This is a genomic window from Rothia sp. HMSC065C03 (assembly GCF_001837295.1).
In the GTDB taxonomy this organism is placed as follows: Bacteria; Actinomycetota; Actinomycetes; order Actinomycetales; family Micrococcaceae; genus Rothia.
The window spans coordinates 229,612-287,282 of the sequence record NZ_KV832005.1 but is presented as its reverse complement, the minus strand read 5'-3'; the positions used below and the strand labels follow the sequence as shown (position 1 = coordinate 287,282).

Below are 57,671 nucleotides of genomic sequence, written 5' to 3'. Positions count from 1 at the left end.
TACCTGCACATGTGGTGGCCCGACCTGCAGCCATGGATCCCGGCGCTCGCCGTCATCGGCGTTCTGCTGACCCTGAACCTGGTCTCCGTGAAGAACTTCGGCGAAATCGAATTCTGGTTCTCCATGATTAAGATCGTCGCCATCGTCGCCCTGATTATCGTTGGCGGCGGCATGATCGCCATCGGATTCACCTCACCCAATGGCGCGCAGGCATCCGTCGCAAACCTCTGGAACGACGGCGGAATGTTCCCCAACCACCTGATTGGCTTCCTCGGTGCATTCCAGATTGCCGTCTTCGCGTTCATGGGCTCCGAGCTCGTCGGTACCACCGCCGCAGAAACCCAGGACCCCGAAAAGACTCTGCCCAAGGCAATCAACGCCGTGCCGGTACGTATTATGGTCTTCTACGTGGGTGCGCTCGCCGTCATCCTGATGGTCACCCCCTGGCGCCTGGTCAGCCCCGATAAGAGCCCTTTCGTCGCCATGTTCACCCTGGCGGGCCTGGGCATCGCCGCGCACATCATCAACTTCGTGGTGATTACCAGCGCAACCTCCTCGGCGAACTCCGGTATCTTCTCCACCTCGCGTATGGCATTCGGCCTGGCACGCGAGCGCAGTGCACCGCAGTTCCTGGGCAAGATTTCCAAGAACGGTGTGCCGCGTAACGCGCTGTTCCTTTCCGCCGTGATGCTGCTGTCCTCCATCGTGCTGCTCTACGCGGGTGACTCAATCTCTAGCGCGTTCAACCTGGTCACCACCGTGGCTGCGGTACTCGTGATTTTTGCGTGGGCGATGATTATGGTCAGCTACCTGATGTACCGCAAGAAGTTCCCCTCGCGTCACGAGAAGTCGAAGTTCCGTCTGCCCGGCGGCCGTTTCTCCGCGTGGCTGTCGTTGGTGTTCTTCGCCTTCACCATCGGTGTGCTGGCTATGGATGAAGAAACCCTCAGGGGTCTGCTCGCGATGCCCGTCTGGTTCGCGATTCTGGGTATTGGTTGGTTCTTCAAGCGCCGTGCGGATGCACGCCGCCACGAAGCAATCTCGACCCGCACCGCGCAGATTGCGATTGTGGAGGCGTCCGAGATTTTCTCGGCACGCTAAGCCACGCCGGCTATCTCGGTACCGGCTATCAGCGCATGCGTAAAGCCCGCGTCACCTGCTCCTCTCAGGGAGCGGGGGACGCGGGCTTTCGCTGTCTCCAGGGATGAACTCGAGAGGCTCGCGGGAGTGCGCGCTTAGAGGGGCGCCGCCTCAGCCTCTTCGGCAAGCGGGTCGTCGTCATCATCGGTGCGGTAGAAATCCCAGCGTTCACAACCGCAACCGGAACGCATCGCCTCAATGACGGCGGCAGCTGCCTCCAACGGGTCGAGCGCGTGCAGATTCCACAGCGCATGCACCGGTACCGGGTGCCTCCAGCCGTGCTCCTGCAGGAACTCCGGGTCGAAGGCGGGCAGCGCCTCGACGGTGGGTTCAAGCTCGCAGAGGAAACCGGTGGGGGAGCGGAAGACCGTCACCACGGGGGTCGGGTCGGCGTCTTCCAGGCAGGCTCCGTCGAAGAAGTAGTAGGTGCTCAGGCGGCGGTTCCAGGCAAGCTGCGCGAGGCGTTCGCCGAAGACTTCCACCGTCTGTTCCCATTGGGTGCGGTGGTACGCCGCCAGGTCGGTGTGGGCGGTCTGCACCACGCCGATGCCCTGCTCGGTGAGTTCGCGGGCGCTCAGACGTGCGGGTTCTGCCGGTTCCGCGGGAGCGTCCGCAGGGGAGACGTCCGGGGTATCCAACTCTGCTAGTTCTGCTTTGGTGAGCTCCGCGTTAGCCAGCTCAGCGTCAGCATTAGTCAGCTCAACGTCGAGGAGCTCAAGCTCCTCAGCGGCACTCGACTCAGCAGCGCTCGCCTCAGCGGCACCCGACTCCACGGCAGCTGCGTTTGCTTCGTTCTTCGTCCACAGGCGCAGCTCGCGGGCAATCTGCGTGCGTCCGCGATGCAGGGTCGTCTGCCAGGAGCCGAACTTGGCGCGTACCGCACCCAGCGGCGGCACCTGCTCAATCAGCGTGGGAATGGTAGACCAGTAGCCGTAGTTCAGCGCCGTCGGCTCGCGGTCGTAGCGGGCACAATAGCTCAAAAACAGGCTCAGAGTCTTCGGTGCAAAATCCTCAGGTACCGCCGCGGCGTCGATATACCACTCGTTCTCGAGCGCCTCCGCCGGGTAGATGCCGGTGCGGAGCATGCCCAGGGACCAGTTGCCGTCGCCGAGGTAGTCGTTGACCGTCTGTGCGGGGGCAGGCCACGCCGATTCGCCCTCCATACTGGCGGCAAGCAGGGTGTACAGGCTACCGCCCTCGGTGCCGATTTCTTTCACGCCGCGCAGTCGGATGTCCTCGAGGGTCTGCGCGTAGGCTTCTTCCTCCAGCTGGGAGTAGGGGTGTGCGGCAAGGTACTTGAGCGTAGCGCCGATCTTCGCCAGAACGTGCGCAATGTCTTCATTGCTGAAGTGGCGTGCCTCCAGCGCGGGCGGCAGGTCGTGAATAATATCGCAATCAAGAATCAGCGCCGCGTACTCGGGCTCCGGAGGCAAATCGTAGGCTTCCGCAAAAACGTACCAGAGGCCGCAGGCGAGTACCGTGTAGCTCGGGGCGTCTGCCGTGACCGGGCCAAACTGCCAGATGCCGGAGTCCAGCGCATAGTTCAGGTACTTCTTGTTGATGTGCGGGTACAGAAAATTGAGGCGGCGGAGAACCTGGGTAGGGGTGAACCCCAGCGCGGCGAGTTCGGCGATGAGTTCCGCGTACTCGTCGTGAAAATCTAAGTAGCCCTCCGGAGCGTTTGATAGCGCGGCTTGTTCGCGCATGGGTCCCTCTTTCATCTGCGGGATGTGGCGGCACCATGTCGTACCGTGCCGCCGAAACCCTGAACGTGTGCACGCAGATAAGGGTGTTTGCGTGGTGTGAGTCCAGCTCTTATCTGCACGAATAAGAGATATTTTTTCAAAAAAATATGCTCTTTTATCTAAATTTATCGCTGAAACTAAGCACTATTCAAATACGTGAACCCCTAACACGGTTTCTTACGAAAAGATGACAACGTTTAGCGCACCCACAGGGCAAAATGTGCGTAAAGACTCGTAATCTGCACTAGAAGATGCGATAGAAAAATACGCTTACCCGCACCCGCACAGGCGAGCAAAATACGCCCCGCGCTGACTCTTTTCTCAGCATTACCGGCCAACCCATGAGCCGCGGCGAAATATGCGAAACTGGAAGGATGAGCGAACACCCCCTCCCGAGCAGCATCCGCCCGCGCGCGGATCGAGCTGCAGACCCCGCGCCCAGCAGCTCCGCCGGCAACGAACCCAGCAGCGCCGCACACCGCGAAAAACACAAAACCGGCGGCAAGACTGAGCAGCCCGCCGAGCACCTCATTAACGCGCTCGCCGTAGAAACCGGCATCGCGCCGCACCGCATCCGCGCAGCCGTGGCGCTACTCGACGCCGACAACTCCGTACCCTTCATCGCCCGCTACCGCAAAGAAGCAACGGGCGCGCTCACCGACACCCAGCTGCGCACCATCCAGTCGCGCCTGGGCCAACTCCGCGCCCTTGAAGAGCGCCGCAACCGCGTGCTCGAAGCGCTCACCGAACGCGCCGACGAAGGCCTCATCGACCCGCTCACCCTGCTGCAGCTGCGTTCCTCGCTCATGAACGCCGCCACCATCGCAGACGTGAACGCCATCTACGCCCCGTACCGCAGCGAGCGTGTGACCCGCGCCCAGATGGCGCGTGCCGCCGGGCTTGATTCCCTCGTCGAAGACCTGCTGGAGGTGCCCCTCGCCGAGGCGCACGCCATCGCCGCCGCATACATTACCGACGGCACCGAAGACGACGGGGACGACGGGGACGATGAGGACGAGAGCATTGAGGTTGCAGAGGCGGACGAAGCCCTGCAGATTCACAGTGCCGAGGATGCCCTCGACGGTGCCCGCGCGATTCTGGTTGACCGCGCTCTCACCGACCCGGTGCTGAGCGAAAAGCTCCTCAAGCGCCTGCGTGAAGGTGGCGTGATTGAGTCCCGCGTGATTGCTGGTCAGGAAAGCATCGGCGCGAAGTTCTCCGACTATTTCGCCTTCTCGGACCGTATTCGTTCCATTCCGCCGCACCGCGTGCTGGCGCTGCACCGCGCCAAGGACGCCGGCGTGGTGCGCCTCAAGGTGGATGTGGCACCCGCCCCCGTGGCGCTCAGCCGCCTGCGTGGTGCCGCCCGCGCCGAAGCTGAGGCTGCCGCCGAAAATTACGAGAACGTCCGTTCTGCATATGAGCGTGAAGTTGCCGCTGCGCTACGCATCCCCGTGCAGGTGCTCAACACCGTCGACGACGAAGACCGCGTGCTCGGCTGGCTTGCCGCCACCGTGCGCACCGCATGGCGCAGCCACCTGCGCCCGCGCCTTGCCGAACGCATCCGCCACCAGCTACTCGACGCCGCCGCACAGCACGCGACTGAGGTGTTCGCCTCCAACCTGCGCGATATTCTGCTCGCCGCACCCGCCGGACACAAGACCACCCTCGGCCTGGACCCGGGCCTGCGCCACGGCGTGAAATACGCCGTAGTCGACGGCACCGGTGAGCCGCTGCGCGTGGGTACCGTCTACCCGCACGCCCCGCGCAACCAGTGGGCAGAAGCCCTGCGCGAGCTCGCCGCCGCCTGCCGCGAGCACGGCGTGGAACTCATCGCCATTGGCAACGGCACCGCAAGCCGCGAAACCGACAAGCTCGCCAGCGAACTGATTCGCGCCCTGCGCGAGGAGGGTGCAGAAGCACCCCAGAAGGTGACCGTTTCGGAGGCGGGCGCATCCGTCTACTCCGCCTCGGCCCTGGCCGCCGCCGAGCTGCCCGACTACGACGTGACCGTGCGCGGCGCCGTCTCGATTGCACGCCGCCTGCAGGACCCGCTCGCCGAGCTCGTCAAAATCGACCCGCAGTCCATCGGCGTGGGACAGTACCAGCACGACGTGCCGCCCGCCGCCCTGCGCCGCGCCCTCAACGACACCGTCGAAGACTGCGTGAACGCCGTGGGCGTGAACCTCAACAGCGCCTCCGTGCAGCTACTCGCGCACGTGGCGGGCGTGGGCACCGCAACCGCCGAACGCATCGTCGCCTACCGCACCGAACACGGCACCTTCGCGAACCGTCAGCAGCTGCTGAACGTGCCGCGACTGGGCGCGAAAACCTTCCGCCAGGCGGCAGGATTCATCCGCATCCGCGGTGGTGAGGAGCCGCTGGACGCCTCCGCGGTGCACCCGGAAGCCTACCCGCTCGCGCGCCGCATTATTGCCGACGCGCAGGCACGCAACGGCGCCCACTGGGTTGCCGGCGCCCTGGGTACCTCGGATGGAACCGACCCGCTCGCCGGGCTGAACCCCGCCGACTACGTGCAGGATAGCGATACTCAGGCGAGCGCGGACGAAGCCACCGCCGGCGTGTACACGGTCGAGGACATCTTCACCGAGCTGCGCCGCCCCGGCCTGGACCCGCGCGGTAGCTTCCGCACCGCCCGCTTCTCCGAGTCCGTCTCGCATTTCGAGGACGTACGCCCCGGCATGGTACTCGAGGGCACCGTCTCGAACGTGGCGGCATTCGGTGCGTTCGTGGATATTGGCGTGCACCAGGACGGCCTCGTACACATCTCGCAGATGAGCCGCGGCTACGTGGCGAACCCGCACGATATTGTGCGTAGCGGCGACATCGTGCAGGTGCGCGTCGTGGAGGTCGACCCGGCGCGCCGCCGCATCTCCCTTTCCCTGCTGGTAGAGGACGAGAACTAGCGGGGGAGAGCACGAGCGTTCACTGACCTGTTGGGCAATCCGCGAATGATCATTCTCTAAAACCTTAGCTCCCGCAAGAGCACGCAAAAGCCCCGACAAGCACTATCCGTGCCTGTCGGGGCTTTATGTAGGTTCGATTCGAGCTCTACGCCCGAGCTGCACCTTAGAAGTCGATGTTCGCCGGGTCAGCGCCAATACGACCCTCGGGGGTGGAAAGCGCATCCACAGCCGCGATGTCCTCGGCGGTCAGCTTCACGTTCACCGACGCCAGGTTCTCCTCAATGCGGGAGGGGGTCACAGACTTCGGGATAGCCACGGTGCCCTTAGCCAGGTGCCACGCCAGCACAACCTGCGCGGGGGTTACGCCGTGGCGCTCCGCAATCTCAGCCAGCACGGGGTTCTGCAGCAGGTCACTACCGTTACCCAGCGGGCTCCACGCCTGGGTCGCGATGCCGTACTCGGCGTGAACGGCGCGCAGTGCCTCCTGCGAGAAATAGGGGTGCAGCTCAATCTGGTGGATAACCGGAACCACGCCGGTCTCCTCGATAATCTCGCGCAGCTGCTCCTCGGGGAAGTTCGAAACACCAATGGAACGGACCTTACCCTGCTTCTGCAGCTCAATCAGCGCACGCCAGGAATCCAGGTACAGGCCCTGCTGCGGCTTAGCCCAGTGAATCAGGTACAGGTCAACGTAGTCGGTGCCCAGCTTCTCAAGGGACGCCTCGAACGCCTCAAAAGCGCTCTCGTAGCCCTGATCGGAGTTCCACAGCTTGGTGGTGAGGAAGATGTCCTCACGAGCCACGTTGGAGTTAGCGATAGCGCGGCCTACGCCCGCCTCGTTGCCGTAAATAGCGGCGGTGTCGATGTGGCGGTAGCCGGTCTCAAGGGCGGTGGCCACGACCTTCTCGGCGACCTCGTCCTCAACCTGCCACACGCCGTAGCCCAGCTGCGGAATGGATCGGCCGTCGTTGAACTTTACGTTGGGTACGTTGTAGCTCATGATGCTCCTTTGGAATCTATGGGGAGGCGGCGCCTCCGTAAGCAGTCCTACAAGGCTACGCCCCAGAGCCCCCGTTGAGAAGAGCCGGGCCAGAATCGGGCGTGAATCTAGCCCGAGGCGTAACCAGATGACAAAAAATGACGGGTGCCAGACACCTCCTCAGACTCGAGGACGGCTACCGCTCGGGCTGGAAGGCGGCTATCGCTCGACAGCCGGCGCAAAGAGCTCACGCACATCCTCAGCCGTCACCGCCGCGGAGGCGAACTCACCCTCACCGACCACCGCATCGAAGAGCGCCGCCTTCGACTCCTTGAGTTGCATGACCTTCTCCTCAATCGTGCCCTCGGCGACCAGACGGTAGACGTGCACCTCCTTGTCCTGGCCGATGCGGTGAATACGGTCCACCGCCTGCTGCTCGGCGGCGGGGTTCCACCACGGATCCATGATGAACACGTGATCCGCCTCGGTCAGGTTCAGACCGAAACCGCCAGCCTTGAGCGAAATGAGGAACACCGGCTCCTGACCGCTCGTGAACGCCTCGATGACCTCGGCGCGGTTGCGGGTCGAACCGTCCAGGTACAGGTGGCCGATGCCTTCCTCCGCCAGGCGCGCTGAAATGCTCTTGAGGTAGCCGGTGAACTGGCTGAACACCAGCACACGGTGGCCCTTCTCGAGCAGGTCGGGTAGCTGCTGAACCAGGTAGTCGCGCTTGACCGACGACACCCCGGCGTAGGCTTCCGGATCAATCAGCGCGGCATCAAGCGCCAGACGGCGCAGCAGGGTCAGCGACTGGAAGATCGTAAACCGGTTCTTGTCCATATCCTCCAGCAGACCCAGCACCTTCTGGCGTTCACGCTGCAGATGCGTGTCATAGATGCGGCGGTGACCGGGAGCCAGCGGCAGGTTCACGCGGGTATCGTTCTTCGCCGGAAGCTCCGCCGCCACCAGCTCCTTGGTGCGGCGTAGCATAAGCGGGCGGATGCGCCGGCGCAGACGAGCAGCCGTCGCCGCGGCGTGCGCCGGGTCCTCGCCGGATTCCGCCGGGCGAGCGTACAGGTCACGGAACGCACGGGCGGAGGGGAACAGACCGTCCGCTACAATCGCCAGCAGCGCCCACAGCTCCATGAGGTTGTTCTCAATGGGAGTGCCGGTCATCGCGATCTTGGTGCGGGCGGGCATCGCGCGGGCGATGGACCAGGCGCGGGTGCCGGTATTTTTGACGAATTGCGCCTCGTCCAGCAGGAGCGCGCCCCAGCCTTCGGGAGCGGACTGCTCGCCCGTGAATTCGTCAACGGTACGGCCTAGCGTGCGGGCGTAACCGGTGTATGCGTCCTCGTCCATGCGCAACAGCGTGTAGCTGGTCAGCACCAGGTGAGCCCCGGCGATGCGCTCAGCCAGCGGGGTCTTACCGGCGGTGGTTTCGGTGATGGTCACGACCTTCGCCTCGGGCAGGAAACGTTCCGCCTCCGCCGCCCAGTTGGTGATGACGGAGGTCGGCGCAACCACGAGGAAGGGTGCGAACGGCTCGCCGGGAGCCGCGGTGCTGTGCTCCTCGATGGCGTGGGCGAGCAGAGCGAGAGCCTGCACGGTCTTACCCAGACCCATATCGTCGGCGAGAATACCGCCCAGACGCTGCTCGTACAGGAAGGACAGCCACTGGAAACCCTCCACCTGGTAGGGGCGTAGGGTCGCCTGCAGGCCGGTGGGTACCGGGCAGCTCGGAATAATCTGGCGGGAAGTCTTCTTGCGAGAGGTCTTCTGGGGTGCGGGGGAATCCTGCGTGCCCTTGTCAAGGGTCTGTTCAGTGCCCTTTTCAGCGCTCTCTTCGGCATCTTCCAGGCCCTCAACCAGCTCCAGTAGCGAACGCACCTGAGCGTCCCACCGCGCGGTCGTATGCACGCTCGCCGCCAGCGACTCCAGCTCAGAGAATAGTCCCGCCTGGTGGCGGTTAATGCGCAACTCACCGCCCGCATCGTCAAGTTCGCGAGCCTCCGCGATGAGGGTGCGCAGGGTCTTAAACTCGGGTCGACGCAGCGAAAAATAGGTACCGTTACCGAGCAGAATACGGTCTGCCCCGCGATCGAGTGCCTCAAAAATCTGCGCAAACGGCACGGTCCAGTTATTGACCTTTACCGCAATGCCCAGACCGAACCAGTCGCGAGAATTGCCCTCGCTCACGGTGATTTCAATGAGCGCGTCAGTTGCCTCCACGAACTGTGGCGGGGTGCCATTAAAACGCACCTGAACAGCGGAAACACGGCGAAGCTTCGGCAGAATCGCGCTGAGCAGCTCGCGGGTTTCCCAACCTTCGATGTGGCGCTCCTCCAGCCCGGAAAGCGCCGGGTGGGCGGCAAGAATGGCGCGCACCGAACGCAGCACGCGCGCCTCAAAACGCTCATCGCGTACCTCGCCACCCTCTTCACCGGGGTAACCGAAAACGGGCAGGGAGTACACATCGGAGCCGGCCGCAGGATTCTGCGTGCTCGCCTCTTGCGCGCTCGCCTCCTCTGCGCTGTCCTCCGCGAAGGGGTTCAGCGGGTACTCCCAACGCCAGCTCAGCTGTGCGTCGTGGCGTACCTGCTCGTCAAAGCTGATTTCAAGCACCAGATGCGGCGGCTTCACGCGCGGTAGCGCCAGCGCCGGGTCGGGGGTCAACGAAGGAATGGAACGGCTGAGCGCGGGCAGGTATTCCTTCTGGAACGTGGCGCGTTCCGCGGCGGGAATGTGCACGGTTCCGGCGCTAATGAGTGATTCGGAGGCGGCATCGAGCGGCTCGACCAGGGGGATGAGCGCCAGCTCCACGCCCTCGGGCAGTTCGGGTACGGCGGGGGAGTAACGCACCCGTTCACCCTGCGCCGGGTTATTCTGCACCGGGTTATTCTGCGCAGGGGCAATCGTCGGTGCGCTATTCTCAACTTCCTCAGTAGGAGCCTCCTGCGCGTCCTTTTGGGCAGTCTTTTGCACGAAAGATTCGCGGCCCACTTCATCCAGTGCGCCGGGGCGCGCGGTCTTCCAGTGCACCGCCTTTGCCGCCTGCTCGTACTCCTGCTGGGCGAGCCCGCCCAGGGCAAAGAAGCCGGTGCGCGGGGTGCCGATGGGGTGGCAGTGGGCGGCGGGTAGCCAGAGCTGGCGTAGCAGTTCGCCTTCGCGTCCTTCCCAGCTGAGTGCTGCTTGAAGCTGCAGGCCGGCGCCCTCGTCGTGCGCATCCTCGCTTGCGGTGGCGTGCAGACGCACCTGTGCGGGGCTCAGCACAGCGTAGTTCACTTCGCGACCGTTGACGAGCAGGGGCAGGCCAATATCCTCTGCGCGGGCGAGCACATCCCAGAGCAGAGTGGAGGCAGAAGCGCTAATCGAGATCCAGTCGCGGTGCGAGGAGTACATGTTCTGCCAGGGGCGGGCAATCGAGTAGAGCTCGGCGAAGAACCGTTCGTGTTCGGGGTAGATTTCGTGCCGTCCGACGGGTCCGCCCACGCTGGAGGCGAAGGTTTCCCAGCTGAGTCCGCCCTTGATCCAGCGGCCGGTTTTGGACGCCATGAGCGGTCGGGCGAGCAGGTTAATGCTGGGGGTTGCGCCGGGCATATTGCGGCCGCGCGCGTAGGAGCCGGAGACGCTCAGCGAGAAATCCAGGGCGCCGCTCACGCGCATCGAATCGATGCCCGCAAGGTCCTGACGTGCGGAAAGGATGGAGGAGAGGTCGCGTCGCCATGCCGAGATTTTGGTGGCGGATGCCTCTGCCTGCAGGCTCGGGGAGGCGCCTAGCTCGTTGAGCGCAAAGCTTCCCTGGGGGTTTTCGGGCTTGGCAGTCGCTGCATCGGGCGCGGGCAATTTTGCCGCGGTGGTGAGCGCACCGGAGGCGCGCAGCGCCGCGAGCGGGTCGGCGGCTTTCTTCGCCTCTGCAACATCCGCACTCTTCGCTGCTACGCCATGAGAGCCAGCATTGGGTACGCCGACCGGTCCGGGGTGTTCGCTGAGCGCCTTTTTCGCCACGGAGGCGCGGTCGAGCGCGGTGAGCATGAGCGCTACGGCGTGCTTGCAGTCGGTGAGCACGGGGCAGGTGCAGCGGGCGGTGAAGGTCGCGGAGCCGCTGACAGCGGGGAAGAAGCGAACCGTCACTTCGTAGGGGATGATGGTGCTTCCGTTGACGAGCCCGGTGAGGGTGCGTTCGTCTTCGTCGTAGCTGTAGCGGATGACTTCGCGGTTGCGCTGGTAGGCGACACCGCGCTGGTAGGTGCGGTGCCCGACCTGGCGGATGATTTGCGGTACGGTAACCGGAATTTCGGGGAAAGGATTGTTGGCGCTCACCAGCTCATTATCGCGTATCGTGCGGGTTTGCGCCTTGCCGCCGGTCATTGCCGGGCGGGTGCGCGGGATGCGTTTTTGATGCATAAAAACACCTATATTTACATAAAATATTCCGCACCGTATCAAAAATTCCCGCCATCAAAAACGCTTCCACAAGCAAAAACGCTAATAGTCTAAATCTCTTTCAAAAAACGCTTTACTTAACTTGAGAAAATGCTGTAAGCTGAACCCAGCTTCAAGAGTTTCGACTGATAAGCTCCGACTATGGTCGAACGCCAACCCCATGTTCACGGGTGGCTCGGATGACGAAGCGGTTTGTATTCACCACCGGAATAACCGGTGGTAACCGGTACAGACAAGAGCAACGCGAAAGGATCGCGCCACTCACGGCGCAGGTTGTCACATGTACAACGGCTCTGCAACCGAAGCAGCAATCTCTCTGAACCCCTCCCGCTCCTACCAGGAAAGCCTGCGTGCCGCAGCTGTCCCCGCGCGAGGCGGATACACCGCAGTCAGCATTGACGACTACTCCCGCATTTCTTCTAAGCGCGACGAGTTCCTGAACTTCCTTCTTCTGCCCAACCCCGAGGGCATTCCCGCTATTGAGTACGCCGGTCTGCGCGTAGCGTAGCATTAGGGGTATGAATTTCTCCGGTATGCTCCTGGACTCCGACGTTCTTGCGGAGATCCGTAAGGCGGATCCAGACCCCGCCGTGGTCGCTTTTCTGCGCCGCCGCTCGTTCCGACACATGTATATTTCTGTGCTGAGTATTGGCGAGCTGAAGGGCCTGTACCCTTACCCGGAAACTAATCGCTGGATTACCGAGCTGCTCGAACGCTTTGGCGACCACGTTATTAACGTGGATGCGCGTGTGAGCCTCGAGTGGGCGGGCCGCCAGGCACCGCCCGGCGTGCACGCCGTGGGTCGTGATGATGCCGGTCCGCTGCCTACCGCCGCCCTGGAGGGTCTGATGGCGGCGAGCGCGAGTGCCTATGATTTGGAGCTGATTTCTTCTAAGGCGCAGGTGTACCGCGCCTGGGGGGTTCAGGCTTCCAACCCGTGGACTGAGAATTAAAACTTCGCCGTATGTGCGCCCTCGCGTGCGTGTCTGTATGAATACCTGTGCGAATAGTTGTGAGAACCCGCTTTCGAGTGTTAATCGGAGGCGGGTTTCGTCGTTAATTCGTGGCATGATTGAAGGACGATGAAAAGCACCTCACCTATCTCGCGTTATTCCATGCCCATGCCTCTGTGGCTTCAGGGTGTTGTTGAGCTAATTGTTACTGCCCTGTTCTCTGCTGTTGCCGTGTTTGCGGCGATGTCTGCCGTGTGGGCGACTAAAGGTTTTGGCGACATGGAGTTCTCCTCCGTGGCCGCCATGTCGGCGCACCTGTGGCTTCTGATTCACGGTGTTCCGCTGGATCTTGCGGCTGCTTTTGGTGCTTCTGCCGGCACGATGACGCTGGTGCCGCTGGGCTTGAGTATTCTGCCTCTGCTGCTCTGTTACCGTTCGGGTCGTCGCCTGGCGCGCGCCTCGTATGAGGGTGAGTTTTTGATTCCGGTGCTGTCCGGTTCGGTGACTTATGCGCTGATTAGTTCGGCGATGTACGGTTGGGCGAGCCCGCATCCGCAGCCTCTTCAGGCGTTGAATGCTGCCCTGGTGCCTTTGGGTATTGTGGTGGCTGGTCTGATGTGGGGTGGCTACCGTGAGGCGCGTTCGCTCTCGCGCATGGTGGGTGTTGATACTGCGGAGCAGATTTCGCAGATGAGTCAGTATTCGCGTTGGGCGGGTTCGTATGCCTGGGCTGTGGTGCGTGCTGCGGTGGTTGCTTTTGTGGCGCTGGTTGGTCTGGGTGCGGTGCTTTTGGGTATCGGTATTTTGGCGGGCTGGTCGCAGATTGTTGCCACCTACCAGGAGCTGCATGCGGGCGCTGTGGGTGATACTGCGGTGACTCTGTTGCAGCTGGGTTTCTTGCCGAACCTGGTGATTTATGCGATTGCGTGGTCGACCGGTGCCGGTTTCTCCTTTGGTGCGGGTACCTCGGTTGGTTTGACCAGTAGTGATGTTGGTACTTTGCCGATGCTTCCGATTCTGGGTGCTGTGCCCGAGTCAATGGGCACGTTCGGTCTGGTGGGTCTGCTGGTGCCGCTGGGTGCCGGTGCGATTGCTGGCTGGTGGTTCTTGCGTGAGGGTGAGGATCACCTGGATGAGTGGGTTGCCCTGAAGGTTCCGTTCCGCCCGCTGTCTGCGCTGATTTCTGCGGTGGTGCTGGGCATGATGACCGGTATTATGACGTCGTTTGGTGCCCTGTGGCTGGGCTGGATTTCGTACGGCTCCCTGGGTATTGGTCGTTTTACGGAGGTTGGTGCTGAGCCGCTGACTTTTGCGGCGCATACCGCGTTGACGGTGGGTGCCGGCGTGACTTTTGGTATGTTGCTGAGCCGCGCCCTGGTACCGGATAGCAGCCGTGAGCTGCCTCGTTTTGCGGATGAGCGCCCGAACCTGGGTGAGCGTCTGATGAGCTTTACTGTCTCGACCCGTGAGCGTTTTGCGGAGTACCGTGAGCAGCGTGCGCAGGCGCGTGCGGAGCGTATGGAGCGTGAGGCTGAGGAAGCCGCCGCACGTGAAGCGGCTGAGCGTGAAGCAACAGAGCGCGAGGCGGCTGAACGTGAAGCTGAGGAGGCGGCACGCGCACAGACTTCCGAGAACGTTGCTGAGCCTGAGCAGTCTGTTGTATCTGAGGTGGCGACCGGTCACGTGCCGGTCCACCCGCAGGAGCCGGTGGTTGCCGTCCCCGTGGAGGCGACCGAGCAGCTGGCGCAGCGCGCGGCGGCGGACGCTTTCGCCGAGATTGTTGCAGAACACGAAGAGGTAGCTGAAGAGCCCGCCTCTGAAGAGCTTATTGCTGAAGAAAACTCCGCTGAGGAGTACGAGCCGATTGAGGCCGTTCAGCAGGTCGATTACCTGCACTCTGCTCACGCTGACTCTGCACAGGTGGAGGACTACGAGAGCATCGAAGCATCCGCCGAGCCCGCATCCTATGACCCCGCCCTGTACGCGCATGACCCCTCCGAGGAGGAGACTCGCGAGCTGATTCAGGAGCCCGTCTACGAGGCTGCTGAACCTGCGGAATCTCAGCGCGTATCTGTCACTGACGAGTCTGCAGAGCAGGCGCCGCGTTCTAAGGGTCGCGCGAGCCGCATTATGGCGTACTTCGGCTTTGGTATTGAACAGCCCGCCGCGGCGCAGGGTTCCGAGTCCGCAGAGGGTACCCACGCTGAACCCGCTCCGCAGGATTCCGCTCAGGACCGCGCCAACGACCGCGCGCAGAAACGTGAGGCGAAGAAGGCGGCTAAGGCGGCACGCAAGAAGCAGAAGAACGGCCTAGAGCGTGATTTTGTGGACCGCGAGCTGGATGTCCTCTCCGCCGATCAGGCGATGAGCCGCATCTTTGAGGTTCGTAGCCAGACCGGCATCCTTCCGCTGGTGACCGATGAGGCGTCTACCGTGGAGCTGCCCCCGCTGGATGTCAGCTCCTCGAAGCCCCAGGGCTCTAGCGCGCCGAAGAAGAACTAGAGCTGGACGCGCCGGTGAGCTTGTCCATCGTGCCCTGGAACTTCTGATCGCAGGTGTACATGTCGGTCTGAGTCAGCGCGGCGGCGCGGCACTCGCGGTACTCCTGCGCGCCGGGCATGAAGGCAAGACCAATGCCACCGAGCAGGGTCATTGCGCCGTAGATGATGCTGACGCCCGCGGCAATGTAGAAGAACCAGGGGCCGCGGTAGATTGCGGTGCGCACGATCGCGATGATGCTCAGGGTGATGCCGACCAGTGCGAAGAGGAAAAGCGCCAAGAAGAGCGGCATCGTGGAGAGCACGAAGGATGACGCCGCAAAAATCACCAGCGCGGCAACAATCAGCATGAGTGAGGTGCGAATGTTCGCCTTCTGCTGCTCGACGGGGTCGATGGGCTTGCGAGGCTTCTTGCCCTGAGGCGCCCGATGCGGCGGCATCATGTTTTGAGGTGCCTGCTGCGGCGCTCGCGGGGGAACCTGCTGGTTCTGCGGTGCGCCGTTGTTCGGGGTGGGCTGTTGCGGCGTGTTGTTCGGTGCGTTGTTCGGAGTGTTCTGCGGGGGAGTAGACATACCTATAAGGGTACCGTCCCGCTCGTCTGTGACCTATTGAGTTCGCGACCTGTTGAGTTTGTATCCAGCAAACCCCGGTGAACCTTGGTGAACTCTAGTGAACCCCGGTGAGGATTCGTCCCGCCGGGGTTTCTTCGTGTTCGCCTTCGGGATTTGGGTGTGCTGTGAGCCTCTTATCCCTTTGGATAAGGGTGTGAGAAGGGTTATACTAGTCGGGTGCGAATTGTGGTTATGGTATCCGGCTCCGGAACGAATCTTCAGTCCATCCTCGACGCCGTAGCGGCGGGCGAGCTTCCCCTCGACATTGCGGCAGTGGGCGCCGACAAGCCCTGTCTGGGTATTGAGCGTGCCCAGGCGGCGGGTGTGCCCACCTTCCTGGTGCAGCCCGGCGACTACGCCGACCGCCCCTCCTGGAACCGCGCGCTGGAAGAAAAGATCGCTTCCTACGACCCCGATTACATTGTGTTCGCCGGCTTCATGCGTATTGTTGACGCGCAGCTGGTTGAGCGTTTCAGCAAGCGCATTATTAACACCCACCCCGCCCTGCTGCCCTCCTTCCCGGGTGCGCACGGCGTGCGTGACGCCCTGGCCCACGGCGTGAAGATCACCGGCCTGACCGTCCACTTTGTGGATGCGGGCGTTGACACCGGCCCCATCCTCGCCCAGGCGGCAGTGCCCGTTCTGGACGACGATACCGAAGAGACCCTGCACGAACGCATTAAGGTGCAGGAGCGCCGCCTGCTCGTGCAGACCATCGCATCTCTCGCTGAATCCCACGGCGCTGAATCCCACGGTGCTGTATCTGACAGCTAATTCCGCCCACTAAATTTTTCGCGGCGGAATGAGCCGAGCTCAACCCCCGCCGCCCACACACGTTCCGTTGTGGCACCCGAGTACCCCTGAGGGGAAGGTGCACAGCGGCGGGGAATACCCCCACACATGCCCTGTCTATCCGGGCAGGCTACGTCCATCCACCAGCTGTGCCGCCGAGAACCGGCGTGCACGTCTAAAGCATCGGAGTATTTGTGTCTCTCATTGAGCTCGATCGCGTGCCCCTGCGCCGCGCCCTCATTTCCGTCTACGACAAGACCGGTCTGGAGGAGTTCGCCCGCGGCCTGCACGAGGCTGGCGTCGCGCTGGTCTCCACCGGCTCCACCGCATCCACCATCGCGGCAGCAGGCGTACCCGTCACCGAGGTCACCGAAGTGACCGGTTTCCCCGAGTGCCTCGAAGGCCGCGTGAAGACCCTGCACCCGCGCATCCACGCAGGTATTCTGGCTGACCGCCGCAAGCAGGAGCACATCGACACCCTCGGCGAGCTGGATGTCGAGCCTTTCGACCTGGTCGTCGTGAACCTGTACCCCTTCGTTGAGACCGTCGCATCCGGTGCCGGTCAGGACGCCATCATCGAGAAGATTGACATTGGCGGCCCCTCCATGGTTCGTGCAGCTGCGAAGAACCACGACGCTGTCGCTATTGTTGTGGATCCCGCCGATTACGCACGCACCGTTGAGGCCGCTAAGAACGGTGGTTTCTCCCTGGATGAGCGCCGCCGCCTGGCCGCCGGCGCTTTCGCCCACACCGCCGCATACGATACCGCCGTGGCTACCTGGACCGCATCCCAGTTCCTGCAGGATGAGGACGCTAACTTCTGGCCCCCGTATGCCGGCCTGGGCTTCGAGCGCAGCGAGACCCTGCGTTACGGCGAGAATCCGCACCAGCGTGCCGCCCTGTACGTTGACCCGGCTGCAGCCCCCGGCATTGCTCAGGCGGAGCAGCTGCACGGTAAGGCGATGAGCTACAACAACTATGTTGACGCTGACGCCGCTCTGCGTGCCGCATACGACTTCGACGAGCCCGCTGTTGCCGTTATCAAGCACAACAACCCCTGCGGTATTGCTGTGGCAACCCCCGGCGCGGCTGACCCCATTGCGGACGCTCACGCGAAGGCGCACGCTTGCGACCCGCTGTCCGCATACGGTGGCGTGATTGCCGCTAACCGCCCCGTGACTGCCGAAATGGCACGTACCGTCAAGGGCATCTTCACCGAGGTTGTTGTGGCTCCCGGCTACGAGCCCGAGGCACTGGAGATTCTGCGCGAGAAGAAGAACCTGCGCCTGCTGGTGCTGCCCGAGGGCTTCGCCCGCGAGGCTATCGAGTACCGCCCCATTTCCGGTGGTGCGCTCTTCCAGGAGGCTGACCGCCTGCAGGCTGAGGGTGACGACCCGAAGAACTGGACCCTGGTTGCCGGTGAGGCTGCTGACGAGGCTACCCTGCGCGACCTCGAGTTCGCGTGGCGTGCGCTGCGTTCGCCCAAGTCCAACGCTATTCTGCTTGCCGATAACGGCGCTGCTGTGGGCATCGGCATGGGCCAGGTGAACCGCGTGGACTCCTGCAAGCTCTCGGTTGAGCGTGCGAACACTCTCGGCGGTGAAGGTAACGAGCGTGCTCGCGGTGCGGTTGCAGCATCCGACGCGTTCTTCCCCTTCGCTGACGGCCTGCAGGTGCTGCTGGACGCCGGCGTGCGTGCCGTCGTGCACCCGGGCGGTTCGATCCGCGACGAGGAAGTTATCGAGGCGGCTAAGGCTGCTGGCGTGACCATGTACCTGACCGGTACCCGCCACTTCTTCCACTAAAAATGTGTAGCGGGCTCAGCCTGCGCTGAGCTGCCCGCTGTGAGCGGGGCATTCTAGGGTGAACCTTCTGGTGAGCCTGGGATGCCCCGCTTTTTCATACTCTCCACCTGGGACATTCGTGTTGGAACATCTGCGGTGGAGCATCCGTATTGTGGGCAGTCGTATTTATAGAATTTTTGCTCTATTTTGCGCCGGATTTGCGCATGAGGGCGCGTCAACAGCGACCAGGATGCGCACGGATTGGCTAAAAGTTCGCTAGGATTAGGGTGTGCCTAAAGTCAGCGAAGAATACAAAAAGAACAGGCGTTCTCAGATTGTAGAGACCGCCCGCGAATGCTTCATCAAGCAGGGTTATCAGAAGGCTTCGATGAGCGAGATTATTGCGGCCACTGGCCTGTCTGCTGGAGCGATTTATAACCACTTCTCCTCCAAGGATGAGATTATCCTGGCGGCAGCCCGCATGGACATGGCGCCTTTCGACCGTATCCGCGCCGAACAGCCCTGGGACTACGTGTTCGGGTGCCTGAAGGTGCTGGACACCCCCAAGATTCGCCGTCACCTGCTCGTCACCTGGGGCGAGGCTGTGGCAATGCCGCAGCTGGCGACCGTGGTGTCTGAACAGCTGAGCTACCTGCGCGATCAGTCCCTGGAGCGCTACCGTGCCTGGGGAGCCGCTGAGCTGGACTTCACCGAAGAGGAGCTTGAAGAGTGGCTGACCGTTATCGGTGCCGCGGTGCTGTCGGTGCTGACCGGTTACGTGGTGCAGACCCAGCTGGTCGCTGGCGGTAAGAAGGAGAGCGCTCGCGAGGCGTACCTGGAGTATGCTTCCGCTATCCTGCGTCAGGCGTAGGGTTTGTAGACCCGCGTAGCTACCGCCGATAAGCCTAAAGGCCGGTTTATATGCCCTGCGGTGGCGCTGTAAAACTTCATCGTGATGCTTGGTAAAGCCCGTTTTCCTTCTCGAAGGAAAGCGGGCTTTACGGTATTATGAGGTGTAGCTCATATTTTTTCATTCAGGGTTTTCAGCCGCAGACAGCGCCGCAACCCCGATGATGAGCGACCGAAGATAACGCAAAAACACTCCCAGGAGCGTAATGTCCGAGCAGAAGATCCTCGAGATGCCCCTCGCCGACCTCGACCCCGAGGTTGCAGAAGCCATTGAGCTGGAGCGCAAGCGCCAGCAGAACACCCTCGAGATGATTGCATCCGAGAACTTCGTCCCCCGTGCCGTCCTCGAAAGCCAGGGCTCGGTACTGACCAACAAGTACGCTGAGGGTTACCCCGGCCGCCGCTACTACGGTGGCTGCGAATTCGTTGACATCGTCGAGGACCTCGCTATTTCTCGCGTGAAGGAACTCTTCGGCGCTGAGCACGCTAACGTTCAGCCCCACTCCGGTGCGCAGGCTAACAACGCCGTCATGCACGCGCTGCTGAACCCCGGCGACACCATCATGGGTCTGTCCCTGGCACACGGCGGCCACCTGACCCACGGTATGAAGCTGAACGTCTCCGGCAAGCTGTACAACGTTGTCGCCTACAGCGTGGACGAGAACGGCTACGTTGACATGGATCAGGTGCGCGAGCTGGCTCTGGCTGAGCGCCCCAAGCTGATTATTGCCGGCTGGTCCGCGTACCCCCGCCAGCTGGACTTCGCCGCATTCCGCGCGATTGCGGACGAAATCGGCGCGTACCTGTGGGTGGACATGGCACACTTCGCGGGCCTGGTGGCTGCGGGTCTGCACCCGAACCCCGTCCCGCATGCACACGTGGTCTCCTCCACCGTGCACAAGACCCTGGGCGGCCCCCGCTCCGGCTTCATCCTCTGCACCGAGGAACTGAAGAAGAAGATTGACTCCGCTGTGTTCCCCGGCCAGCAGGGCGGTCCGCTCATGCACGTGATTGCTGCGAAGGCTACCGCGTTCAAGGTTGCCGCATCTGATGCGTTCAAGGACCGTCAGAAGCGCACCGTTGAGGGTGCACAGATCCTGGCAAAGCGCCTGCTGCAGCAGGACGTGAAGGACGCCGGCGTTTCGATTGCATCCGGCGGTACCGACGTTCACCTGGTGCTCGTTGACCTGCGCAACCACGCCCTCAACGGTAAGGAAGCGGAGGACCTGCTGCACGATGCCGGCATTACCGTCAACCGTAACGCTGTGCCGAACGACCCGCGCCCGCCGATGGTGACCTCCGGTTTGCGTATCGGTACCTCCGCGCTGGCGACCCGCGGCTTCGACGCCGAGGGCTTCACCGAGGTTGCCGACATTATCGCCTCCGTACTGCTGCCGAACCCGGACATCGCCGCGCTGCGTGCCCGCGTTGAGGCACTGTGCGCCAAGTACCCCCTCTACCAGGGTAGCGAGAACTGGTAGACCCATGAATGACCCCGTTCGCTCAACATCTCCTCGTGGGTGCTGAGCGGGCGGGGTTATTTCGCCCTCTTACTTTTTGCCGCTCTACCCGCTACACCCGTTCAGGGACGTAGCGGGGGAGTGGTACCTCTAGGGGTACACCCTAGAACCCAACACACAGACCGTCCGTTTCGGCGAACCCGCCGCAATCTATGGAAGGAAAAAACAATGCCCCAGATTCTAGACGGTAACGCAACCGCCGCAGCCATCAAGGAAGAGCTGAAGGAGCGCGTCGAGGAGCTCAAGGCTAAGGGTATTACCCCCGGCCTGGGTACCGTGCTGGTCGGTGACGACCCCGCATCCCGCTCGTACGTGGGCGCTAAGCACCGCGACTGCGCAGAGATCGGTATTAACTCCATCCGTGTGGACCTGCCCGGTGACATCACTCAGGAAGAGCTCGACGCAGAGATCGACAAGCTGAACAACGACCCGGCGTGCACCAGCTACATTGTGCAGCTGCCCCTGCCCAAGCACCTGGACACCAACCGCGTGCTGGAGCGCATCGCCCCCGAGAAGGACGCTGACGGCCTGCACCCGACTAACCTCGGCAAGCTCGTGCTGAACGTTTCTGAGCCGCTGGACTCCCCGCTGCCCTGCACCCCCAACGGTGTCATTGAGCTGGTGAAGCGCCACGGCATCGACTGGAACGGTAAGAATGTTGTGGTGCTCGGCCGCGGCATTACCGTGGGCCGCCCGCTGGGTCTGCTGCTGACCCGCCGCGAGGTGAACGCGACCGCAACCCTGGCGCACACCGGTACCGAGAACCTGGACGAGGTGCTGCGCGAGGCTGACGTCATTGTTGCCGCTGTGGGTGTTCCGCACGTGCTGAAGGCTCACCAGGTCAAGGACGGCGCAATCCTGCTGGACGTTGGTGTTTCCCGCGCTGAGGACCCGGAAACCGGCAAGAAGAAGCTCTTCGGCGATGTCTCCCCGGAGGCCGCGCAGAAGGCGTCCTGGGTTTCCCCGAACCCCGGCGGTGTGGGCCCGATGACCCGCGCGGAGCTGCTGGTGAACGTGGTTGAGACTGCGGAGCGTCAGGCGGCGTAAGGCTCGCAACATTTCAGAGCTGATAACTCAAAAGGGCGGTGCCCCGGTAGAACAATCTACCGGGGCACCGCCCTTCACACTGTCATCACAAGAGAAAAGGCATGTGCTAGAGAATCATCTCGTAGAAGTAGGCATCGGCAAGGTACAGAGTCTCTGCGTACTCTACGGGGCTACCTTCTTCGGTGTAGCCGGTCGCGCAGACCTTGAACGCCGCCTCGCCCACGGGAACCTGGTGGTTGAACGCCTCGGCGTCGGCGTCGGTGAAGAGCGCGGCGCTGGTGCGTACGCGGGCGTGCTTAATGGCGTTGGGGGTGTCGGCAAGCTGGTCTAGCGAGCTCATCGCACCGGACATTTCCGCCATCATGGCGTCCAGGATGCTGCTTGCGGCGGCCTTGACAAAGTAGGAACGCTCAAAGCCAATGACTTCGTGGTTGGCAAGACGCAGACGACGCACGAACAGCACCTGCTCGCCCACCGGCACGGATAGGTGGGTGGAAATCTCTTCGGTGGCGTCCACCCAGCGGGTCGCAATCATGCGGGTGGAGCCCTCAAAACCGCGGCGGCGCATATCGTCAACAAAGGTGTCCACGCGCGGAATGTAGGTGGCGTCGGTGCGCTCGGCAACGTAGGTGCCGGAGCCCTGCACGTTGTAGAGCAGGCCGCGTTCAATCAGAACCTTCAGGGCGCTACGAACCGTCTGGCGGCTCACCCCAAAGTTCTGCTGAATCATGCGTTCGGTGGGCAGCTTATCGCCGGGTTTGCCGGGAATAATGTAGCGCTGCTCAATGTAGTGGATGACCTGCTCGTACTTCGGGCCGGGAATCGGGGGTAGCTCGTAGCGGCTCTCAGCGTTGTGAGCGGTACTTTCGGATGCGGTGGTGCCCGCAGAATGTGAGGGGGCACCGTGGTCGGTGGTATGTGAGGAGTGTGAATTCATCACCCAATAGTTTACCGTTCAGCCAGAGAAAAAACGCGCACGAGTGAAAATTTCTCTTCCCTCAAACTGGCATAATTAAGACTATGCATTTTTCTAACACCCCTGCACCGCGCCCGAGCGGTCTGCTTCGCGTGGCGAGCGTGAATGTGAACGGTATCCGAGCCGCCTACAAGAAGGATATGGCGGCGTGGTTGGCGAGCCGTGACATCGACATTCTCTGCCTGCAGGAGGTGCGCGCCCCCGACGCTATCGTGCGTGAGCTGCTGGACGAATCCCAGTGGCATATTCTGCACGCGGAGGCTGCCGCGAAGGGCCGTGCGGGCGTGCTGGTGGCGACCCGCCGCACCCCGAACTCGGCCGGTGAAGTTCTGGAGAACCAGCCGGTGGCGACCCGCTCGAATATTGGCGAAGAGTACTTTGACGATTCGGGCCGCTGGGTTGAGGCGGACTACGTTCTGCCCAACGGTAAGACCCTGACCGTTGTCAGCGCCTACGTTCACTCCGGCGAGGTTGGCACCCAGAAGCAGGACGATAAGTACCGCTTCCTGGAGCGCATGCTGGTGCGCATGCCTGAGCTGGCAAAGCATTCGGACCATGTGCTCATCGTGGGCGATTTGAACGTGGGCCACACCGAGCTGGACATTAAGAACTGGAAGGCTAACCAGAAGCGTGCCGGCTTCCTGCCCGAGGAACGCGCCTACTTTGACCGCTTCTTCGGCGATATCGGCTACCGCGATGTGGCTCGTGAGTTGGCGGGTCAGGTGCCCGGCCCCTACACCTGGTGGTCTTACCGCGGCAAGGCGTTCGATAATGACGCAGGCTGGCGTATCGACTACCACATGGCGACCCCGGCGCTCGCCGAAAGCGCCGTGGAGGCGGTCGTGGACCGCGCGGCAAGCTACGATGAGCGTTTCAGCGATCACGCGCCGCTCGTGGTTGACTACCGCATCGGTGAGTAAGACGCGGACCCACCTACAGATAAGTTTTTGAAGATGTGCTGCACCGTCCGCAGCACCGCACAGGAAGAACTGCACAGGAAATAACTATGGCAGACGAAAAGAAGCAGGATAAGTCCCTCATCCCTAACGCCTCTCAGCAGAAGGCGCGTATCTACTCGGGTGCGCAGCCGTCGGCTGATTCGATGCACCTGGGTAACTACATTGGTGCTGTGAACAACTGGGTGGCGTTGCAGGACGACCCGAATAACGAATGTCTGTTCTTTATCCCGGATATGCACGCCATCACCGTTCCTCAGAACCCCGAGGAGCTGCGTGAGCGTACCCGCCTGACCGCGGCGCAGTACATCGCCTCCGGTATCGACCCGACCCGCACCCCGCTGTTCGTGCAGTCGCACGTGCCCGAGCACGCCCAGCTGGCGTGGATTCTGAACTGCTTCACCGGCTTCGGTGAGGCGTCCCGTATGACCCAGTTCAAGGACAAGTCTCAGAAGCAGGGCGCTGAGAACGCCTCCGTGGGTCTGTTCACCTACCCGATTCTGATGGCTGCCGACATCCTGCTCTACCAGGTGGACGGCGTGCCCGTGGGCGAGGACCAGCGTCAGCACCTGGAGCTGACCCGTAACCTGGCTCAGCGCTTCAACTCCCGTTTCGGTGAGACCTTCGTGGTACCCGAGCCGGTGATTCTGAAGGAAACCGCTAAGATTTACGACCTGCAGGACCCGACCTCGAAGATGTCCAAGTCTGCAGCCACCGACAAGGGCCTGATCAAGCTTCTGGACACCCCCAAGACAACCCAGAAGAAGATTAAGTCCGCCGTGACTGATGACGGCTCCGTCATCGCCTACGACCGCGAGGCTAAGCCCGGCGTCTCCAACCTGCTCTCCATCTACTCGGCAATGACCGGCGAGAGCATCGATGAGATCGTGGCACGCTACGAGGGCAAGATGTACGGCCACCTGAAGGTCGACCTTGCCGATATCGTGGTGGAGCGCCTCACCCCGGTGCGTGAGCGTACCCTCGAGCTGATGGACGACCCCGCCGAGCTGGATCGCCTGCTGGCTGTGGGCGCATCCGCTGCCCGCGAGATCGCTACGGTCACCATTGAGAACGTGTACAAGAAGGTTGGCTTCCTGCCTGCCGCAGCAATCTAGCGCGCTGTTCAGCCAGTCCGGCTGAGACGCCGCATTACCTGCACGATTGAGATGACAGCACAAGAGAACTCTTCGAGCCCCACGACGGCTCCTGTATCCCCGACCCTGAAACCCGGTCGCCGCTACCTGAGCGTTATTGCGCACGTGAGCGGTGAGAATGTTCAGCGCCTGGAAGAGTGGAAGCGCGCGGTAGCCGGTGGTGCGGTGGCGCCTATCAGTACCCACGTGACCGTGTACCTGACGGAGCTGAACGAGTCTCTAATGGCTGAGGTGCAGTCCCCGCAGTTCCGCGACGCGCTGGACACGCCGCGTTTTGAGGCGCGCTGGGGTTCGGTGCACTCCTTCCGCCCGGTCACCGAGGTGGAGTACCTGAACCTGGAGGCGGGTAGGGCCGAGTTCGAGCAGATTCACCAGAAGCTGGTTGAGCTATTCGGTGCCGGCGCGGCGTCCTTCCCGTACGTGCCGCACGTGACTCTGGGCCACGGGCTCACGGAGGCGCAGGTGGCGAACGCTCACAAGGTGTTTGATGCCCTACCCGCCGAGCAGCGTACCTTCACCGTGGATCATCTGCACTACTACTCCTACGACGGGCAGAACTGGGAAGAGATTGGGGTTCTGCCGCTCCGTTAGTGGCTGGCGCATAAACCCTGCATACATAAAGAGAGATGCGACCGATAGGTTATCGGTCGCATCTCTCTTTATGCTTTCGCTCGGTTTATCTCAGTGTGAACGTGCTAGTGAGAGCGTCCTAGTGGGAGTGGCCCTCGTGAGCCTCGCCGGATTCGTGAGCATCTGCGGAAGCTGAGGAAGAAGCCGCGCCGTGCGAGCCGTGCGCCTCAGCCTCAACCGGTGCAGCATTCGCGGAAGAAACACCCAGGATCTCGTTCGGGGTCTTCGGAAGCTCCACGCTCATCAGCTCCTTGGGTGCTGCCGGGTTCGACAGGGATACCGCAATGAGCTTCTTGGTCGCCGGGTCGGTCACGTAGGCGGTCTTACCGTCCACCCACAGCGCCGGGCGCTCATCCTGCCAGGTCTCAGACTCGGTCCACGCCTCCATGAGCTGTACGGAGCCGAGCTCGGCACCGGTCGCCGGATCGAAGACGCGCAGCTTACCGTCGGTGGTCAGCAGTAGCGCCTCACCCTGGGGGCCGCGAGCCAGCGAACGGAAGGTGTAGCTCACGCCAGAAGGCAGGGAGTAGACGGTGCGGGTTGCCGCAACGGTGTCGATAATGGAGAACTTCTCCGGGCGCTCCAGCTTAGCGTCCTTGTCGGTCTTGTAATCCGCCAGAACGTACTGGGAGTCAGCCTTACCAGCCTGGTTACCGGAACGCGAGTACGGGTCCTCGGGGTTGGTGATCTTGGTGAACTTGCCGTCCTTGTAGACCAGCGCGCCGTCGGTGCAGCCGATGGAGAACGCGCCGTCCTTGGCGATAGCTTCACCGTGAACGCCGGGGCAGGCGGGGCTCTCGGTGACGGTCTTGCCCTGAGCATCCACAACAGCGGCACCGGTGCGGGTCTTCGAATCGCCAACCGCTACCAGGTACTGGTCGTTGGGCAGCGGGATTGCGAAGCCGTGGTGCGGCTTCGGCAGGGTGACGGTAGTGGTCTCCAGGGAGGAGGCGGTGCGCTTGTCATGGGTCAGCTTCGCCGGATCGTACACGGCGAAGGAGCCGGTGCCGTCAGCGAATGCCGCGACCTTGCCGTTGTCCTTGATGACGTGACCGGTGTGGTCAGCCGCCAGAGACAGCGAAGACAGCGACGGGGAAGTGGTGTAGTAGTGCGAGTGGTCGCCGTGCGCTACGGACCATACGCCGGTGTCCAGGAAGGTGTAGCTGTTGCCGTCTGCAACGACGAGGTGGCGGTTATCGCCAGCGTCGGAGAGGCGCAAGAAGCCTTCCTTGGGGATGTCGGCGAGCAACTTCATATCTTTAGCGTCGTAGACGAGTACGCCGCCGTCGTAGGTGATGGCGACTCGGCTTGCCGCGCCCTTGCCTTCGGTGATGGGTGCGGGGGTTGCGCTCGCGGAGGTGGAAGCGCTGGGGCTGGTCTGTGCGTTCTGGGTGGTCTGGGAGCCGCATGCGGTCAGGGCGAGGGCGGCTACTGCGCCGAGTGCGCCGGCGCGGGTGAGGAAAAACTTACGGGTCATGTGCATGCACCAAGATTAACATGAGAATGGTTCTCTATAGAAGCTACTCCTTGGCTCATATCAGAGTCTGGAAGTGCAGTCTGCGTCGGGCCTGCAGGGCGTCCTGCGCTCTTCTCATTCGAAGGGGGATTCCTTCCCGGCCCCACTATGCGAAAGCCTTGAACCGACCCGCGAAGTGTCTCATCAGGGCATAAGAAAAACCGGCTCCCTTCTGAAAAGAAGAGAGCCGGTTTCTAGAGGTGTCTTTTGCTCGAATAGGGTTCACGTACCTACTCGGGGCTAAAAACTTAAAGGAGGTTGTTCAGGCCTCGCGCCTTGACCTCACCCACAGCGTCCTTGACAGCCTGAGCCTTGGAGCGCGGAGCGACCAACAGAGCATCGGGGGTATCCACCACAACGATGTCATCGAGACCAATGATAGAGATCTTACGGTCGGTGTTCGCAACAACAATGCCGGAGCAACCGTGGTTAATGACGTTGTCCTTCTCGCCGAGGATGGTCAGCTCTTCGCCGCTCTTCTCGGTGTTCAGGCGTGCCACGGCGTCGAAGTCTCCAACGTCGTCCCAGCTGAAGGAGCCGGGAACCATTGCAACGTCGCCTGCAGCTGCGGCAGGCTCTGCCACTGCGTAGTCAATAGCGGTCTTCGGCAGGGTCTCCCACACGCGCTCCATGACGGTCTCACGTTCGGGGGTGTCCCATGCGTTAGCAATCTCCATGATGCCCGCGTACAGCTCGGGCTCGTTCGCCTCGAGGTGCTTGAGCATCAGGGCTGCCGGTGCCACGAACATGCCTGCGTTCCAGGTGTACTCACCGGAATCCAGGTACTTCTGTGCGGTAGCGGTGTCCGGCTTCTCCACGAAGGTGTCCACCGCGTGAGCGTTGGGTGCACCCTCGATGCCCAGGGACTCGCTGGCGTGAATGTAGCCAAATGCGCTGGAGGGCTCGGTGGGGGTAATGCCGATGGTGACAATCTTGCCGGTTGCCGCGGTGATGACAGCCTCGGTCACCACGCGCTGGAACTCGTCCACCGGGCTGATGACGTGGTCAGCTGCGAAGGAGCCGATGATAGCGTCCGGTTCGCGGCGGTGGATGATGGCGCAAGCCAAGCCGATAGCTGCAGCCGAATCCTTGGGGGAGGGCTCCAGTACCAGGTCAGCGGCCCGCAGTTCAGGAATCTGCTGGGTAACCGCATTGGCGTGCGAAGTGCCGGTAACCACCATGACGGAACCGTTGCTGAGATCGATGAGACGGTCGTAGGTGTCACGCAGCAGAGAATTGCCCGACGAGGTGAGGTCGAGCAGGAACTTCGGGGCGTGCGCGCGGGACAGGGGCCACAAACGCGAGCCAACACCGCCGGCGGGAATGAGCGGGCGGAATCGAGTGAGTGCAGTATTCATCGCTTCAAGAATAGCGGGTCAATTTGTCATATATCGAATTCTTTTAGGTTTTAACAAAAAAGTGTCAGGCGGCTCTCATTTAGGCGATGTTTGAGGTTAGGTTAAGGTAAGTTCCGCACAAACACAGGGAAGTAGGCGATATGGTAATAAAAACATGCCCTAATTCACTTTTAGAACCTGTAAAAATTCCCTAAACAGGGTGTCAATAAGCTGTGAATTTACCTGATATCTTGGAAGTAACAGACGAACAAAAGCAGTCGGTGAGCACACAGCTGTGCCCGGAAGCTGAGGGTCACAATGACCCCTCAGAACCCGGAAGCTCGCCGTCGCAGCAGGAGGTTATTCAGTGTTGAATGGTTCTAAAGGAACCCTCTACCGCGGCCGCTGGGGCATGTGGTCCTGGGTTGCTCATCGCATTACCGGTATCGCGATTTTCTTCTTCCTTCTTGTACACATCCTGGATACTGCCGTCGTGCGTATCTCCCCGGAGGCCTACAACGGCGTACTGAGCCTGTACAAGAACCCCATCATGGGTCTGGGTGAGACCGCGCTTGTCGCCGCCATCGTCTACCACGCGTTCAACGGTATCCGCATTATCCTCATTGACTTCTGGGGTAAGGCAACCAACTCACACGTGGAGCACATCCAGGCGAAGAACAAGGACGGCAACGTCGAAATCAGCCAGAAGGCAACTTACACGCACATCAAGATTCTCTGGGTTGTGCTTTTCCTCTGGGCAATCACCGTTGCTGGCTTCGCAGCACGTCACCTGCCGATCGTTTTCTCGCACATGGGAGGTCACTAAACTATGGCTACTCCGCTTAAGCCCCGCACCTATGTACCCCGTCTGCGTGACAACCGCATCGACGGTGTGAAATACAACCGCTCCTCCTCCAAGCGCAACAACTTTGAGATGTTCGCTTGGCTGGGTATGCGCCTGTCCGGCGTCGTACTCGTCGTGCTGATTTTCGGTCACCTGTTCTCCAACCTCATGGTCGGCGACGGCATCCACGCCATCGACTTCGGCTTCGTGGGCGGCAAGTGGGCGAACCCCTTCTGGCAGGTCTGGGACCTGCTGCTGCTCTGGCTGGCTATGCTGCACGGTGCTAACGGCATCCGCGTCATCATCGATGACTACGCAGAGAAGGACCGCCTGCGCGTTTGGCTGAAGGTCATCCTCTTCGCAGCATGCGCATTCGTCCTGCTGGTTGGTACCCTCACCATCTTCGCGTTCGACCCCTGCCCCTCCGGCGCAGCGGCTGAACTGCTCCCCAGCTTCTGCTCGGCACGCTAACGGCGACGTATCCGAGACAAACGAAAACATCTAAAACACAGAAAGAACATCATGCAGGTACATAAGTACGATGTAGTGATCGTCGGTGCCGGCGGCGCAGGTATGCGTGCCGCCATTGAGGCCGGTCAGCGAGTTCGCACCGCGGTACTGACCAAGCTATACCCCACCCGCTCCCACACCGGTGCGGCACAGGGTGGCATGTGCGCCGCTCTGGCTAACGTTGAAGAGGACAACTGGGAGTGGCACACCTTTGACACCGTCAAGGGTGGCGACTACCTGGTTGACCAGGACGCAGCAGAAATCATGGCTAAGGAAGCTATCGACGCTGTGCTCGACCTGGAAAAGATGGGTCTTCCCTTCAACCGAACCCCCGAAGGCCGCATCGACCAGCGCCGCTTCGGTGGCCACACCCGTGACCACGGTAAGGCCGCTGTGCGCCGCGCATGCTACGCAGCTGACCGTACCGGCCACATGATTCTGCAGACCCTCTACCAGAACTGCGTTCGCCACAATGTGGAGTTCTACAACGAGTTCTACGTTCTCGACCTAATCCTGGTCAAGGACGAAGAGGGCAAGCCCCGCCCCGCCGGCGTCGTCTCCTACGACCTGGCAACCGGCGAGGTTCACGTCTTCCAGGCTAAGTCCGTGATCTTCGCATCCGGCGGTTGTGGCAAGATCTTCAAGACCACCTCCAACGCGCACACCCTCACCGGTGACGGCATGGCTATCGCACTGCGCGCAGGCCTGCCCCTGGAGGACATGGAATTCGTTCAGTTCCACCCGACCGGCCTGGCTGGCCTGGGCATTCTCGTCACCGAGGGTGCTCGTGGTGAAGGCGGTATTCTCCGTAACGCTGACGGTGAGCGCTTCATGGAGCGCTACGCACCCACCATTAAGGACCTCGCACCCCGCGATATCGTGGCACGTGCAATGGCGAACGAGGTGCGCGAAGGCCGCGGCTGCGGTCCCCACAAGGACTACGTGCTGCTGGACCTGACTCACCTGGAGCCCTCGCACATCGATGAGAAGCTGCCCGATATTACCGAGTTCGCTCGTACCTACCTGGCAGTGGAACCGCACCACCAGCCCATCCCGGTGTTCCCCACCGCACACTACGCAATGGGCGGTATCCCCACCAACAACGAGACCGAGGTCTACCACAACAGCAAGGAGACCATCCCCGGCCTCTACGCAGCTGGTGAGGTTGCTTGTGTGTCCGTCCACGGTGCAAACCGTCTGGGCACCAACTCCCTGCTGGACATCAACGTGTTCGGTAAGCGTGCAGGCCGCAAGGCTGCAGAGTACGCAGCATCCGCTGAGTTCGTACCCGTTCCGGATGACGCAGCAGATCGCGTTCTGAACATGCTCAACGGCATCCTCGAAGGCAAGGGCACCGAGAAGGTCGGCGCTATCCGCGCAGACCTGCAGAAGGCTATGGAAGCTGACATGCAGGTGTTCCGTACCGACGAGACCATCCGCGCAGCACTGGCAACCATTGCTGAACTGGAAGAGCGTTACAAGAACATCTCCATCCAGGACAAGGGCAAGCGCTTCAACCTCGACCTGCTCGAGGCTGTCGAGCTCGGCTTCCTGATTGAGCTGGCAAAGGTCATGTCCGTTGGCGCGTTGCACCGTAAGGAATCCCGTGGTGGTCACTACCGCGAGGACTTCCCCAAGCGTGACGACGTCAACTTCATGAAGCACTCGATGGTCTACCTCGACCCCGAATCCGAGTTTGAGGGTGTCAAGGGCCTGCGATTCGAAACCAAGCCCGTTGTCTACACCCGCTACGAGCCGAAGGAGCGTAAGTACTAAAATGGCTGAAAACGAACTCCCCGAACCGGAATCCGTCAAGCTGTTTGAGGGTATGACCGGCGGCGACTCCGATTCCATCCCCACCTACGATGTGGTCATCAAGATTCGCCGCTACAACCCGGAAGTTTCCTCCGAGGCCTACTGGGACGAATTCCCGCTGACCATGTACCGCACCGACCGCGTGCTCGATGCCCTGCACAAGATCAAGTGGGAAGTAGACGGCTCCGTCTCCTTCCGCCGCTCCTGTGCACACGGTATTTGTGGCTCGGACGCAATGCGCATTAACGGCCGTAACCGCCTGGCTTGCAAGACCCTGCTGAAGGACCTTGACCTGTCCAAGCCGATTACCGTTGAGCCCATCAAGGGTCTGCCCTGCGAAAAGGACCTCATCGTTGACATGGAGCCCTTCTTCCAGGCATACCGCGAAATCATGCCGTTCTTCATCAACGACTCGAACGAGCCTGAGCGTGAGCGCCTGCAGACCATTGAGGATCGTGCACGTTTCGATGACACCACCAAGTGCATCCTCTGTGCAGCATGTACCTCGTCCTGCCCGGTCTTCTGGACCGACGGTCAGTACTTCGGCCCCTCCGCTATCGTGAACGCACACCGCTTCATCTTCGACTCGCGCGATGATGCAGGCGACCTGCGTCTGGAGATCCTCAACGATAAGGAAGGCGTATGGCGTTGCCGTACCACCTTCAACTGCACCGAGGCTTGCCCCCGTGGCATCCAGATCACCAAGGCTATTGCCGAGGTGAAGCAGGCAATCCTGAGCCGCTCGCTCTAATCTGAGCACGCGGTATCAGCTGATACAGCATTGACGATTCAAGCCGTCACCCACACCGGGTGGCGGCTTGAATTGTTTGACAGAAAAGGCCCGGCAGAAAAGGCTGAACAGAGCATCAATCGGGGCTCCGGGGCACACAAAAACTCTTCACAATCTGTCATAAAGTCATAGATATTCTCGAGGGCTGTCAGAAAGGGGGAGTAGGTAGGTAAACCTCGGTGTGCGGCGTTATTCTACTGTGTATGGTTTTCGCTAATTCTCGCTACGATTTGTCTACCCCCGTCTTTGACGACTGGGTGGAGCGCATGATGGGTACCCTCGTGCAGTTCCGCCGCGAAGTGCACGCTAACCCGGAGCTTTCCTTCCGTGAGGTGGCGACCACTGAGCGCCTCATGAATCGACTGCGAGAAGCCGGCATGAACCCGGTCGCTTGCGAAGGAACCGGCTGCTACGTCGACATTGGAAGCGGCCCCTTCGCCGTGGCATTGCGCGCCGATATTGATGCTCTGCCCATTGTTGAGCAGACCGACCTGCCCTACGCCTCCACCGTGCCCGGTGTGATGCATGCCTGCGGCCACGATATTCACCAGACCGTCATGCTCGGCGTGGCGCTGGCACTGCATGAGCTGAACGAGAAGACCCCGCTGGGCCGTAGCGTCCGTATTCTCTTCCAGCCCGCTGAGGAGCAGCTGCCCGGTGGCGCGGTGCAGATGATTTCGCAGGGTCTGCTCAAGGACATTCCGCGTGCGTTCGCCCTGCACTGCGACCCGAAGGTGGACCTGGGCCAGATTGGTACCCGTATCGGTGCGATTACTAGCGCCTCCGATACTGTGAAGATTCACCTGAGCGGCCACGGAGGCCACACCTCCCGCCCGCACCTGACCGAAGACCTCATCTATGCGATGAGCCAGATTGCTGTACAGGTTCCCGCTGTGCTGACCCGCCGCACCGACGTGCGTTCGGGCGTGCTGGTGGCATGGGGCCAGGTCAGTGCCGGTGTTGCCCCCAATGCTATCCCCGCAGAAGGCTACCTGGCGGGCACCATGCGCTGCCTGGACGTTGAGGTTTGGCGCCAGGCGGGCAACCTGCTGGATGAAGTCATCGAGCAGGTCGCTGTGCCCTTCGGTGTGAAGGCGCGAGTGGAGCACATCCGCGGCGTGCCCCCGGTCGTCAACACCGACCTGGAAACCACCATGCTGGAGAACGCGGCTCGCGCCGAGCTGGGCGAAGACTCCATCGTGCTGGTCGAGCAGTCCATGGGCGGCGAAGACTTCGCGTGGATGTTGCAGGAAGTTCCCGGCTCCATGTTCCGCCTGGGTACCCGCGCCCCCGGCGACCCCACCTATGATCTGCACCAGGGTGATTACGCCCCGAGCGAGCAGGCGATCGGCATTGGTGTGCGCGTCATGGCGGCAACTGCCCTGCGTGCCGTCCGTTTTGAGCTGGCGAAGGCAGCGAAGGCGGCAAACCCCATCCGCGATGAGGCACGCTAAAGAGCTTTTCGAAAGCTTATAAGCCAGGCTTGAAAGTACGGCTATATAGCCGCATCAAGCCTTGAAAGCTGTACAAGTTTCACCCCGTTACCTCTCACCGAGTGACGGGGTGAAACTCTATGCACGCGATAGAATTAAAAGGATTATGAGGACATTTGCGTTATGTTCCCGACCCCGTGCTCACACACCCTCGGGGGATGAAGGAGATAGCGCATCATCACACGGCGCACGCCGGAGGAGGACACCCAATGAGCTTCTTTGGAATCGGCAAGAAGAAGTTGGATGAACAGTCGCGCGAAGAACAGAGCGCCGAAACTGCCAAGGCTCAGAAAGAACAGGCAAGCGAAGACGCTCCCAAGAATGCACGACTGAGCCAGAAGATTATGGAACAGCAGCAGTGGGAGGACTCCCTGCGCCGCTTCGTGAAGTCTGAGAGCGCACGCCACCAGAACCACGACGAAGAGCAGAGCGAGGAGCACCGCGCTGTTGAGGATCTCAAGCGTGCCCTCCTGCACGGCGATGAGAAGGTTGAAGAATCTTCCGCTGCTGAGGAGCTGACCGAGGAACAGGCGGAGGAGCAGGAGCGCCGTAGCCTGCTGGCGGCGCTTGGCGCTTTCCCCCAGGATTCTGAGGAGCCTGTTGAGGTCGAGCAGATTACTGAGGTCCAGGACGTTAAAGAAGAAGCCGCCCCGGTTGCTGAGGCTGCTAAGCCCGCTACCCCCGCATTCCTGCGTGATGACGAAGAGACTGAAGCCGAGGACGCATCTGTAGAGGCTGAGGAACCTAAGGATGCCGCTGAGGACGCGCGTTCCCAGTTTGAGGAGCACCTGCGTGCTGTGCGTGCCCAGAACACCGAAGATACTGCCGCTGAGGTCGCTGAGGAGACTGTAGGCGAGGCAGAAGACAGCGAAGAACATGAGGTCGTCGAAGCATCTGTAGAACCCACCGACAACAAGTCTGAGAACGCTCATTCTGTATCTGAGCCTGCATCTGAGGATGCTCCCGCTGATGCTGAGGAGTCCCTGACCGTAGAAGACATGAAGGCTGCCCGTACCCGCGCCGCCGTCACCGAGGCACAGAACACCGGTCTGGACGACCTGGCGGCAGCCTATGCGGCACGCCTGGGCATCACCCTCGATAGCGAAGAGGAGACCTTTGGCGAGGTCGCCTCCGATGAGGTAATCGCTGAAGAAGCTCCTGCTGATGAGGTAGCTGCCGAGGAAGCAGAGTCTGCTGAATCTGTCGAAGACGCTGAGGCCTCTGAGGCACCCGCACCTGTTGCTGAGGTTTCTGAAGACTTCGAAGCCGAAGAGACCATTGACCTTACCGCAGGCGTAGAAGAGGCTGCAGAGCCTGTTGCCGCTGGTGAGGAAGAGCCGATTGAGGCCGTCGTTGAGGCACCCGAACTGCTGGCATCTGAACTTACTGAGGAAGAAGACGCGGTCTCTGATGAGACCGAGTTGCTCTCCGCTGTATCCGTTGAGGAGAAGCATGAAGCGCTCGAGGCTGAGGACTTCGACGCTGAAGAAGAGAACACCGCAGAGCTGATCTTTGACGCTTCCGCTGTTGAAGAAAGCACCGTGGAAGAAACCGCTACGGAAGAGCCTGCTACCAAGATTGAGGACTCCGCAGCTGAAGGTTCCGCTTCTGAGGAAGGTGAGCCTGCCAAGAGCGCCTCTGTAGCTCCTGCTCTTGTCGCTGTTGCTGCACCCGTGGCTGCTGCCGCTGCTGTTGCCTCCGCCGCAAAGGCTGAAAAGGCTGAGGAGAAGGCTGAGGAGAAGGCTGAGAAGGGCACCTCTCAGGGTGTCGCCCTGACCGCAGAGGCCATCGACAAGAAGGAAGCGGAGAAGCAGGAGGCTTCCGCTCGTGAAGAGTCTGCTAAGGAGCCCGCTGCAGAGTTGAAGGAAGCTGAGCAGAAGCTCAGCGAAGATGAGGCTGAGCTGGTTGCCGAGTCCATCATCCTGAGCGAGCCCGCCGAGGGTGCGGCAACCCTGCCCGCTCTCCCCAAGCAGCGCGCTCTCTACAGCCTGGCGGAGCTCATGCGCACCCGCGGTTCGGGCACCATGAGCCTGGAACTGCGCCAGGTAGATGAGGACATGCACTACCGTCTGCTGCACCGCGGTCGCGAGGTTGAAACCGGCATTGTGGTGCCCGGTGTTGACTGGTTCGCGCCCGTGGCGGCACTGTACACCGAGGCTCAGCAGGCCGGCGCGACCTGGAACCGTGCGGCGGTCTCCCTGAACCCGCGTCTGGGGGACGGCCTGGAGGTTCACGCATCCTACCTGGGTGCTGCGGACGGTCAGACTACCGACGAAAGCTTCCTGCTGGAAGGCTCCGCTGTCGAGGCTAAGCCCGTTGCGACCGCTGAGGCCGCTGAGGCTACCTCGCAGGATGAGCCTCAGGAAGCTGCTGTTCAGAGCGTTGACTCGGTTGAGGCTGAACGTGAGGCTATTGAGCGTGAGCTGGAGGCTGAGCTTGCTCAGAAGCAGGTAGCTAACGAGGTTGAGGCCGCTGTTGAATCTGCTGAAGAGCCTGCCTCTTCGGGCCTGGCGGCTGCTGCAGGTCTTGCTGCGGCCGGTACTGCTGTGGCTGGTTCTGCTGTCGCTTCTGCGCAGGAGAAGGAAGACGTAGAGGAGGCTGTTGAAGCTTCTGCCCAGCCTGCCCAGCCTGCCCAGGCTGAGTTTGCGCCGGTTGAAGCTGAATTCGAGCACGATTACGAGAACGACCCGGTCTTCGGTGCGGCTACCGTAGAGCCCGAGACTGAGCAGGCTGAAGAGTCTGCCGCTGAGGCATCTGAGGCTTCTGAGACCTCCGCTGAGGAGCTTGATGAGTCTGGCGAAGACATGGAAGCCGCCCTGGCTGCCATCGTTGCCAACGCTCAGAAGAAGCTGGATGCAGAGGAAGAAGCTCCTGCCGCTGAGGAAACTGCCGCAGTTGCTGAGGAAGCACCCGCTGAGGAAGCTTCGGCTGTCGAGGAACAGAAGGCTGCCGCTCCCGTGGTTGCTGAGTCCTTCACTCTGGATCGTACCCAGCCCGTTGAGGAATCTGCTGATGAGCCGGTCGCAGAGAAGGCTGAAGAGCCCGCCTTGCCCGCGTTCCTGGACGACTCTGAACTGCTGGCTGAGCAGGAGACCTCCGCTGCTTCCGCTGAAGCGCACGCTGAGGCACCTGCCCTGGAAGACGCTGAGCCCGTCGCTGAGAGCGCATCTGTGGCACCCGGCCTGGCTGGTGCTCTTGCCGCAGCTGCCGCAGTGGGCACCGCCGGTGCCGCTGCGAAGGCTACCGGCGTTCAGGAAGAGCCCGCTGAGAAGGTCGCTGAGCTCAAGATCGTTGAGGTGACCCCCGCAGCTAAGATTGCTGAGGCTCCCGTAGCGCTTGCGCCCGCCTCCGAGGCTACCGCTCAGACTGCACCGGCAGCACCTGTAGCAGAGGCGGCACCCGCTGCGGCGACCACCCCGGTTGCCCTGCCGGAGAGCACCCCGGCAGGTATCTCCTCCAGCATCTCGGCATCCGCGCTGAGCGAGCTCAACCAGCTGCCCACCATCGTGGCTGAGCCGGACACCCCCTCCGCCGCGGTGCAGAGCCCGCTGGTTCCCTCGGAGACTCAGCTGGCAGCCGGTAACCTGGTTCTGACCGAGGCTCAGGTCGCTCAGCGTCTGGCGCCGGTCGTCGAGCACCTCTTCGGCGAGAACGGCACCGCAAAGGACGCCACTACCGTGCTGATTCGTGTACGCGCCCTCGGTTCCTACTACGACGCCCTGACCCACGTGCGCCGCAACGGCTTCTGGGAGCAGGTCCGTACCTTCGAGCTGATTCCCGAAACCCTGCTGGACATTCCGGCGCTGAAGACCGACTCGTACAGCGAGGGTGAGGGCTCGCCGCTGGCTATGAGCCTGACCTTCACCCCGGGCGTGCCGGTTCAGGCGGCATTCGATTATGCGAATGAGCAGGCGTTTGTCACCTACCCGCGTCCGCTGGATGCTGAGCGTTATGTTGAGGAGCTGCGCATGTTCCCGCGTCTGGGTTCGAAGATCCCGGCTCATATGACGAGCGCGCTTTCGCACTGGAACCTCTAAAACCTTGTAAGGTGCGCCGCGCCGGCTCCCCGTGTGGGGGTCGGCGCGGCGCGCTATGTTTGTCATTTTTTCGATGAGGAAGATTGTTATGACTGATACCCCTAATACTCCTGAGGCTTCTGCGGCGCAGAACGTTCAGGACACCGCCGCCCGCGCGGCTGAAGCCTTCGGCACCCTGGTGGAAACCATGGCGCTGTTGCGCGCACCGGGCGGTTGCCCGTGGGATGCTGAGCAGACTCACGCCTCCCTAATCCGCTACCTGGTGGAGGAAGCCTACGAGGTTGTCGAGGCGGTAGAAACCGGCGGCGAGCCGAATATGCCGCTGCTGCGTGAGGAGCTGGGCGACGTGCTGCTACAGGTGGTGTTCCACTCTGATATTGCTGCGGCAAACCCGCAGGGCTTCGACATCGTGCAGGTGGTTGAGGGCCTTGTGCAGAAGCTTCGTTCGCGCCACCCCGATGTGTTTGCGGCTGAGTCTGAGGGCTCTTCGGAGGCGCCTCGCACCGCGGCTGAGCAGCAGGCGGCGTGGGATGCGTTGAAGAAGAAGGAGAAGAGCGACCGTGGCGCGCTGGATGGTATTCCACCGCATCTGCCGGCGCTCGCTATGGCTGAGAAGACTGCTGTGAAGGCACGTAAGGCGGGTATTATTCTGCCGCCGGAGCCCACGAGCATGGAGGACGACCTGCGCTATATGCACACTGAAGAGGAATTCGGCGAGCTGCTCTTTGCGTTGGTGAGCCGCGCACAGCGTAATGGTTTGGATCCGGAGCGTGCCCTGCGTTCGTACACTCGTCGCTATATTGCTCAGCATACGCATGATGAGCCGAGCTATTAGAAACGCTGGTTGAGTTCTTCTGTGAGACGCTTTGAAATCTGTTCTCTGAGGGAATGAAAGGTTTCAAAGCGCCTTCTGTTTGTTTGGGGTTGTGTTGGGCAACCGTGAGGATGCTCGTGGCACATGCCCCGGCATTTGGGCTCATGTTGTGCTTTGGTCGAGTACCCACACCCTCACAATGTGGGGGAGTGTGGGTCTTGTTCCGCTTTGTAGCGCCTGACTAAGGGTTATCTAGACCTTCATTAAGGCAATAAAAAAGCGGTGGCAACTAGTGTGTTTGTGTGGGAGTTTTGCTAGAATTTAGGGGACGCGACTTGTCCACTACCGGGTGAGCCGTTCACATCCTTGACATCTCATAAGGAGAACAATTCATGGCTGTTATTACCGCAGTTCACGCACGCCAGATCCTGGATTCCCGTGGCAACCCGACCGTTGAGGTTGAGGTTCTGCTCGAAGACGGTGCTTTCGCACGCGCAGCTGTGCCCTCGGGCGCATCCACCGGTGAGTGGGAAGCTGTTGAGCGCCGCGATGGCGACAAGTCCGTATACCTGGGCAAGGGTGTTCTGGGCGCAGTGAAGTCTGTTATCGAAGAAATCGCTGAAGAGGTCATCGGCATTGAGGCTTCCGACCAGCGCGCTGTTGACGCAGCCATGATTGCTCTGGATGCAACCAACAACAAGGGCAAGCTGGGCGCAAACGCAATCCTGGGTGTCTCCCTGGCTGTTGCTAAGGCTGCTGCTGAGTCCGCTGACCTGCCCCTGTACAAGTACCTCGGCGGCCCGAACGCTCACGTTCTGCCCGTCCCCATGATGAACATCCTCAACGGTGGTTCTCACGCAGACTCCAACGTTGACATCCAGGAGTTCATGATTGCTCCCATCGGCTTCGACAACTACTCTGACGCTCTGCGCGCAGGTGTTGAGGTTTACCACTCCCTGAAGTCCGTGCTGCACGACCGCGGCCTGGCAACCGGCCTGGGCGACGAGGGTGGTTTCGCACCCAACCTGGAGTCCAACGCAGCTGCACTGGACCTGATCGTTGAGGCAATCGAGAAGGCTGGCTACAAGCCGGGCGAGCAGGTTGCACTGGCACTGGACGTTGCATCCTCCGAGTTCTACAACGACGGCGCATACGAGTTCGAGGGCCAGAAGAAGTCCGCAGCTGAGATGAGCGCATACTACGCTGACCTCGTTGCAAAGTACCCCCTGGTTTCCATTGAGGATCCCCTGGATGAGAACGACTGGGAGGGCTACAAGACCCTGACCGAGCAGATCGGTGACAAGGTCCAGATCGTCGGTGACGACCTGTTCGTGACCAACCCCGAGCGTCTGGCTCGCGGTATCGAAGAGGGCGCAGCTAACGCTCTGCTCGTGAAGGTGAACCAGATTGGTTCGCTGACCGAGACCCTGGATGCAATGGAGCTGGCACAGCGCCACGAGTACCGTTGCATGGTTTCTCACCGTTCCGGTGAGACCGAGGACGTCACCATCGCTGACCTGGCTGTTGCAACCAACGCTGGCCAGATCAAGACCGGTGCTCCCGCACGTTCCGAGCGCGTTGCTAAGTACAACCAGCTGCTGCGCATCGAGGAAGAGCTGGGCGACGCAGCTGTTTACGCTGGCAAGTCCGCATTCCCCCGTTTCAAGGCATAATGACGCTTGAAAGCTTATAAGGGGATGCTCTGCTGAACTTCCCTGAACAGGCCGGGTCGATCCCAATACATCGTGAGGTAATTCATCACGTTATGTATTGTGGGTCGGCCCGGTTTTTCCTTGTCAGAGGCATATAATATTGGGTATATACTCACTCACGCTTCATACTTTCAACTGGTTTAATGCGTCAATTGACGGCTTAAGCCTATGAGCTAACTGGTGCTCTCTGCTCGGCTAATCGGGTCGTACCTGACTATCTCGTGATGTGATTCATGACTGGTAGTTGCGGTGCGGCCTTATTTTTTATGCCTTGATAGGACACCCAGATCTTTCCACTCAATTTCTTAAAGGACTGTCATGACTGTATGTTTTATGATCCTCGCCCATTCGCGACCTCAGCAATTTCTTGAACTCACCCGAATCATTAAAAACTCGGGTGGAGAAACAGTCGCTTTTATTGATAAAAAAGCTAATTTGCAGGAATTTGAAACTGCTGATGCTCATTTTGTAAGCCGCCGGTTTAACGTTAACTGGGGAGGTTATTCCCTGACACGTGCTATGCAGGTTCTGCTGCGTGAGGCTCTGCAAACCTACCCCGACGCTCATCACTATATTTTCTTGTCTGGCCAAGATTATCCGGCTCGTCCGCTCACTGAATACATTGAGTACCTAGGCCGAGAAGAGAACCGTGACCGATGCTGGATGAACTTCTACGCAATGGCACCTGGTACGCAGTTCTATACTGTTTTGAAGTACCCGCGTTCCTATGACTTGAAGGCGCGTTTGGGCAATAAGGTGTACGCCCTGGTTCAGAAACTTTGGGACGTATACTACTCTCGTCGGCCTCGCATGAAGTATCCGGTGCAGTTTTACCGTGGCTCTTCTTCTTGGGTTGTTTCTCGTGAAGGAGCGCTGGCAATGGTGAAATTCCTTGATTCCAATCAGGGCAAGGCTATGCAGAAGTTCTTGCGGAAAACCCACGTTTCTGATGAGATTTGGGGTGCCACTGCTCTCCTGAATTCTTCTGCGAAGGAACATGCTACCAACTGGGATACCGATGGTCAGCTTGTTCCTGGAACTATGAAGGAAGAGAACAAAGTTTATCACCATTACATTGATTGGGATCCTGAACGCGAGAACCCCGCTCTTCTAAATAGTGGTGATCTTGAGAAGATTGATGCGTCAGGTAAGTGGTTCATCCGAAAAGTTGATGCTGAAAAATCGCAGGATTTGCTCGATATTCTGCGTCAACGACAGATTTTATAATCCTCAGCTCCTGCCCCATCCGTGAAGAAAAGTGGTGCTACGAACCCGGTAGAATATGAAGGAAGCGCTTAGCGGTACAGAATGGAACGAGGGACAGAGCAATGAGCCAGCGAGCAAACCAGCAGACCCGGTCGCACTCTAAGAGTTCCACCGAACCCGCTCAGGGCGCTACCACCTCCGAAGAACCGCGTGGCGCCGCTAAGGAAGCCCGCACCTCCCTGATGAAAAAGGCTAGTGCCCTTTTCTTCGGCGTGGGCTTGAACCAGCGCCACCCCGAGCGTGAACGTCAGGCGCAGGCTCGCCGTGAGGAGCGTGCCCGCCGCCGCGCCGCAGCCCAGCAGGGCAGTGAAGAAGGCGGATACGATGCCCCCGTGGCGGCTCATATGTTCTCCGGTCGTAGCTTCCTGACCGCTGTTGTGGTGGGCGTGATTGCGCTCGGTACCGCATACCCGGTGGTCACCTACATTGACCAGGACCGGGAAATCAAGCAGATCAACACGCACATTTCCCAGCTGCAACAGGAGAACGCCCAGCTGAAGGCGGAGCAGACCTGGTGGAACGACGACAACTACGTTCGTCAGCAGGCACGTAGCCGCCTCTACTACGTGAACCCCGGCGACACCCCCTACGTGGTCACCGGCATTACCGAGGACTCCACGAAGGCGGACGGTACTTCTGCGAACGCGAAGAACGCCCCCGAGGAAGCCTGGACCACGAAGGTTTGGAATTCTCTCGAGAAGAACTAGCCCCAGCCACCGGCAGGAACCCTGCCTTGGCAAGCACCCGGCACAAGCGGACGAGGTGACCCCTCGTTCCAGGAACTTAGGATTATGAGCACCGAAAACACCATTGAAGAGCTGAAGGCACGCACCCCCGGCGGCTTCGGCGTAACTGTTGAAACCCTGACCCCCACCGAGCAGGACATCCGCGTTCTCTCCGCGCAGCTGGGCCGTAAGGTCCGCGACGTGGTTGAGATTCCGGCACGCTGCGTGTGCGGTAACCCGCTTGTGGCTGCGACCGCGCCGCGCCTGAGCAACGGCACCCCCTTCCCGACCGTGTTCTACCTGGCGCATCCGGTGATTACCGCTGCGGCTTCCCGTCTGGAGGCGGGCGGCCTGATGTACGAGATGACCGACTCGCTGGCTGAGGACGCCGACTTGGCGGCACAGTACGCTGCCGCACACGAGAACTACCTGGCTGAGCGTGAGCGCATCCGCCTGATCAGCGGCACCGAAGAGGTCCCGGAGATTGACGGTATCTCTGCCGGCGGTATGCCGACCCGCGTGAAGTGCCTGCACGCTGTTATCGGCCACACTCTGTCGGTGGGTCGCGGCGTGAACCCGATGGGTGACCGCGGCCTGGACGCTATCGCCGAGTGGTGGACCCCCGAGGTCTGCTCCTGCGACCCCGCGTGGCGTGAAGAAGCCTAAATATTGATTCTGGTGCGCCCGCATCGTCTTGAAGGACGGTGCGGGCGCATAATAGATAGAAGAAAGAGCGCCGAAAAGCGAAAATTTTTCGCCTACGGCGCTCGCGTTGCCTTTTGGCACTGATTGGTATTGAAGACCTGAAAGGAACCCACCGTGCGCGTTGGAGCGATTGACTGCGGTACGAACTCTATTCGCCTGCTGATTGCTGATTCCACTACTGAGGTGGTGGACGGGGTCGAGAAGACCGTCCTGAAGGACGTTGTGCGTGAGATGCGCATTGTGCGTCTGGGTCAGGGTGTGGACGCGACCGGCTGGCTGGCGCAGGAGGCGCTGGACCGTACTTTCGCTGCGGCTCGTGAGTACGCGCAGTTGCTGAAGGAGCACGGCGCTGATTCGGTACGTTTTGTGGCGACCAGTGCGACTCGCGATGCGGGTAACCGTCAGGTGTTTGTGGACGGTATCCGCGAGATTTTGGGTATTGAGCCCGAGGTTATCAGCGGTGATGAGGAAGCTGCGCTGTCCTTCGCCGGTGCGGTGCGTGCTGTTGGCTACGGCGATGGCGACACCCTGGTGTTCGACCTGGGCGGTGGCTCCACCGAATTCGTGCTGGGTGACGAGTCGGGCGTAAAGGCTTCGCGCAGCGTCAATATTGGTTGTGTGCGTCTGACTGAGCGTCACATGATGAGCGCTCCGTCGACTGAGTCGCAGATTGCCCGCGTTGAGGCTGATACTGATGAGGCTCTCGAGGTGGCTCGTAAGACTGTGCCCCTGCAGGATGCACGCCGTGTGGTGGCTGTGGCTGGTACCGCAACCACTGTGGCTGCTGCCGCCCTGGGTCTGGACCGCTACGATTCTGAGGCTATTAACGCTCAAAGCTTCTCCGTAGAGACCGTTCAGAAGACCGCCCGCTGGTTGGCTTCGCTGAGCCGAGCCGAGCGTGAGGAGCTCGGCTACATGCACCCCGGCCGGGTGGATGTGATTGGTGCCGGCGCGACGATTTACGCTCGCATCCTGACCCGTCTGAATGAGATGACTGATGGTGCCGTGGATTCGGTGACCGTCAGCGAGCACGACATTCTGGACGGTATCGCTCTGTCCCAGCTGTAGGCTTGAGCGCTCGCGCCGTGAACCGATGGTGGTTCGCGGCGCGGCTCAGCTTGAGGAGTTTTAATGTTCCATTCTGAGCGTCGGCGAGGTATGCCCCTGCCCGGCTGGTCTGTTGCGCCGTCTTTCGCCTGTGCGTCTCGTGTATTTGGTGTGCGCGCTTCGGTTGGTTCTGACCGAGGCGCTACTCGCCGCATCCCTAAGGTTGCAGCTTTGGGCGCTAGTGCCGCGTTGACTCTTCTGCCGTTGTGGACTCCGCTGGCGCCTGCCGCTTGGGCGACTGACCCGACGCCTTCCGCGTCCCCGAGCCCGAAAAGGGAGGTGACTGCGACTCCTTCGCCGTCGGCTACTGCGGTGCCGAAGACTTCTGCGACTCCGAGTAAGGGCACATCGACCACGAATGGTGATGATGTTCGTCAGCGTGAGTATTGGCTGAAGGAGTACGGTATTACGTCCTTGTGGTCGCAGGCTACGGGTAAGGGCGTGACGGTTGCTGTGATTGATACGGGCGTGGATGGTACTCACCCGGATCTTGAGGGTAATGTTCTGCGTGGTTATGACGCCTCGGGCGTGGGCAGCGAGGACGGCTGGAAGGGCCTGGGTGCTGAGCCGATGCACGGCACGGAGGTCGCTTCTCTGATTGCCGGTCACGGTCACGATACGCAGGGCTATTCTGCGATTGCGGGTCAGCCGGGTAAGCCGACCGGTGTGATTGGTGTGGCTCCCGAGGCGAAAATTCTGCCGATTTCGCTGAATATGGGTACGACCGGCGGTAAGAGTATTGATGAGCAGATCCCGGCGGCGGTGCGTTATGCAGTCGACCACGGGGCTCAGATTATTAACATGTCGATTGGCTCGAATAAGACGAGCTGGCCGCAGAGCTGGGATGAGGCGTTTGCCTATGCGGAGCAGAAGGGCGTGCTGATTGTTGCGGCTGCGGGTAACCGCGGTAGCGGCTTGACGCAGGTTGGTGCTCCGGCGACGATTCCTGGCGTGTTGACGGTGGGCGGTATTGACCGGAATAAGCAGGTTTCTGAGGGCTCGTCGACTCAGGGTATTTCGATTGCTGTGGTTGCTCCGAGTACGGATATGATTGCGGCTGCTCCGGGTAATGGGTACATGATTTGGTCGGGGTCTTCGGCTGCTGCTCCGTTGGTGACGGGGGTTGCGGCGTTGTTGAAGCAGAAGTATCCGAAGGAGTCGGCGGCTCAGTTGGCTCAGCGTCTGATTGCTTCGGCTGATGATGCTGGCGCTACGGGTCGTGATCCGCTGTACGGCTACGGTGTGTTTAACCCGCAGGATGCGATGGCTTTAGCGGCGCCTACGGTGACGGCGAATCCGTTGGGTTCTATTTCTGAGTGGATTGCGGTGCACCGTAAGCAGCAGGTGAGTGAGCCGACTCCTAGCGATGCTGCGCCGGTCCATGAGGAGGGCGAGAGCATTGTGAAAGCGGCTGCGCCGGATGCGCGTCGCCCTCCGGAGGATCGTGGCTGGTTGCCGCCGGTGATTTTGGCGGCGCTGACGTTGTGGCTGACGATTATTACGGCTGGTTCGGTGCATCGTTTGCATAGGATGCATGTGAGTGCGGGGCAGGCTGCGCGGATGGCTCGTGAGATGGCACATCATCCGGGTACTCATCACGGAAAGCACCGTGTTTCAAAGGGGTCGCAGCAGGGTGCTCGGAAGGGGACTCGTTAGGGTTCTTGTGAGTCTGGGATGCCGGTGTTTTTCTTCTCTGTGGGGGGCTTCTCCTGTTCGCCCGGGGCTGACTTTTGAGTTAGTCCCGGGCTTTGTTATGCGGGGGCTGGCTTTCGACGGGGGAACACCCCAATAAACGAAAATATCGAACATGCCGCGCAAAAAACAGAAAGGGTAATTTTGACCGTAACCCGCATCGCGAGATGAACCCTGTTCATATCTTCAAAACTTTTAACTTAGGGTCAGCTCAAAGGGGCCATAAGTGCGAAATCACCTAAACAAAGGCGTAAAATAAAAGACAACAGGTATGTGATAGACAGGCTCGAGCTGCTAGCCACTTCGCGTTGCGCAAGGACTTCCAGAGCGAGCCACTTTGTACGTCAGGGGAGCTTTCGGAACGAGCCGAAAGTTGCACATACCACCCTACTGAAGGGCTACCAAACCTTCGGTACCTGAAGACTAGGAAGTAACAAAATGGCATTCACTAAGGTGGCACAGGACCGTCCTCGCGTCCTGATCGTCGGTGGCGGCTACGTCGGCTTCACCGTTGCTAAGAAGATTCAGAAGGCTATCAAGGAGACCGGTGGCGTCGTCACCATCGTTGAGCCGAACCCCTACATGACTTACCAGCCCTTCCTCCCCGAGGTTGCAGCAGGTTCCATGGAAGGCCGTAACGCAACTGTGCCGCTGCGCCAGCACCTGCGCGACACCGAGCTGATCCCCGGCCGCGTTGTCTCCATCGACCACGCAAACCGCACCGCTGTTGTTGAGCCCACCGACAACGGTGAGCCCTTCGAGCTGAAGTACGACGAGATTGTTCTCGGCGCAGGCGCTGTGACCCGCGCGTTCCCGATTCCGGGTCTGGCAGAGGTCGCTATCGGTCTGAAGACCATTGAAGAGGCAGTCTCCGTTCGTAACTGGGTTCTGGACCGCATCGAGGTTGCATCCATGCTGTCCGACGCTGAAGAGCGCCGCCGCGCCCTGACCTTCGTCATCGTTGGTGGTGGCTTCGCTGGCGTTGAGACCATCTCCGAGCTCGAGGACATGGCACGCGTTGCTGTCGAGCGCAACGAGCGTCTCTCCGTTTCCGACCTGCACTTCGTCATGGTCGAGGCTGCACCGCGCATCATGCCCGAGGTCCCCGCAGACCGTGCAGAGAAGGTTGTTGCAGAGCTGCGTGCACGCGGCATCGAGATTCTGCTGAACACCTCCCTCTCCGACGCAACCGACGGCAACCTGCAGCTGATCAACATGGCTGACAAGTCCCCCGCAGGCGAGATCAAGACCGACACCCTGATCTGGACCGCAGGTGTGGCAGCATCCCCGATGCTGAAGAACACCGACTTCCCGATCGACGAGCGTGGCCGCGTTCGCGTGAGCGCAGACCTGCGCGTCACCGGCGATGACGGCGTGGTTGAGGGTGCATGGGCTGCAGGCGACAACGCAGCTGTTCCGGACCTCTCCGGCGGCGGCGTGGGTGGCTTCTGCGTTCCCAACGCTCAGCACGCTTCCCGCCAGGCTGTCGTTCTGGCTAAGAACCTGCTGGCTGCTCGCCGCGGCGAGCCCCTGACCGACTACTACCACGAGACCATCGGTGTTGTGGCAGGTCTGGGCCTGTGGAAGGGCGTTGCAAACTTCAAGGGCAAGACCATTGGCGGCCCGCTGGCATGGATCATGCACCGCGGCTACCACGGCTCTGCAATCCCCACCACCGAGCGTACCGTTCGCGTTATGACCACCTGGGCACTGAACCAGATCTTCGGCCGCGACACCTCCTCGATTCGCCACCAGCGCTCCCCGCGCCTGGCATTCCAGGAAGCAACCGGTACTGCACCGGCACGCCAGAAGGCAAAGCTCTAAAATAGCCTGACTTAGGGGTATGCTCCCTGAGATAGCGCACTTGAGATAAAGCAAAGGGCGGTGTGGAAGACTTCGGTCTTCTGCACCGCCCGTTTTTGTGTCCGGATGCTCGCCAGCTGCCCGGCTTAGTCGCCCACCTGTGCTTTTGCGTGGTGATTGCTGTGGCTGAGCGTGGGGAACCGTTTGAAATGTGTTTCTGCTTAGGTTCGGGTGCGTTTTCGTGGAATAATAGGTGTTTGTGCCCCGAACTATGCGGGGTGCGCCCCCATAGTCCAATTGGCAGAGACAGAGGACTTAAAATCCTTGTGTTCTGGGTTCGAGTCCCAGTGGGGGCACTGCGTTGAGAGGCAATATAGAGCCGATAGGCATATATAAGTGAGCGGCGGCTCTTCCCGTAGGGGAGGAGTCGCCGCTCGCGTGTTTGAAGGTTTACATGTCTGGGTTTTTTGGGGGGGGGGGTAAAAGACGATGCCCCCGACCCATACTATCGGGGGCATCGTGGAGTGGCGGTGCGGGCTATGGCATTCCGCGCACTCTCTTCACCGCGGATAGAAGAGCTCGTCCTCTGCCGGAATCAGGACGGCTGGCGGTGAAGTCTGGTGAACCTGCAGGTGATTGCCTGCCTCGGTCATGTGTGGAGGCAGGAGGCGGTTCAAAGCTTACTTGCGGCGCGCGGTCACGAGCGCGTCGATGGAGAACTTGCCTGCGCCGCTGTATTTCGTGGTGTTGTTCATGCCTTCAAGCTTGACAAGTAAAGTTTTACACTTCAAGTAAGTCTAGTTTGTGGAGAAAAAGAGTGCAAAACAGGGGGTTTAGATGACGTTTTGTGACGGGGCTCCACGCCCTAAAACACCCGCGAACCGTCTTCCGGAGCTCAAAAAACGTGAGACCCTATAAAGAGACACAGCCACAGACGCACCCCTGCCTGAACGGGGGAGCAGAGTCAGAAAGGCACAGCATGCAGACTAAACCCTCCATCATTGCCGTCGATATGGACGGCACCTTCCTCACCGACTCCAAAACCTTCGACACCGAACGGTTCGCGCGCATCCTGCCCCGCCTGCAGGCGCATGGAATCCACTTCGTCGTGGCGAGCGGAAATACCCATGCCAAGCTACAGGACTATATGCGCGGTTTCGAGGACCAGGGCCTCACCTACATTGCTGAGAACGGCGCGTACCTCGCCGATGACAGCGGTCAGCTTGCCGTGCATCCCTTTGAGGAAGAGGATATCCCGCGCATTATTGAGGTAGTGCAGGGGCTGGACCAGATCGGTCTGCTGGTGTGCACCACCGAGGGTATTTACCTGCCCAAGGATCGTTGCGATCAGATTGTGCACATGATTCGCGGCTATTTTGAAGACACCGGTCAGGAGCTTCCCGAAACCCTCACCCTGGAGGACTTTGCGGCGTTCTTCTTCCCCGGCTCGGTCATGGTTGACTCTATTGAAGATTTTGAGGGTGCACCCATTAAGTTCCCGCTGCTGACTCCGCCTAAGCAGACGCAGCAACTGAGCGTCTACTTGCGTGAGGTTCTTCCGCAGACCGTTACCCCGATGGTCAGCGGCTTTGGCGCCATCGACTTGGTGCGCACCGGCGTCAACAAGGCAACCGGTCTGAAGGACCTGTGTGAGCGCCTGAACGCCGACCCGGAGGGTATTCTCGCTTTCGGTGACGGTGAGAATGACATGGAGATGCTCCGCTATGCGGGCTGGGGTGTTGCTATGTCTAACGCCCCGGAGGTTGTGCGGAATGCTGCTGACGAGGTGATCGGCTCGAACGAGGAGCAAGCAGTTCTGGATTATCTGGAGCAGCTCCTGGATCGTTTGGAAGCTTCGCAATAGAGACTTCACGAAGAGGCACACAGAAGCGTTTGCGTGCGGGGCGGTGTGGACTTGGGTGAACCTCAGGTAAACACCGCCCTGAAATATTCTGGCAAGGTCGCCAGATGCGCTTGCTGGTAACGAACAGCGCCCGTGAGCGCAGAATCTATCCGATAGAATTAACAAGAATTAGTTTTGTCCCCGTATGAAGGAGAGAATGATGGCGGGAAATCCGCTTCTGAATTCAATGACGAAGAATGCCACTCAGGGTGACTCTCGTTTCGGTCGCTTTGGTGCGCAGTCTCAGCAGAACAACCAGCAGGCGTACGGTCAGCAGCAGGGCTACGGCCAGCAGACTTACGGTCAGTACGGTCAGCAGTCCTACGGCCAGTACGGCCAGCAGGGCTACGGTCAGAACGCATACGGTCAGCCCCAGTACGGTCAGCAGCCCTATGGTCAGCAGTACGGCCAGCCCCAGTATGACCAGCAGGCACAGTACGGCCAGCCGTACGGTGAGGCTGACTACGGCGTAGCGGCTCCCACCTACTCGGAGCCCATTTCCGCAGGTGAGCGTCTGACCATGAACGATGTCATGGTCAAGACCGGTATCAACCTGGGTCTGGTCGCTGTCGGTGCCGCCGTTGCATGGCATGCACCGGTGCTGCTGCTCCTGGGCATGGTTGGCGGCCTGGTGCTGGGTCTGGTGAACTCCTTCAAGAAGAAGGTTTCCCCGGTCCTGGTCATGACCTACGCGCTCATGGAAGGCCTGCTGCTCGGCGGCCTGTCCGCAGTTGTGGATATGCGCTACCCCGGCGTGGCAATTCAGGCGGTTCTGGCAACCCTCGTGGTTGCAGGTACCACCCTGGCTCTGTTTGCGAACGGTAAGTTGCGCGCAACCCCCAAGCTGAATAAGATTTTCATGATTGGTGCGCTCAGCTACCTGGGTTACGGCCTGGTGTCCATGCTGACCGCGGGTATCTTCGGTTCCTCGCTGAACAGCTTCTCTATTGGTGGTATTCCGCTGGGCCTGGTGGTTGGTCTGTTCGCTGTTGCGCTGGCAACCTACTCGCTGCTGCTGGACTTCACCACCACCTCCGAGGCTGTGGAGGCTGGCCTGCCCGAGCGTGAGTCTTGGCGCCTTGCTTTCGGCCTGACCGCTTCTCTGGTCTGGCTGTATGTTGAGATCCTGCGTGTTCTCATGTACCTGGCAAGCATCTTTAGCAACGACTAAAGCTCACTTTGAGGCGGCGGTACCGTGATGGTGCCGCCGCCTTTGCCGCTTTACTTCCCCGATGTATCGAGGCGCAGGGGAGGGGCGCAACAACATCACCACATACCGCCTCCGCTGGGGCAGCCGAAGCTGCCCCGCGCGGGCGCGACACCGATAACGAGTTGGAGACACCGTGAAAATTACACCTGTTGCAGAAGAGCATGTAGCCGAGGAGGAGCGCGGCTACCGGGTGCCTTTTGCTATGGAAGTTGCTGGTGCTTGGGCGTGGCGCATCATTATGATTGCCGGTGCCGGTTGGATCCTTTGGAAGGGCCTGGGGCACGTCTCCCTGCTGGTTATTTCTCTTCTGGTGGCTCTGCTGCTGGCGGCTCTGCTGAGCCCCGCCGTGATGCTTCTGCGTAAGAAGGGCGTTCGTGCCGGTGGCGCGGCGGCTATTGCCGAAATCGGTATGATTCTGGTGCTCGCCGGTATTATTTCGCTGACCGGTCAGCAGATTCTGCGCGGTTTTGTGTCCATGGCGGATAAGGCGATGCAGGGCTACCAGCAGCTGATTGGTTGGCTGAAGAACCTCGGCTACGAGTTCGGTGCAGACCAGCTGAACCAGCTGTTGGATCAGATGGAGAGCGCTGTAACCAATAACCCCAGCTCCGTGCTGCACGGTGTGTCTCAGGTGGGTTCGACTGCGGCTGAGGTTGCGACCGGTACCCTGCTGACTCTGTTTACCCTGGTTTTCTTCCTGATGGAGGGCGAGCGTATCTGGCTGTTCGTCACTCGCCTCTTCCCGAAGGATGCGCGTGCCGCAGTCAACGGTGCGGGTCGCGCGGGTTGGAAGTCCCTGGGTGCGTACGTGCGCGTTCAGATTCTGGTGGCGGCTATTGACGCTATCGGCATCGGTATTGGTGCTGCAATTCTGGGTGTTCCGCTGGCTATCCCGCTGGGTGTGTTGGTCTTCCTCGGTTCTTTCGTTCCTGTGATTGGTGCCCTCATTTCTGGTGCTGTGGCGGTGCTGCTGGCGCTGGTTGCTCTGGGTCCGGTGCAGGCGCTGATTATGCTCGGTATCGTTCTGCTGGTTCAGCAGCTCGAATCCCACATTCTGCAGCCGCTCATTATGGGTAAGGCTGTCTCCCTGCACCCGCTGGCGGTTATTTTCTCGGTAGCTGGTGGCTCCATGATTTTTGGTGCGGTGGGTGCTCTGTTCGCCGTGCCGACTCTGGCTGTGGTCAACTCGGTGGTGCGTTATCTGGCGAATCGTGACTGGGAGAAGGAGGCGCCTCGTGAGGAGGAGTTCCTCTTCCCGCATGAGCTGGAGCGACGTAAGAAGGCTGAAGAGGCTGAAAAGGTGAAGGAAGCTAAAGACTCCGAAGGCTCTGAAGAATCTCAGGAATCTGAGAAGGCTTAGAACTCAGTTCATTGTGACTAACCGCGGGCTAGACGCTCGCACATAACCTAGATCGGGGGCCGTTCTTGCACTACCTGTTGAGAGTGCGGGGACGCCCCCTGCTTTATGTCGGCGCATCCTCTAAAATGGAGTGTGCACTGTGCCACCGCGCGCCCTTCTGCGTGTGGGGCTAGATGCCGCCAGAATACGTACCATCAGAATGGAAACCTCGTGAGCGTAGATCTCGACTCCCTGCCCGTGACCCTCACCGACATTGAACGTGCCGCAGAGCTGCTCGAAGGCGTTATTGAACGCACCCCCGTCGCTCATTCGCGTGCGCTGAGCCAGCGCCTCGGTTCCGAGGTTTTCTTTAAGTGTGAGAACCTGCAGCGTGCCGGTTCCTTCAAGGTGCGCGGCGCGTACGTGCGCATGGCGAAGCTTTCCGAGGAGGAGAAGAAGCGCGGCGTCGTGGCGGCGAGCGCGGGTAACCACGCTCAGGGTGTGGCTCTGGCGGCTGACCGTCTGGGCATTAAGGCTCGTATTTACATGCCGCTGGGTGCGGCGCTGCCGAAGATTACTGCGACCCGTGATCACGGTGCTGAGGTTGAGCTGCACGGCGTGACCGTGGATGAGGCTCTGGCGGAGGCGAAGCGCTACGCCGAAGAGACCGGCGCGGTGTTCGTGCACCCCTTCGACAATGAAGACATTATTGCCGGTCAGGGCACCATCGGTCTGGAGATCCTGGAGCAGGTTCCGGACGTTGACACCGTGATTGTGGGTGTTGGCGGTGGTGGTCTGCTGGCTGGTCTGTCCGCTGCTGTCCGCGCGAAGGAGCAGAAGCTCGGCAAGAAGATCAAGATTATTGGTGTTCAGGCGGAGCACGCGGCGGCGTACCCGCTGTCTCTGGCTGCGGATGCTCTGGTGCCGCTGAAGAAGGTTTCCACCATCGCTGATGGTATTGCGGTGGGCCGCCCCGGTCAGATGCCTTTCTCCATCATCAAGGAGCTGGTGGACGATGTGGCGACCGTGAGCGAAGACGATATCGCTCGCGCCCTGATCTTCCTGATGGAACGTAACAAGCTTGTGGTGGAGCCTGCCGGTTCGGTACCCGTGGCGGCGCTGATGAACGGCAAGCTGAAGGAAGAGTACGGCGACCTGGGTACGGTCGTGTGCGTGCTCTCCGGCGGCAATATTGACCCGATGCTGATGCTGAAGGTGATTCAGCGCGGTCTGTCGGCGGCTGGCCGCTACATGACCGTGAAGATGATGCTGTCTGACCGTCCGGGTGAGCTGGCGACCATCTCCCGCATTATTTCCGAGAACGACGCGAACGTCACCGGTGTGGACCACACCCGCGTGGGTGGCTCGCTCTCCATGGGTGACGTGTCGATTACGATCGACATGGAGACCAAGGGTGTGGAGCACTGCCGCCAGGTTATTTCTGCCCTGGAGGATGAGGGTTTCAAGCCCATCATCGTCTACTAAGCCGATATATTTATTAGCCGACGAGCTGTAATAGGTGCGCCTGCGACGTATAGGCAGAACGCGAGAATAGACAAAAACAGTGCGGGGTGCTGACCGTTGATGGTCAGCACCCCGCACTGTTTGTTTTATATCTAGCGCTGTCTCTTAGCTCTAATCTCTTAGCCCTGGTAGGGGGTTGCGGAGATAATCTTGGCGCTCAATTCCTTACCGTTCGGAGCGGTGTAGGTGACCTCGTCGCCCTGCTTAGCGCCCATGATTGCGGCACCCAGCGGCGACTTCTCGGAGAAGACCTTCAGGTCGCTACCTGCCGGCAGAGTGTCCTCAATTTCGCGGGAGCCGAGCAGGAACTTCAGGGTGCGGCCGGCAACCTCAGCTTCGATAACCATGCCGTGTTCTACCACGCCGTCGTCAGCAGGAGTGTCGCCGATGTGCGCGGTTTCCAGCAGGTGCTTGAGCTGCTTGATGCGAGCTTCGTTCTTAGCCTGCTCGTCGCGGGCGGCGTGGTAGCCGCCGTTCTCGCGGAGGTCACCCTCATCGCGTGCCTGCGCGATGCGGTCAACGATTTCCTGGCGGTACGGGCCGGAGAGGTACTCCAGCTCCTGGGTGAGGCGGTCGAAGGCATCCTGAGTGAGCCATGCACCGGTGTTTTCAGCCATGCGTGTCCTTTGCTTATGCGCCGGCTCTGCCGGTGCGAAACGAATAAACCCGCTACCGCGTGCCGCGTTCAATGCGCGGAGGTGCCGGTAACGGAATGAATCAACAGACCTATTCTAGAGCACCGGAGGATTTTCGGCTGTTATGCCGGTCGTATCTTCCCCTCTGAGCGCATCTTCGTCGGTACGCACGCCTGTAGCTGAACGCTCCGCCAGCATCAGCCTGTTTCATGCCCAAGAATCTGCTGATATGACGGCATGTTTCACGATGTCACACGGCGTCATCTGCGCTAGTGTACCGGCGCTATCCTTGGGTATCATACGAGAAGCTACAACCGTAAAATTTCTGCCGTGTAGCGCTCGTATTCGCGAGTCACAGACACATCATCGACCCCCTGGCGCATCACCTAAAGGAGACCACCGTGAGCGAAGCCATTGAACAGCTGAAGGCAAACCTGCCGACTCACCCTCCCGTGGACTCCCTCAAACCGCTGGAGGAGGACTACACCGGTCTGCGTATCCTCGCGGTGCACGCCCACCCGGACGACGAGTCCTCCAAGGGCGCCGGTACCGCCTCGGCGTATATTGCCCGTGGTGCCCGCTTCATGGTGGCGACGATGACCGGCGGGGAGCGCGGTGACATCCTGAATGGGGAGGTCGATAAGAGCCCGCGTGCGCACCGTGACCTGCCGGGTCTGCGTCGTGCTGAGATGGCGGCTGCCCGCGAGATTATGGGTATTGAGCACCGCTGGATTGGCTTCTTCGACTCTGGTCTGCCCGAAGGCGACCCCATGCCGCCGCTTCCCTTCGGTAGCTTTGGCACCATGCCCCTGGATCGTGCCGCCGCGCCGCTCGTGCGTCTGGTGCGTGAGTACCGCCCGCACATCATCATCACCTATGACGAGATTGGCGGCTACCCGCACCCCGACCACATCATGACCCACAAGGTTGCCGTGGAAGCATTCGAGAAGGCAGGCGACCCCGAGGCGTACGTGGGTGAGGGTGAGCCCTGGACCCCGCTGAAGCTCTACTACGACCGCGCATTCAACCCCGAACGCACCCTCGCCCTGCACGAGCATCTGCTCGATACGCACGGTGAGAGCCTGCTGAGCGGCTGGATTGAGAACATCGCGCACCGCGCTTCCTCGGGGGAGGCGCCTCGCCACGAGACTACGACCCGCATCCTGGTTCACGAGCACTTTGAGCAGCGCGATCAGGCTTTGCGCGCGCACGCCTCGCAGGTGGACCCGAACGGCGTGTTCTTCGCCGTTCCCAGTGAGAAGCTGAAGGATATTTGGCCCTGGGAGGACTACACGCTGGCCGCCTCGCACGCTGAGGTTCAGCTGCCCGAATCTAGCCTGGACGAGGGCCTGAGCGACTACTACGTTATCTAGGCTGGGGTGCATCGCCCCGCGCGTTACAATGATGCCCTTCACCCACGATATGAGTCGTAGGTGAAGGGCATCATCCATTCTTAGGCGCGCGATGCGTGCAGCCCCTGTGCACAACCCCGAACGCCGCCACCAGATGCCACAAATTTTGAGCCGATTCTCAGCCCAACCGTGATGCCGATTGCCGCGAAGGTACGGCGCGGCGGCGTAGAATAAGAGCTTGGACTCTTTCGTTATGAGCCCGCTGAATTATCTGCCACGACAGCCGAATGAGGTATGAGCTATGAGCGCCAACGCCCTGCCCGTGATTACTGTGCACGGCCACGCCAGCAACCCCGGCACTGTCACTGAGCCTACCGTCTATGAGCAGGCTCTGGCGCGCTCGCTGAGCCCCGAATCCCTGCCGGCACATATTGGAGTGCTGGTGGACGGTAACCGCCGCTGGGCGGCTCAGCGCGGCTTGAGCACCCGTGAGGGCCACGCCGCCGGTGCGGAGCGAATTATTGATTTTCTGGCCTGGTGTACTGAGCTGTCGATTCCGCAGGTGAGCCTGTACATGCTCTCCACTGAGAACCTGAAGCGCCCCGAGAAGGAACTGACCGGTCTGGTTGCTGTGATTGATGCGTTCCTGGTTCGTCTGGTGGAGTCTGCCTGCGGCCCGGTGCGCGCCATCGGCAATATTGACCTGATTCCCCGCCAGCTGCATGAGCGCCTGGACTGGGCGATTGAGCAGACCGCGCGCCTGCCCGGTGTTCGCGTGAACATTGCGGTCGGTTATGGCGGCCGCCAGGAGATTGTGGATGCGGTCCGCTCGGTTCTGCGTGAGGCCGCCGCTGAGGGTGCATCCTTGGAATCGCTTGCTGAACAGCTGAGCGTTGAGGATATTTCTTCGCACCTGTACACCGCCGATATGCCCGACCCGGACCTGCTGATTCGCACCTCGGGCGAGCAGCGCCTGTCCGGTTTCATGACCTGGCAGAGCGCGTACTCTGAGTTTTATTTCTGCCGCGCCCTGTGGCCCGATTTTACGCGCGTTGATTTTCTGCGTGCCCTGCGGGACTACGCGAACCGTTCCCGCCGTTTCGGCTCTTAGAAGCTTCCTAGAGGCTATGGGTCTAGCGCCGTCGGATTGTGTTTCTCGGCTGGTAGCCTCCGGTAGTACAGGTTCCAACGTTACAGCCTCCAGCATTACAGAATGGACGTTCTATGCTCGCTGAGCTTTCCCACCTCTACCACGCAGGCGGCACCTCCGTTATTGCCGCTCTGGTGCTCGGCAGCTACCTGCTGTATTTTCTGTGGTGCACCCTGCGGCTGTGGCGTATGGACGTGCGGGAGCACCGTCTGCCGCACCGCATCCTGATTCCTTTGGCTATTGCCACCTATACGGCGCTGCCGGTGTCTTTGCTTTTTGCCGGTCGCCCCGCCGATATTTGGCGTGTGATTGGTGCCGGTCTGGTGCTGTGGTTCTGCTACCTGCTTCTGCGTATCCTGTCTTTTGGGGCGCTGGGCCGCGGGGATGTGAAGCTTGCCGGCATTCTGGGCGGCGTGCTCGGGTACCTGTCCTGGGCGAATCTGGGCTGGGCGTCGCTGGTGACGTTCCTTGCCGGTGGTCTGGTGTCTTTGGCTCTGGTGCTGTTTACGAAGGCGCGCGGTAGCACCCGCATTGCTTTCGGTCCGTTTATGCTTTTGGGGGCGCTGGTGGCGTTGGCTGCTCCGGCGTATTCTCTGTGGTAGATTTCGAAGTAGGGTGACCGTCCGGCTAAGTGGCGGGCTTGTTCTGTGTGCGGCTCGCGGCTGTTTGCTCTGCTCTCTAGCACCTATTTCTCGGCGGAACTGCCGGGGCTTTTGAAAGGTTGATGTTATGCCTACTCCTCCCTATATCCGTAAGCTGCGTGAGCGGATCGGTTCGGATTACCTGTGGCTGTCCGGTGCGACGGCTGTGGTGTACCGTGAGCAGGATTCTAAGGTGCTGCTGGTGCGCCGTAGCGATAACGGGGCGTGGACCCCGATTACGGGCATTGTGGACCCGGGGGAGAGCCCTGCACTGACCTGCCTGCGTGAGGCGCAGGAGGAGGCGAACGTGCAGATTGAGGTGCTGGAGCTGGCTCAGGTGAAGGCCGATCCGGCCATGCAGTTCGGTAATGGTGACCGCTGCCAGTTCTTGGATCATACGTTCTTGTGCCGCTGGGTTTCTGGTGAGGCGAAAGTGAATGATGAGGAGTCTTCGCAGGTGCGTTGGGTGGATGTGTCTGACCCTGCGGAGCGTGCGTTGCTTTCAGAGCGGATGCTGGACCGTATTGATGCGGCGCTGAACTATGACGGCCACTGCCGTTTTGGGCTGGAATCGGTGCCGCCGGAGGACCTCTAGACCGGCTACTAGACTTCGTGAAAGCCGCTGATTGAGGCGTGCATAGACAGAAGGAGGGACGACCCGCCGTCATGGCGAGTCGCCCCTCC

The 57,671-nt window shown here is 60.7% G+C and carries 43 protein-coding genes, 1 tRNA gene and 1 riboswitch (1 of these 45 running past the window's edge); of the genes, 36 read left to right on the top strand and 8 right to left on the bottom strand.

The genetic code is table 11. The annotated features are described in order from the left end of the window. A protein-coding gene (locus HMPREF2605_RS05750; RefSeq protein WP_070847325.1) for an amino acid permease crosses the window boundary here: on the top strand, positions 1-1,101 show its 3' portion. Its footprint begins 375 nt before the window's first position; 1,101 of the gene's 1,476 nt are visible here — the last part of the coding sequence; the start codon falls outside the window, past its left edge; it ends in the stop codon at positions 1,099-1,101. A gap of 134 nt (positions 1,102-1,235) precedes the next feature. On the opposite strand, the gene HMPREF2605_RS05745 is transcribed toward HMPREF2605_RS05750, so the two are convergent. After that, the gene (locus HMPREF2605_RS05745; protein WP_070847324.1) at positions 1,236-2,846 is read right to left on the bottom strand and encodes a dehydrogenase; all 1,611 of its coding nucleotides are present in this window, start codon (positions 2,844-2,846) and stop codon (positions 1,236-1,238) included. 413 nt (positions 2,847-3,259) lie between these two features. Here HMPREF2605_RS05745 and HMPREF2605_RS05740 point away from each other — a divergent pair, with 413 nt between their 5' ends. Continuing rightward, positions 3,260-5,812: a helix-hairpin-helix domain-containing protein gene (locus HMPREF2605_RS05740; RefSeq protein WP_210401038.1), complete on the top strand. Its 2,553-nt coding sequence runs from the start codon at positions 3,260-3,262 to the stop codon at positions 5,810-5,812. A 163-nt stretch (positions 5,813-5,975) separates the two neighbouring features. Here HMPREF2605_RS05740 and HMPREF2605_RS05735 read toward each other — a convergent pair whose 3' ends face one another. Both HMPREF2605_RS05735 and HMPREF2605_RS05730 read right to left on the bottom strand, forming a co-directional pair. Beyond that, the gene (locus tag HMPREF2605_RS05735) at positions 5,976-6,812 is read right to left on the bottom strand and encodes an aldo/keto reductase (RefSeq protein ID WP_070847322.1); all 837 of its coding nucleotides are present in this window, start codon (positions 6,810-6,812) and stop codon (positions 5,976-5,978) included. A 198-nt stretch (positions 6,813-7,010) separates the two neighbouring features. After that, entirely contained in the window at positions 7,011-11,162 is a 4,152-nt protein-coding gene (locus HMPREF2605_RS05730) for a DEAD/DEAH box helicase (RefSeq protein WP_070847338.1), read from the bottom strand. A gap of 185 nt (positions 11,163-11,347) precedes the next feature. Then, positions 11,348-11,482, top strand: a riboswitch (SAM riboswitch). Between the two features lie 35 nt (positions 11,483-11,517). Between HMPREF2605_RS05730 and HMPREF2605_RS05725 the strand changes: the two genes are divergently transcribed. The 3 genes from HMPREF2605_RS05725 to HMPREF2605_RS05715 all read left to right on the top strand — a co-directional run bounded on the left by HMPREF2605_RS05725 (position 11,518) and on the right by HMPREF2605_RS05715 (position 14,692). Continuing rightward, positions 11,518-11,745 carry a hypothetical protein gene (locus HMPREF2605_RS05725; protein ID WP_005506796.1) on the top strand — a complete coding sequence of 76 codons (228 nt, stop codon included), beginning with the start codon at positions 11,518-11,520 and terminating at the stop codon, positions 11,743-11,745. A gap of 10 nt (positions 11,746-11,755) precedes the next feature. After that, complete coding sequence (locus HMPREF2605_RS05720) at positions 11,756-12,190, top strand: PIN domain-containing protein (protein ID WP_070847320.1); 435 nt, start codon at positions 11,756-11,758, stop codon at positions 12,188-12,190. A gap of 129 nt (positions 12,191-12,319) precedes the next feature. Further along, on the top strand, positions 12,320-14,692 hold the full coding sequence (locus HMPREF2605_RS05715; RefSeq protein ID WP_070847318.1) for a cell division protein PerM: 2,373 nt from the start codon (positions 12,320-12,322) through the stop codon (positions 14,690-14,692). Here the strand turns inward: HMPREF2605_RS05715 and HMPREF2605_RS05710 are convergent. After that, positions 14,670-15,260: a 4-hydroxyphenylpyruvate dioxygenase gene (locus HMPREF2605_RS05710; RefSeq protein WP_070832955.1), complete on the bottom strand. Its 591-nt coding sequence runs from the start codon at positions 15,258-15,260 to the stop codon at positions 14,670-14,672. The genes HMPREF2605_RS05715 and HMPREF2605_RS05710 overlap by 23 nt on opposite strands. Positions 15,261-15,491: 231 nt before the next feature. Here HMPREF2605_RS05710 and purN point away from each other — a divergent pair, with 231 nt between their 5' ends. From purN to HMPREF2605_RS05685, 5 genes are all read left to right on the top strand, one after another. Then, complete coding sequence (gene purN, locus HMPREF2605_RS05705) at positions 15,492-16,073, top strand: phosphoribosylglycinamide formyltransferase (RefSeq protein WP_070847316.1); 582 nt, start codon at positions 15,492-15,494, stop codon at positions 16,071-16,073. A gap of 212 nt (positions 16,074-16,285) precedes the next feature. Beyond that, on the top strand, positions 16,286-17,896 hold the full coding sequence (gene purH, locus HMPREF2605_RS05700) for a bifunctional phosphoribosylaminoimidazolecarboxamide formyltransferase/IMP cyclohydrolase (protein ID WP_070847314.1): 1,611 nt from the start codon (positions 16,286-16,288) through the stop codon (positions 17,894-17,896). A 268-nt stretch (positions 17,897-18,164) separates the two neighbouring features. Then, positions 18,165-18,746 carry a TetR/AcrR family transcriptional regulator gene (locus tag HMPREF2605_RS05695; RefSeq protein ID WP_049341495.1) on the top strand — a complete coding sequence of 194 codons (582 nt, stop codon included), beginning with the start codon at positions 18,165-18,167 and terminating at the stop codon, positions 18,744-18,746. A gap of 244 nt (positions 18,747-18,990) precedes the next feature. Beyond that, on the top strand, positions 18,991-20,265 hold the full coding sequence (glyA, locus tag HMPREF2605_RS05690) for a serine hydroxymethyltransferase (protein WP_070847312.1): 1,275 nt from the start codon (positions 18,991-18,993) through the stop codon (positions 20,263-20,265). 207 nt (positions 20,266-20,472) lie between these two features. Next, positions 20,473-21,351, top strand: a complete 879-nt coding sequence (locus tag HMPREF2605_RS05685) for a bifunctional methylenetetrahydrofolate dehydrogenase/methenyltetrahydrofolate cyclohydrolase (protein ID WP_070847311.1) — start codon at positions 20,473-20,475, stop codon at positions 21,349-21,351. 106 nt (positions 21,352-21,457) lie between these two features. On the opposite strand, the gene HMPREF2605_RS05680 is transcribed toward HMPREF2605_RS05685, so the two are convergent. Beyond that, entirely contained in the window at positions 21,458-22,291 is an 834-nt protein-coding gene (locus HMPREF2605_RS05680) for a GntR family transcriptional regulator (protein ID WP_049352140.1), read from the bottom strand. Positions 22,292-22,371: 80 nt separating this feature from the next. Here HMPREF2605_RS05680 and HMPREF2605_RS05675 point away from each other — a divergent pair, with 80 nt between their 5' ends. The 3 genes from HMPREF2605_RS05675 to HMPREF2605_RS05665 all read left to right on the top strand — a co-directional run bounded on the left by HMPREF2605_RS05675 (position 22,372) and on the right by HMPREF2605_RS05665 (position 25,028). Further along, positions 22,372-23,247: an exodeoxyribonuclease III gene (locus HMPREF2605_RS05675; protein WP_005506814.1), complete on the top strand. Its 876-nt coding sequence runs from the start codon at positions 22,372-22,374 to the stop codon at positions 23,245-23,247. 86 nt (positions 23,248-23,333) lie between these two features. Continuing rightward, on the top strand, positions 23,334-24,398 hold the full coding sequence (gene trpS / locus HMPREF2605_RS05670) for a tryptophan--tRNA ligase (RefSeq protein WP_049338682.1): 1,065 nt from the start codon (positions 23,334-23,336) through the stop codon (positions 24,396-24,398). 51 nt (positions 24,399-24,449) lie between these two features. Beyond that, positions 24,450-25,028: a 2'-5' RNA ligase family protein gene (locus HMPREF2605_RS05665; protein WP_070847309.1), complete on the top strand. Its 579-nt coding sequence runs from the start codon at positions 24,450-24,452 to the stop codon at positions 25,026-25,028. A gap of 118 nt (positions 25,029-25,146) precedes the next feature. Here the strand turns inward: HMPREF2605_RS05665 and HMPREF2605_RS05660 are convergent, their stop codons facing one another. Beyond that, positions 25,147-26,544, bottom strand: a complete 1,398-nt coding sequence (locus tag HMPREF2605_RS05660) for a hypothetical protein (protein WP_246828171.1) — start codon at positions 26,542-26,544, stop codon at positions 25,147-25,149. Positions 26,545-26,831: 287 nt separating this feature from the next. After that, positions 26,832-27,941: a mannose-1-phosphate guanylyltransferase gene (locus HMPREF2605_RS05655; protein WP_049346824.1), complete on the bottom strand. Its 1,110-nt coding sequence runs from the start codon at positions 27,939-27,941 to the stop codon at positions 26,832-26,834. Between the two features lie 346 nt (positions 27,942-28,287). Between HMPREF2605_RS05655 and sdhC the strand changes: the two genes are divergently transcribed. The 19 genes from sdhC (at position 28,288) to ilvA (ending at position 53,170) form a co-directional block, all read left to right on the top strand. After that, on the top strand, positions 28,288-28,746 hold the full coding sequence (gene sdhC / locus HMPREF2605_RS05650) for a succinate dehydrogenase, cytochrome b556 subunit (RefSeq protein ID WP_005506819.1): 459 nt from the start codon (positions 28,288-28,290) through the stop codon (positions 28,744-28,746). A 3-nt stretch (positions 28,747-28,749) separates the two neighbouring features. Then, positions 28,750-29,235, top strand: a complete 486-nt coding sequence (locus HMPREF2605_RS05645) for a succinate dehydrogenase hydrophobic membrane anchor subunit (protein WP_005506820.1) — start codon at positions 28,750-28,752, stop codon at positions 29,233-29,235. A gap of 51 nt (positions 29,236-29,286) precedes the next feature. Beyond that, positions 29,287-31,050 (top strand): succinate dehydrogenase flavoprotein subunit, encoded by a 1,764-nt coding sequence (gene sdhA / locus HMPREF2605_RS05640; protein ID WP_049346822.1) that lies wholly within the window; start codon positions 29,287-29,289, stop codon positions 31,048-31,050. Position 31,051: 1 nt separating this feature from the next. Continuing rightward, a complete protein-coding gene (locus HMPREF2605_RS05635; protein ID WP_005506828.1) occupies positions 31,052-31,840 on the top strand; it encodes a succinate dehydrogenase iron-sulfur subunit in 789 nt (262 codons plus the stop codon). Positions 31,841-32,082: 242 nt separating this feature from the next. Next, positions 32,083-33,333 carry an amidohydrolase gene (locus HMPREF2605_RS05630; protein WP_049346821.1) on the top strand — a complete coding sequence of 417 codons (1,251 nt, stop codon included), beginning with the start codon at positions 32,083-32,085 and terminating at the stop codon, positions 33,331-33,333. Between the two features lie 248 nt (positions 33,334-33,581). After that, the gene (locus HMPREF2605_RS05625) at positions 33,582-37,409 is read left to right on the top strand and encodes an ornithinee aminotransferase (protein WP_070847305.1); all 3,828 of its coding nucleotides are present in this window, start codon (positions 33,582-33,584) and stop codon (positions 37,407-37,409) included. Between the two features lie 88 nt (positions 37,410-37,497). Further along, entirely contained in the window at positions 37,498-38,244 is a 747-nt protein-coding gene (locus HMPREF2605_RS05620; protein ID WP_005506837.1) for a nucleoside triphosphate pyrophosphohydrolase, read from the top strand. A 371-nt stretch (positions 38,245-38,615) separates the two neighbouring features. Then, a complete protein-coding gene (gene eno, locus HMPREF2605_RS05615) occupies positions 38,616-39,896 on the top strand; it encodes a phosphopyruvate hydratase (RefSeq protein ID WP_049341512.1) in 1,281 nt (426 codons plus the stop codon). 357 nt (positions 39,897-40,253) lie between these two features. Next, a complete protein-coding gene (locus HMPREF2605_RS05610; protein ID WP_080973343.1) occupies positions 40,254-41,162 on the top strand; it encodes a beta-1,6-N-acetylglucosaminyltransferase in 909 nt (302 codons plus the stop codon). A 101-nt stretch (positions 41,163-41,263) separates the two neighbouring features. After that, entirely contained in the window at positions 41,264-41,908 is a 645-nt protein-coding gene (locus tag HMPREF2605_RS05605) for a septum formation initiator family protein (protein WP_049352122.1), read from the top strand. An 84-nt stretch (positions 41,909-41,992) separates the two neighbouring features. Then, positions 41,993-42,592 (top strand): DUF501 domain-containing protein, encoded by a 600-nt coding sequence (locus tag HMPREF2605_RS05600; RefSeq protein WP_049352121.1) that lies wholly within the window; start codon positions 41,993-41,995, stop codon positions 42,590-42,592. 153 nt (positions 42,593-42,745) lie between these two features. After that, positions 42,746-43,699, top strand: a complete 954-nt coding sequence (locus HMPREF2605_RS05595) for a Ppx/GppA phosphatase family protein (RefSeq protein ID WP_070847303.1) — start codon at positions 42,746-42,748, stop codon at positions 43,697-43,699. Positions 43,700-43,762: 63 nt separating this feature from the next. Continuing rightward, positions 43,763-45,394, top strand: coding sequence for a S8 family peptidase (locus HMPREF2605_RS05590; protein WP_070847302.1), 1,632 nt, complete (start codon positions 43,763-43,765; stop codon positions 45,392-45,394). Between the two features lie 474 nt (positions 45,395-45,868). Next, positions 45,869-47,254, top strand: a complete 1,386-nt coding sequence (locus tag HMPREF2605_RS05585) for an NAD(P)/FAD-dependent oxidoreductase (protein ID WP_060823857.1) — start codon at positions 45,869-45,871, stop codon at positions 47,252-47,254. A 261-nt stretch (positions 47,255-47,515) separates the two neighbouring features. Further along, positions 47,516-47,589: transfer RNA gene (locus tag HMPREF2605_RS05580), tRNA-Leu, on the top strand. Between the two features lie 623 nt (positions 47,590-48,212). After that, positions 48,213-49,097 carry a Cof-type HAD-IIB family hydrolase gene (locus tag HMPREF2605_RS05575; RefSeq protein WP_070847300.1) on the top strand — a complete coding sequence of 295 codons (885 nt, stop codon included), beginning with the start codon at positions 48,213-48,215 and terminating at the stop codon, positions 49,095-49,097. A gap of 199 nt (positions 49,098-49,296) precedes the next feature. Continuing rightward, positions 49,297-50,307 (top strand): Bax inhibitor-1/YccA family protein, encoded by a 1,011-nt coding sequence (locus HMPREF2605_RS05570; protein ID WP_070644167.1) that lies wholly within the window; start codon positions 49,297-49,299, stop codon positions 50,305-50,307. Positions 50,308-50,479: 172 nt separating this feature from the next. Then, entirely contained in the window at positions 50,480-51,706 is a 1,227-nt protein-coding gene (locus HMPREF2605_RS05565; protein ID WP_070847299.1) for an AI-2E family transporter, read from the top strand. 210 nt (positions 51,707-51,916) lie between these two features. Beyond that, positions 51,917-53,170 (top strand): threonine ammonia-lyase, encoded by a 1,254-nt coding sequence (gene ilvA / locus HMPREF2605_RS05560; protein WP_049355872.1) that lies wholly within the window; start codon positions 51,917-51,919, stop codon positions 53,168-53,170. Positions 53,171-53,328: 158 nt separating this feature from the next. Here the strand turns inward: ilvA and greA are convergent, their stop codons facing one another. Further along, entirely contained in the window at positions 53,329-53,826 is a 498-nt protein-coding gene (gene greA / locus HMPREF2605_RS05555) for a transcription elongation factor GreA (protein ID WP_044150727.1), read from the bottom strand. 419 nt (positions 53,827-54,245) lie between these two features. On the opposite strand from greA, the gene mca reads away from it, so the two are divergent. From mca to HMPREF2605_RS05535, 4 genes are all read left to right on the top strand, one after another. Beyond that, positions 54,246-55,217: a mycothiol conjugate amidase Mca gene (mca, locus tag HMPREF2605_RS05550; RefSeq protein ID WP_070847296.1), complete on the top strand. Its 972-nt coding sequence runs from the start codon at positions 54,246-54,248 to the stop codon at positions 55,215-55,217. 280 nt (positions 55,218-55,497) lie between these two features. Beyond that, positions 55,498-56,307, top strand: coding sequence for a polyprenyl diphosphate synthase (uppS, locus tag HMPREF2605_RS05545; protein ID WP_070847295.1), 810 nt, complete (start codon positions 55,498-55,500; stop codon positions 56,305-56,307). 113 nt (positions 56,308-56,420) lie between these two features. Further along, entirely contained in the window at positions 56,421-56,948 is a 528-nt protein-coding gene (locus HMPREF2605_RS05540) for a prepilin peptidase (RefSeq protein WP_070847293.1), read from the top strand. A gap of 127 nt (positions 56,949-57,075) precedes the next feature. After that, entirely contained in the window at positions 57,076-57,582 is a 507-nt protein-coding gene (locus HMPREF2605_RS05535; RefSeq protein ID WP_070847291.1) for an NUDIX hydrolase, read from the top strand. Positions 57,583-57,671: the final 89 nt, after the last annotated feature.

Coding starts and splice junctions, on each gene's coding strand:
- HMPREF2605_RS05745 (WP_070847324.1), bottom strand. CDS start 2,846: ATGCGCGAACAAGCCGCGCTATCAAACGCTCCGGAGGGCTACTTAGAT.
- HMPREF2605_RS05740 (WP_210401038.1), top strand. CDS start 3,260: ATGAGCGAACACCCCCTCCCGAGCAGCATCCGCCCGCGCGCGGATCGA.
- HMPREF2605_RS05735 (WP_070847322.1), bottom strand. CDS start 6,812: ATGAGCTACAACGTACCCAACGTAAAGTTCAACGACGGCCGATCCATT.
- HMPREF2605_RS05730 (WP_070847338.1), bottom strand. CDS start 11,162: ATGACCGGCGGCAAGGCGCAAACCCGCACGATACGCGATAATGAGCTG.
- HMPREF2605_RS05725 (WP_005506796.1), top strand. CDS start 11,518: ATGTACAACGGCTCTGCAACCGAAGCAGCAATCTCTCTGAACCCCTCC.
- HMPREF2605_RS05720 (WP_070847320.1), top strand. CDS start 11,756: ATGAATTTCTCCGGTATGCTCCTGGACTCCGACGTTCTTGCGGAGATC.
- HMPREF2605_RS05715 (WP_070847318.1), top strand. CDS start 12,320: ATGAAAAGCACCTCACCTATCTCGCGTTATTCCATGCCCATGCCTCTG.
- HMPREF2605_RS05710 (WP_070832955.1), bottom strand. CDS start 15,260: ATGTCTACTCCCCCGCAGAACACTCCGAACAACGCACCGAACAACACG.
- purN (WP_070847316.1), top strand. CDS start 15,492: ATGGTATCCGGCTCCGGAACGAATCTTCAGTCCATCCTCGACGCCGTA.
- glyA (WP_070847312.1), top strand. CDS start 18,991: ATGTCCGAGCAGAAGATCCTCGAGATGCCCCTCGCCGACCTCGACCCC.
- HMPREF2605_RS05685 (WP_070847311.1), top strand. CDS start 20,473: ATGCCCCAGATTCTAGACGGTAACGCAACCGCCGCAGCCATCAAGGAA.
- HMPREF2605_RS05675 (WP_005506814.1), top strand. CDS start 22,372: ATGCATTTTTCTAACACCCCTGCACCGCGCCCGAGCGGTCTGCTTCGC.
- trpS (WP_049338682.1), top strand. CDS start 23,334: ATGGCAGACGAAAAGAAGCAGGATAAGTCCCTCATCCCTAACGCCTCT.
- HMPREF2605_RS05665 (WP_070847309.1), top strand. CDS start 24,450: ATGACAGCACAAGAGAACTCTTCGAGCCCCACGACGGCTCCTGTATCC.
- HMPREF2605_RS05660 (WP_246828171.1), bottom strand. CDS start 26,544: ATGACCCGTAAGTTTTTCCTCACCCGCGCCGGCGCACTCGGCGCAGTA.
- HMPREF2605_RS05655 (WP_049346824.1), bottom strand. CDS start 27,941: ATGAATACTGCACTCACTCGATTCCGCCCGCTCATTCCCGCCGGCGGT.
- HMPREF2605_RS05645 (WP_005506820.1), top strand. CDS start 28,750: ATGGCTACTCCGCTTAAGCCCCGCACCTATGTACCCCGTCTGCGTGAC.
- sdhA (WP_049346822.1), top strand. CDS start 29,287: ATGCAGGTACATAAGTACGATGTAGTGATCGTCGGTGCCGGCGGCGCA.
- HMPREF2605_RS05635 (WP_005506828.1), top strand. CDS start 31,052: ATGGCTGAAAACGAACTCCCCGAACCGGAATCCGTCAAGCTGTTTGAG.
- HMPREF2605_RS05630 (WP_049346821.1), top strand. CDS start 32,083: ATGGTTTTCGCTAATTCTCGCTACGATTTGTCTACCCCCGTCTTTGAC.
- HMPREF2605_RS05625 (WP_070847305.1), top strand. CDS start 33,582: ATGAGCTTCTTTGGAATCGGCAAGAAGAAGTTGGATGAACAGTCGCGC.
- HMPREF2605_RS05620 (WP_005506837.1), top strand. CDS start 37,498: ATGACTGATACCCCTAATACTCCTGAGGCTTCTGCGGCGCAGAACGTT.
- eno (WP_049341512.1), top strand. CDS start 38,616: ATGGCTGTTATTACCGCAGTTCACGCACGCCAGATCCTGGATTCCCGT.
- HMPREF2605_RS05610 (WP_080973343.1), top strand. CDS start 40,254: ATGACTGTATGTTTTATGATCCTCGCCCATTCGCGACCTCAGCAATTT.
- HMPREF2605_RS05605 (WP_049352122.1), top strand. CDS start 41,264: ATGAGCCAGCGAGCAAACCAGCAGACCCGGTCGCACTCTAAGAGTTCC.
- HMPREF2605_RS05600 (WP_049352121.1), top strand. CDS start 41,993: ATGAGCACCGAAAACACCATTGAAGAGCTGAAGGCACGCACCCCCGGC.
- HMPREF2605_RS05590 (WP_070847302.1), top strand. CDS start 43,763: ATGTTCCATTCTGAGCGTCGGCGAGGTATGCCCCTGCCCGGCTGGTCT.
- HMPREF2605_RS05585 (WP_060823857.1), top strand. CDS start 45,869: ATGGCATTCACTAAGGTGGCACAGGACCGTCCTCGCGTCCTGATCGTC.
- HMPREF2605_RS05575 (WP_070847300.1), top strand. CDS start 48,213: ATGCAGACTAAACCCTCCATCATTGCCGTCGATATGGACGGCACCTTC.
- HMPREF2605_RS05570 (WP_070644167.1), top strand. CDS start 49,297: ATGGCGGGAAATCCGCTTCTGAATTCAATGACGAAGAATGCCACTCAG.
- greA (WP_044150727.1), bottom strand. CDS start 53,826: ATGGCTGAAAACACCGGTGCATGGCTCACTCAGGATGCCTTCGACCGC.
- uppS (WP_070847295.1), top strand. CDS start 55,498: ATGAGCGCCAACGCCCTGCCCGTGATTACTGTGCACGGCCACGCCAGC.
- HMPREF2605_RS05540 (WP_070847293.1), top strand. CDS start 56,421: ATGCTCGCTGAGCTTTCCCACCTCTACCACGCAGGCGGCACCTCCGTT.
- HMPREF2605_RS05535 (WP_070847291.1), top strand. CDS start 57,076: ATGCCTACTCCTCCCTATATCCGTAAGCTGCGTGAGCGGATCGGTTCG.